Origin of the sequence: Bacteroides sp. DH3716P (assembly GCF_025914115.1) — a bacterium.
GTDB lineage: Bacteria > Bacteroidota > Bacteroidia > Bacteroidales > Bacteroidaceae > Bacteroides > Bacteroides ovatus.
Genome location: NZ_CP083673.1, coordinates 5,579,440 through 5,637,110 on the forward strand (window position 1 = coordinate 5,579,440; position 57,671 = coordinate 5,637,110).

Annotated in this window: 45 protein-coding genes and 1 pseudogene (1 of these 46 running past the window's edge); 14 read left to right on the plus strand and 32 right to left on the minus strand. The window is 38.5% G+C overall.

The window, feature by feature from the left end; translation table 11 throughout:
- Positions 1-103 precede the first annotated feature (103 nt).
- A complete protein-coding gene (locus tag KQP79_RS21320; protein ID WP_080599524.1) occupies positions 104-766 on the plus strand; it encodes a family 43 glycosylhydrolase in 663 nt (220 codons plus the stop codon).
- On the opposite strand, the gene KQP79_RS21325 is transcribed toward KQP79_RS21320, so the two are convergent.
- Together KQP79_RS21325 and KQP79_RS21330 are read right to left on the minus strand one after the other, a co-directional pair.
- A complete protein-coding gene (locus KQP79_RS21325) occupies positions 761-2,092 on the minus strand; it encodes an IS1634 family transposase (RefSeq protein ID WP_004320073.1) in 1,332 nt (443 codons plus the stop codon). The two genes, KQP79_RS21320 and KQP79_RS21325, sit on opposite strands and share 6 nt — an antisense overlap.
- Before the next feature lie 9 nt (positions 2,093-2,101).
- Positions 2,102-2,314 (minus strand): hypothetical protein, encoded by a 213-nt coding sequence (locus KQP79_RS21330; protein ID WP_234120961.1) that lies wholly within the window; start codon positions 2,312-2,314, stop codon positions 2,102-2,104.
- A gap of 133 nt (positions 2,315-2,447) precedes the next feature.
- On the opposite strand from KQP79_RS21330, the gene KQP79_RS21335 reads away from it, so the two are divergent.
- The 3 genes from KQP79_RS21335 to KQP79_RS21345 are packed head-to-tail and all read left to right on the plus strand — an operon-like array spanning position 2,448 to position 5,809.
- Complete coding sequence (locus KQP79_RS21335) at positions 2,448-3,218, plus strand: hypothetical protein (RefSeq protein ID WP_004320071.1); 771 nt, start codon at positions 2,448-2,450, stop codon at positions 3,216-3,218.
- Between the two features lie 13 nt (positions 3,219-3,231).
- Complete coding sequence (locus KQP79_RS21340) at positions 3,232-5,040, plus strand: glycoside hydrolase family 2 protein (protein WP_004320069.1); 1,809 nt, start codon at positions 3,232-3,234, stop codon at positions 5,038-5,040.
- Positions 5,024-5,809 carry a hypothetical protein gene (locus KQP79_RS21345; protein ID WP_004320067.1) on the plus strand — a complete coding sequence of 262 codons (786 nt, stop codon included), beginning with the start codon at positions 5,024-5,026 and terminating at the stop codon, positions 5,807-5,809. The genes KQP79_RS21340 and KQP79_RS21345 overlap by 17 nt, the downstream gene beginning before the upstream one ends.
- 310 nt (positions 5,810-6,119) lie before the next feature.
- Here KQP79_RS21345 and KQP79_RS21350 read toward each other — a convergent pair whose 3' ends face one another.
- The 8 genes from KQP79_RS21350 to KQP79_RS21385 all read right to left on the minus strand — a co-directional run bounded on the left by KQP79_RS21350 (position 6,120) and on the right by KQP79_RS21385 (position 19,544).
- Positions 6,120-8,594, minus strand: coding sequence for a glycoside hydrolase family 2 protein (locus KQP79_RS21350; RefSeq protein WP_234120963.1), 2,475 nt, complete (start codon positions 8,592-8,594; stop codon positions 6,120-6,122).
- Between the two features lie 21 nt (positions 8,595-8,615).
- Positions 8,616-10,088, minus strand: a complete 1,473-nt coding sequence (locus KQP79_RS21355) for a sulfatase (protein ID WP_004320064.1) — start codon at positions 10,086-10,088, stop codon at positions 8,616-8,618.
- Between the two features lie 6 nt (positions 10,089-10,094).
- Positions 10,095-10,799, minus strand: a complete 705-nt coding sequence (locus KQP79_RS21360) for a sulfatase-like hydrolase/transferase (protein ID WP_234120964.1) — start codon at positions 10,797-10,799, stop codon at positions 10,095-10,097.
- Entirely contained in the window at positions 10,789-11,544 is a 756-nt protein-coding gene (locus KQP79_RS21365; protein WP_317218943.1) for a sulfatase-like hydrolase/transferase, read from the minus strand. The genes KQP79_RS21360 and KQP79_RS21365 overlap by 11 nt, the downstream gene beginning before the upstream one ends.
- A 6-nt stretch (positions 11,545-11,550) precedes the next feature.
- On the minus strand, positions 11,551-14,607 hold the full coding sequence (locus tag KQP79_RS21370; protein WP_004320061.1) for a glycoside hydrolase family 2 TIM barrel-domain containing protein: 3,057 nt from the start codon (positions 14,605-14,607) through the stop codon (positions 11,551-11,553).
- Between the two features lie 149 nt (positions 14,608-14,756).
- Positions 14,757-16,085, minus strand: coding sequence for a sulfatase (locus tag KQP79_RS21375; protein WP_004320059.1), 1,329 nt, complete (start codon positions 16,083-16,085; stop codon positions 14,757-14,759).
- 2 nt (positions 16,086-16,087) lie between these two features.
- A complete protein-coding gene (locus KQP79_RS21380; protein ID WP_004320057.1) occupies positions 16,088-17,914 on the minus strand; it encodes a right-handed parallel beta-helix repeat-containing protein in 1,827 nt (608 codons plus the stop codon).
- A 79-nt stretch (positions 17,915-17,993) separates the two neighbouring features.
- Positions 17,994-19,544, minus strand: coding sequence for a sulfatase family protein (locus KQP79_RS21385; RefSeq protein WP_004320055.1), 1,551 nt, complete (start codon positions 19,542-19,544; stop codon positions 17,994-17,996).
- A gap of 237 nt (positions 19,545-19,781) precedes the next feature.
- Between KQP79_RS21385 and KQP79_RS21390 the strand changes: the two genes are divergently transcribed.
- From KQP79_RS21390 to KQP79_RS21400, 3 genes are all read left to right on the plus strand, one after another.
- Positions 19,782-21,227 (plus strand): arylsulfatase, encoded by a 1,446-nt coding sequence (locus KQP79_RS21390; protein WP_004320053.1) that lies wholly within the window; start codon positions 19,782-19,784, stop codon positions 21,225-21,227.
- Between the two features lie 837 nt (positions 21,228-22,064).
- Positions 22,065-24,896: a hypothetical protein gene (locus tag KQP79_RS21395; protein WP_004320048.1), complete on the plus strand. Its 2,832-nt coding sequence runs from the start codon at positions 22,065-22,067 to the stop codon at positions 24,894-24,896.
- Between the two features lie 172 nt (positions 24,897-25,068).
- Positions 25,069-25,461 (plus strand): hypothetical protein, encoded by a 393-nt coding sequence (locus tag KQP79_RS21400; RefSeq protein WP_004320047.1) that lies wholly within the window; start codon positions 25,069-25,071, stop codon positions 25,459-25,461.
- A gap of 91 nt (positions 25,462-25,552) precedes the next feature.
- Here KQP79_RS21400 and KQP79_RS21405 read toward each other — a convergent pair whose 3' ends face one another.
- From KQP79_RS21405 to KQP79_RS21420, 4 genes are read right to left on the minus strand one after another with little or no spacing between them, the layout of a single operon-like run.
- A complete protein-coding gene (locus tag KQP79_RS21405) occupies positions 25,553-27,037 on the minus strand; it encodes a sulfatase (RefSeq protein ID WP_004320045.1) in 1,485 nt (494 codons plus the stop codon).
- Between the two features lie 34 nt (positions 27,038-27,071).
- Positions 27,072-27,890, minus strand: coding sequence for an SGNH/GDSL hydrolase family protein (locus KQP79_RS21410; RefSeq protein ID WP_004320043.1), 819 nt, complete (start codon positions 27,888-27,890; stop codon positions 27,072-27,074).
- Positions 27,887-29,407, minus strand: a complete 1,521-nt coding sequence (locus KQP79_RS21415; RefSeq protein ID WP_004320042.1) for a sulfatase — start codon at positions 29,405-29,407, stop codon at positions 27,887-27,889. Before KQP79_RS21415 ends, KQP79_RS21410 begins: the two co-directional genes overlap by 4 nt.
- Positions 29,408-29,418: 11 nt before the next feature.
- Entirely contained in the window at positions 29,419-31,764 is a 2,346-nt protein-coding gene (locus tag KQP79_RS21420) for a glycoside hydrolase family 2 protein (protein WP_004320041.1), read from the minus strand.
- Positions 31,765-32,131: 367 nt separating this feature from the next.
- Between KQP79_RS21420 and KQP79_RS21425 the strand changes: the two genes are divergently transcribed.
- The 4 genes from KQP79_RS21425 to KQP79_RS21440 all read left to right on the plus strand — a co-directional run bounded on the left by KQP79_RS21425 (position 32,132) and on the right by KQP79_RS21440 (position 42,544).
- Positions 32,132-34,459: a beta-galactosidase gene (locus tag KQP79_RS21425; protein WP_004320039.1), complete on the plus strand. Its 2,328-nt coding sequence runs from the start codon at positions 32,132-32,134 to the stop codon at positions 34,457-34,459.
- Between the two features lie 144 nt (positions 34,460-34,603).
- Positions 34,604-38,626 (plus strand): two-component regulator propeller domain-containing protein, encoded by a 4,023-nt coding sequence (locus KQP79_RS21430; RefSeq protein WP_004320038.1) that lies wholly within the window; start codon positions 34,604-34,606, stop codon positions 38,624-38,626.
- A 103-nt stretch (positions 38,627-38,729) separates the two neighbouring features.
- Positions 38,730-40,625, plus strand: coding sequence for an FAD-dependent oxidoreductase (locus KQP79_RS21435; protein ID WP_004320037.1), 1,896 nt, complete (start codon positions 38,730-38,732; stop codon positions 40,623-40,625).
- Between the two features lie 38 nt (positions 40,626-40,663).
- Positions 40,664-42,544 (plus strand): right-handed parallel beta-helix repeat-containing protein, encoded by a 1,881-nt coding sequence (locus KQP79_RS21440; RefSeq protein ID WP_157452182.1) that lies wholly within the window; start codon positions 40,664-40,666, stop codon positions 42,542-42,544.
- Between the two features lie 162 nt (positions 42,545-42,706).
- On the opposite strand, the gene KQP79_RS21445 is transcribed toward KQP79_RS21440, so the two are convergent.
- The 15 genes from KQP79_RS21445 to KQP79_RS21515 all read right to left on the minus strand — a co-directional run bounded on the left by KQP79_RS21445 (position 42,707) and on the right by KQP79_RS21515 (position 53,027).
- Positions 42,707-42,931, minus strand: coding sequence for a hypothetical protein (locus KQP79_RS21445; protein WP_004320035.1), 225 nt, complete (start codon positions 42,929-42,931; stop codon positions 42,707-42,709).
- Positions 42,932-43,161: 230 nt separating this feature from the next.
- The gene (locus KQP79_RS21450; protein WP_004320033.1) at positions 43,162-43,836 is read right to left on the minus strand and encodes a recombinase family protein; all 675 of its coding nucleotides are present in this window, start codon (positions 43,834-43,836) and stop codon (positions 43,162-43,164) included.
- 148 nt (positions 43,837-43,984) lie between these two features.
- On the minus strand, positions 43,985-44,338 hold the full coding sequence (locus KQP79_RS21455; RefSeq protein WP_004320032.1) for a hypothetical protein: 354 nt from the start codon (positions 44,336-44,338) through the stop codon (positions 43,985-43,987).
- A gap of 8 nt (positions 44,339-44,346) precedes the next feature.
- The gene (locus tag KQP79_RS21460; RefSeq protein WP_004320031.1) at positions 44,347-44,622 is read right to left on the minus strand and encodes a hypothetical protein; all 276 of its coding nucleotides are present in this window, start codon (positions 44,620-44,622) and stop codon (positions 44,347-44,349) included.
- Between the two features lie 246 nt (positions 44,623-44,868).
- Entirely contained in the window at positions 44,869-45,504 is a 636-nt protein-coding gene (locus tag KQP79_RS21465) for a hypothetical protein (RefSeq protein ID WP_234120920.1), read from the minus strand.
- 53 nt (positions 45,505-45,557) lie between these two features.
- Positions 45,558-47,117, minus strand: a complete 1,560-nt coding sequence (locus KQP79_RS21470) for a hypothetical protein (protein ID WP_004320026.1) — start codon at positions 47,115-47,117, stop codon at positions 45,558-45,560.
- Positions 47,118-47,265: 148 nt separating this feature from the next.
- On the minus strand, positions 47,266-47,607 hold the full coding sequence (locus KQP79_RS21475) for a hypothetical protein (protein ID WP_004320024.1): 342 nt from the start codon (positions 47,605-47,607) through the stop codon (positions 47,266-47,268).
- A gap of 6 nt (positions 47,608-47,613) precedes the next feature.
- Complete coding sequence (locus tag KQP79_RS21480) at positions 47,614-47,814, minus strand: hypothetical protein (protein WP_044917853.1); 201 nt, start codon at positions 47,812-47,814, stop codon at positions 47,614-47,616.
- The gene (locus KQP79_RS21485; RefSeq protein ID WP_004320020.1) at positions 47,804-48,016 is read right to left on the minus strand and encodes a hypothetical protein; all 213 of its coding nucleotides are present in this window, start codon (positions 48,014-48,016) and stop codon (positions 47,804-47,806) included. Before KQP79_RS21485 ends, KQP79_RS21480 begins: the two co-directional genes overlap by 11 nt.
- The gene (locus tag KQP79_RS21490; RefSeq protein WP_004320018.1) at positions 48,000-48,152 is read right to left on the minus strand and encodes a hypothetical protein; all 153 of its coding nucleotides are present in this window, start codon (positions 48,150-48,152) and stop codon (positions 48,000-48,002) included. Before KQP79_RS21490 ends, KQP79_RS21485 begins: the two co-directional genes overlap by 17 nt.
- Positions 48,153-48,247: 95 nt before the next feature.
- Positions 48,248-49,177, minus strand: coding sequence for a hypothetical protein (locus tag KQP79_RS21495; RefSeq protein ID WP_004320016.1), 930 nt, complete (start codon positions 49,175-49,177; stop codon positions 48,248-48,250).
- A gap of 4 nt (positions 49,178-49,181) precedes the next feature.
- The gene (locus KQP79_RS21500) at positions 49,182-49,964 is read right to left on the minus strand and encodes a DUF1071 domain-containing protein (protein WP_004320013.1); all 783 of its coding nucleotides are present in this window, start codon (positions 49,962-49,964) and stop codon (positions 49,182-49,184) included.
- A 14-nt stretch (positions 49,965-49,978) separates the two neighbouring features.
- The gene (locus KQP79_RS21505; RefSeq protein ID WP_004320010.1) at positions 49,979-50,458 is read right to left on the minus strand and encodes a hypothetical protein; all 480 of its coding nucleotides are present in this window, start codon (positions 50,456-50,458) and stop codon (positions 49,979-49,981) included.
- 118 nt (positions 50,459-50,576) lie between these two features.
- A complete protein-coding gene (locus KQP79_RS21510) occupies positions 50,577-51,563 on the minus strand; it encodes a DUF3871 family protein (RefSeq protein ID WP_004320008.1) in 987 nt (328 codons plus the stop codon).
- A gap of 291 nt (positions 51,564-51,854) precedes the next feature.
- Positions 51,855-53,027, minus strand: a complete 1,173-nt coding sequence (locus tag KQP79_RS21515; protein ID WP_044917848.1) for an IS4 family transposase — start codon at positions 53,025-53,027, stop codon at positions 51,855-51,857.
- Positions 53,028-53,472: 445 nt separating this feature from the next.
- On the opposite strand from KQP79_RS21515, the gene KQP79_RS21520 reads away from it, so the two are divergent.
- Positions 53,473-54,774: an ATP-binding protein gene (locus KQP79_RS21520; RefSeq protein WP_004320002.1), complete on the plus strand. Its 1,302-nt coding sequence runs from the start codon at positions 53,473-53,475 to the stop codon at positions 54,772-54,774.
- 461 nt (positions 54,775-55,235) lie between these two features.
- On the opposite strand, the gene KQP79_RS21525 is transcribed toward KQP79_RS21520, so the two are convergent.
- Together KQP79_RS21525 and KQP79_RS21530 are read right to left on the minus strand one after the other, a co-directional pair.
- A complete protein-coding gene (locus tag KQP79_RS21525; RefSeq protein ID WP_004320000.1) occupies positions 55,236-55,538 on the minus strand; it encodes a helix-turn-helix domain-containing protein in 303 nt (100 codons plus the stop codon).
- Positions 55,504-55,856 (minus strand): annotated as a pseudogene (locus KQP79_RS21530) (type II toxin-antitoxin system RelE/ParE family toxin). The gene KQP79_RS21525 and the pseudogene KQP79_RS21530 overlap by 35 nt, the downstream one beginning before the upstream one ends.
- 185 nt (positions 55,857-56,041) lie before the next feature.
- On the opposite strand from KQP79_RS21530, the gene KQP79_RS21535 reads away from it, so the two are divergent.
- Positions 56,042-56,299: a hypothetical protein gene (locus tag KQP79_RS21535; protein WP_060451218.1), complete on the plus strand. Its 258-nt coding sequence runs from the start codon at positions 56,042-56,044 to the stop codon at positions 56,297-56,299.
- Positions 56,296-57,501: a WG repeat-containing protein gene (locus KQP79_RS21540; RefSeq protein WP_121765591.1), complete on the plus strand. Its 1,206-nt coding sequence runs from the start codon at positions 56,296-56,298 to the stop codon at positions 57,499-57,501. The genes KQP79_RS21535 and KQP79_RS21540 overlap by 4 nt, the downstream gene beginning before the upstream one ends.
- On the opposite strand, the gene KQP79_RS21545 is transcribed toward KQP79_RS21540, so the two are convergent.
- Positions 57,498-57,671, minus strand: partial view of a M23 family metallopeptidase gene (locus KQP79_RS21545; protein ID WP_004319995.1) — the end only. The gene runs 492 nt beyond the window's last position; the window shows 174 of its 666 coding nt (coding positions 493-666); its start codon lies beyond the right edge, outside the window — the gene reads right to left on this strand; it ends in the stop codon at positions 57,498-57,500. The two genes, KQP79_RS21540 and KQP79_RS21545, sit on opposite strands and share 4 nt — an antisense overlap.

Consider the following 57,671-nt stretch of genomic DNA (forward strand, 5'->3'; position numbering starts at 1 on the left):
ACACCGTCAATAGGGCATTGGCGGCTGTCGGGGATACCTTGGGTATTAAACTTAAACATAATGCTGCTTAATTTTAATTAGTTACTTATACTAGTTTGCTTATATGAATATGAAATGCTTTATTCTTAGTAATAACAATATATATAAACCTTTGTTTATAATTATATTTTTGATGGCTTTCAATGGCGTAAGATGCAATAATGGTAGTGAAATAATTGTAAAATCTGTAATCCCTGATAGAGGTATTGTGGATCCGCATGTAATTATTGTTAATGATACTTTATATTGTATGTTTGGTCACGATAAATCATGGCACACAGTTGACACTTGGGTGATGGATAGATGGGAGTTGTGGGCAACTGCAGACTTGACAGAATGGATTCATATATTAGATATCTCTCCGGCTTCGACTTATATAGGGGATAAACCAAATTGTTGGGCCGGAGATTTAGCAGAAAAGGATGGTAAGTTTTACTGGTATTTTTCTAACAAAAACATAGATACTGGTGTTATGGTTGCTTCGTCAATGAATGGACTGTGGAGCGACGCTTTAAGAAAACCTTTATTACCTCAAGGTTTGGCCAAAACTAAATCTTATGATCCTGAAATCATCAAGGAGGGTAATAGATATTATATCATGTGGGGTGCCGGCACATATTATATTGCAGAATTGGGATATGATATGGTTTCATTAAAAACGAATCCTGAAATGGTTGTTATTGAAGACGACTCCCCTGACTTTATCATTGCGTCACCCAAATCATAACTCTAACCAGTCATCAGTATCAATGAGGTACGCTATAGCTCTCTCCTCCTCTGTGAGGCAGAGAGTTTTTGTTATAGTGTCTTTATTCTCCGGACGTGCAATCTCAATAGTAACTATAGTCTCGGCTATCTTGAGTGTTTCATCTACAGAGTACGGACACCCAGACAATTTTAATAGCCTTTCAAGTTCCTTGTATACTTTCAAAGCAACGAAACATATACAAACATGAGCCTCAATTCTTCTTGGCGTGAAATGGAACATCGGTCTTACATCCAGCGTACCTTTGGTAATACGAAACGACCGTTCCACATTCCATAGATTCTGATAGGCTTCATAGACTTTCTCTGGACTTAGATCCGTATTTGTCTTATACCCTTTTAATCCATCCCACATTGCATCTTCCTTTATCTTTTCCTCATCTATACTGACTGTAATTCCAGAACTGATAGAAAGGAACTTGTTATATCCTCGTTTGTTGATGTCCGCCTTCGTCAGTGTTCCCTTAGAAAAACGTTTTCTTAGCCTTTCCACACCTTGTTCTCTATCGAATGCGTTCTTCTTGGCCCTTTCATCAGAATATCCAACAATAAGCCTGTCTCCATCCGGATATTTGATATCATTGAAGACCCCACTCCGACGCTCTGTTGCAATTATTTTCTCCATTATCCGGCCGGACTCCTTCTTTATCCTGGCACCTATTATATACTTATATCCACCATCACGGAGTAGCTTTACATTCTTTGCGCTCATAAGTCCGGAGTCTGCAATTACTACAAAATCATTGCCGAGATTGAATCTTTGAACAAAATCATCTACGATGGGAAGCATTGTATATCCCTCATATTGTGAACCGTTAAACAGAGAATAAGACAAAGGATATCCTCCACGACTGACAAGAAGTCCTAAAACAACTTGTGAATTTGCATTTTTACCATCTTTGGAAAAACCGGATTCCCGTAACTCGTCCTTATTCGTTGTCTCAAAATAAAGGGTTGTGACATCGTAAAAAAGTATCCCTAAATTCCCACCAAACAATCCTTTGGTATGCTTAACACTTATCTCCTGCACGAGTTCCTGCTGGGTATTATATAGTTTATCGAGATAACGATAAATCTTCTGCAAACTGACATCTTCCTTGAAATGCCGTCTCAGATAATCCACTGTGGCCTTCTTGCTCATGGGAGAGCATATTCTGGATACTACAAGATGACGTAGTTCCTCATCCTGTATGATATTGAATCCGATTTTATCGTAAACTTTATTGATGATTCTCTGAGGTGAATTCAGAGAAGTACTTATTATATTGGATACAATGTACTCAGTCATTGAATTCTCTTACCGTCTTAGTTTTTCACACTCATCATCAGGGAAGCTTATGGTTTGCTGTCCACCGTAATGGGCTATCCAATTCTTTCCTTCATCTACAAGTTGACGAATTTCATTCTCGGTTGTACCCACACCTATGACATGGAGTTCCGTAAATCTACCGGAACTCTTATCGGCGATGACAACACTGGTCGAGCCGGATCGATTCTTTTTCCTACGCACAAACATAGCACGAAGATACAAAATTTCAGTGCGTCACCCAAATTAGACTTAAAAACACTGCTACAGATACCTATAGGGCAGGTTCATGAGAAAATTTTAAAAAAGTGATAAAGTCAGGAAAACGAATCCTGAAATGGTTGTTATTGAAGACGACTCCGGTAATAAGGTTCCTACAGCCGATAAATCGTGCGTGTTTTTTAGGAATGGATGGTACTATCTTTCATGGGGGAATAATTATGCTATGTCGAGAAAACTTAAGGGACCTTATCGATATATTGGTAAATTCCCCACAGGAGGACATGCCAGCGTCTTTGAATTTAAGGGTAAATGGTATGCTATCCAGGAAAAGAGTGAAACTAATATTTTTTATAGAGGAACTCAAATCAGAGTGCTATCTTTTAATCAAGATGGAACTATAATTTTGTCCCAAGAAGAAAATGACTCGTCACATGTGAAAGCTTATAATTTCAAGTACTCTACACAAGGATGGTCGGGAGAAACCGGAACTGAAGTAAAACGTGATTGTCCATGTAATATTTATGGACATACTACAGCAAAGAACGCAATCATATCTTCTACCAAATTCTTACATTTCCGGGTAACAGATGATTCGAAGTTAAAAATAAGACTTAAAAACGTCAGTAAATCCAAGACAATAAAAGTTGCTGTTTGCAGCTATAACTTTGATAAGGGCTTTTTTAAACTAGCTCCCAAATATGTAGACTGGAATACACAGGAGTGGATTGAAAAAGAATTGTTGTTACGTGATGATTTATATCAGGAGGTGACAATCAATTTGAATGAATTTAAAACTATAGGTAAATTTGTCCATCAGATTGCTATAATGCCGGTACCTGATATAACAGATGCTGAATGGCAGATAGAAAGTGTTACAATAAATTAAAAAAATATACGTTATGAATTACAAAAAAATTAAATTGTTTCTAATTTTGATTATAATTAGCGCTCCAGGTATTTTATATGCAGATATTTCCATGCAGAATGTGTCAGGTAGGGAGAAACAGAGCTTGAATGGTGTATGGAATATTCTTATCGATGCATATGACGAGGGGTTGAAAAAAAAATGGTATATCCTTAGAGATTCAAATAATGGTGGACTTAATGAGCTGTGCTACGAGGGAAATCTTACATTGAGAGTTCCGGGCGACTGGAATCATCAGTTACCTGAATTATATTTATATGAAGGGCATATTTGGTATCAGCGTAGGTTTGACTCTAAAATCCTTCCAGATAAAAGAATGTTTTTACATTTTGGAGCTGTAAGTAATAACTGTATTGTCTTTCTTAACGGTGAAAAGATAGGTGAACATAAGGGAGGGTTTACTCCTTTTCAGTTTGAAGTAACTGGAAAATTAAAGGAGAAAGATAATTATATTATATTACGGGTAGATAATATAAGAGGTGAAAATACTATTCCGGCTCTTAGTTTTGATTGGTGGAATTATGGTGGAATAACAAGGGATGTTGATTTAGTGTATGTTCCTGAAAATTATATCCAAGACTATTTCATACGTGTAGACAATAATGATACAGGGAAGTTGGATATCAAGGTCAAATTGAATGGTGAAAATGTGTCCCGAAAGGAGATAGTTGTTGAACTGAACGAAATAAATAAGAAAATCACTTTAAAGACAGACGAAAATGGTATTGCTCGTTCATCAAAAAAGATTTCATTAGAACTGTGGTCACCTGAGAAACCTAAGTTGTATGATGTTGCGATTACTTCCGGTAATGACAAAATAACAGATAGGATAGGATTCAGAAGCATAAAGGTTGATGGCAATAAGCTCTTATTAAATGGGAAACCTATATATTTACGAGGAGTAAACTTTCACGAAGAGATAGCCAACGAGAAACGGAGAGCTTATTCTAAAGCTGATGCAGAGTTTCTTGTAAATAGTGCGTTAGAAATGAATTGTAATTTTATTCGCCTGGCTCATTATCCTCAAAGCGAATATACTGTAAGGCTTGCAGAAGAAAAGGGGATCTTAATGTGGGAAGAGATACCATTGTGGCAGAAAATTAATTTTGCTTCTGAGGAGGTCTGCAAACTTGCGGAGACTATGGCCGATGAGATGATTCAAAGGGATAAAAACAGATGTGGTGTGATTATATGGAGTATCAGTAATGAGACTTCAAAATTTAGCAAGCCAAGAAACAAATTCCTGGCTGAATTGGTTACTAGGGTAAAGAGCTTGGATAATACGAGACTAGTATCTTCTGCTCTCCACCAGTCACAAGCTGTGAAAGAAGATGAATGGACTGTAATGAAACTTGAAGATCCTTTAATTGAACTTTTAGATGTTGTGGGATATAATAAATATCTAGGTTGGTACCAGAAATTCCCTTGCGAGCCGGAAAATCTGAAATGGGAAGCATATGGAAAACCTCTTATAATAAGTGAATTTGGGGCTGAATGTGTACAAGGTAATAATTTAGGAGATACTACTAATCTAAACTCATGGAGCGAAACTTATATGGAGAATGTTTATAAGAAGGATTTAATATCTTTCGATAATTCAGAAGATATAGTAGGACTTTCACCATGGATTTTATTCGATTTTAGAGTCCCTCGTCGTTCGCATGCTTTATTTCAAAAAGGGTGGAACAGGAAAGGATTAATATCACCAGAATATAGAAAGAAGAATGCCTGGTATGTGATGAAGTGTTATTATGATAAAAAATATTATGAGTGTAAAGAATAAATCTTTTTTAGTTTCTGATAATGATGTGTTTCTGGATGTTAACCTTACAGTCAGTGAGAGTAAACGTCTTATAGCAAAAGGAATAATCAATATGCCTTTAGTAAAAGATAAATTACAAAAAGGTATGATTATAATAACTAAAGGTTCTACTAATTCATATATTGCAGAGGAACTGATGAAGAAAACTATAGAGCATGGCAGTTTCCTTCTTGGACATTTTGTTCCTTCTGGAAAAAAAGCACTAAATATTAAGAAGAACCATATTAAAGAAATAGTATTTGAGAATGGAAAACTTATTGATATAAGTTATTCTGAAGCTCTAAGGTTATTGAAACCTGGAGATCTGGTTTTAAAGGGTGGTAATCTTTTAAATTACTCTAGAAAACAAGCTGCGGTGTGTATAGGTGCATATGATGGCGGTACAACTCATAAGTTTCTACCATATGTGGGTGAGAATAAAGCCAACTTGGTGATTCCTATTGGTCTTGAGAAAGAAACTTCTCTGAACTTGGAAGATTCTGAAAATGTTTTAAATGCTAATAATGAAAGATTAGGTTCTATACCTAAACTTTATTTATATAAAACCGGAATGATTTTTACAGAGATAGAGGCTATCCAACAGTATGCAAATGTAAAGGTCTTTTTATACGGCCTTGGTGGATTGTCTGGAAGAGAAGGAGGTATATCATTGATTGTTGTAGGGACAAAGGAAGAAATAATAAAAGTGAAATCATTGATTGAAACTATTAAAGGTGAACCTCCTTTTTAGATTAAAACTTCATGGAGTGATAAAATCTATGTGTCTAGTATTTCAGAAAGGGGGAAATGGGATGCCAGTGTCATCTTTCAGAACTGACAGATGAGACCGTAATTCAAACTGTGTCAATCTTAAACAAACCTGATTATCTCAAATATTACTTTCGGATAAACATCTGAAAATCAGATGTGTTTGAGGTAATATTGAACTAAATAAATGATAAGCTAGAGGGTTGACACAGTTTTATTTACGTAGCCCTGACAGATAGCCATTAAAAAAAGTGTCATGATTCATTAAATCACGACACTTTTAATGCTCAGCTTTAGAAACTGAATGTAGTATCTTCTAATCCCTTTGATGATAGATTAATGACTGTTTTTTCGTTTTTGCCGTTTGACTGTACAGTGACAAGCAAAGTTCCGTTTTGTGCCTTACGGCGGTCGGTCTTGAAATTTCCTGTATAATACAAGTTAGGTGAGTCTATACCGATAAGTTTTGCTCCACCCGTTACGGTAACGATGATTTCATTTTCTGCTTCAGGCACTGTTCTGCCTTTATCGTCTGTCAGTCTTACCTCAATTATATTAATATCTTTTCCGTTTCTTGACATTTCTTTCCAAATCGGATTGGCCTGAATCTTAGAAACGGTTCCTGTTGTTTCAAGCTTGCATGTACCGACTTTCTTTCCGTTGCGGTAGCCTATAGCTTCAAGTTTTCCGGGTTTGTATGATACTTCAAACTCTGCATAATATGTGTCCTTTCCTGTTTCCTTTCTTCCTAAAGACTTGCCGTTTAGCTTCAGTTCTATTTCATCACAGTTGTTGTATACTGTGACAAATGTTTTCTCGCCTTCTCTTTTATTCCAGCTGAACACCCTCTCTTTGCTTAATACGACACGTTCGCCAGCCTGTCCGTATGTAGTGTACTCCAAAGGTTCTGATGCTGAGACATCGCAAGAAGTGATGAATATCCTTGGTTCCTCAGTCCAACATGCTTCGTACATAGCCCCTTCATATTTCTTGTTTAATGTAAGATCCAGTAGCGATGAGTTCCATCCTCTTCTTCCAAGTTCTTTAGTCTCTCCTAAGTAATCTATACCTGTCCAGATGAATCCTCCTATTACATAAGGATTGTCTCTCATTGCAATATGATAGCATAGTTCCTTGTTGACTTCACTTCCAAAGCACAGTTTCTCAGGGTATTTTTCGTGCATGGGTCTGTACATGTCCTTGCTGCCAAAATCGCGTTCTATGTAATTGAATCCCATAATCGGCAATTGTTCTGTTACTCCATTCTTGTCTGTAAGTTTACAATTGTTGTCGCCTACACATGATGGTCTTGTAGGATCTAACTCCTTGCATAGAGCCAGCATTGGTGCTATCGTTTCTCCTGCGTGTTTATAGTGCCTGTAATCTGGAATCTCATTTCCTACTCCCCAGATTATTACTGATGGATGATTTCTGTCTCTTTTTATCATATCTGCCAAATCGGTACGCCACCATTCATTGTAGAGATGGTTATATCCATTCATTGCTTTTCCGGTAGGATTTTCTGTCCAATTTACTTGCCATCCGCTGGTCCATTCGTCGAAGGCTTCGTCCATTACATAAAATCCCATACTGTCGCATACTTCATAGAAGGCCGGTTCAAAAGGGTTATGCGATGTTCTTAAAGCATTACATCCCATTTCTTTTAATTTACTCAGACGGTATATCCAGACTTTTCTCGGTACTGCGGCACCGAGACTACCGGCTTCATGATGGAGGCAAACGCCTTTCAATTTTGTTTCAACGCCGTTGACAAAAAGTCCTGCTCCGGGTACGAAATCGATTTTTCGTATACCTATCTCCGTAACTGCATCGTCCAGAATTTTGCCATTGTATTCTATCTCACTTTTTACAGTATAGAGATATGGTGTTTTGTCGCTCCACAGATTTGGATTATTGAAAGTAACGGTTTGTGTCGCTTTATAGTTCGTTTCGTAGTTTTCGATGACATGATTGTTTTCTGTTCTTGCCACTTCATTTCCATCATGGTCGTAAATTATAGTACGGATAATACAGTCATGTTTTCTTGGAGCATTCTTCCATTTGTTCTCTTCACGCAGCCATCTGTTTTTTTTAAATAGTTTTATTTCATTCTCATCGAAGAATGTGCCCATGATTTCATAATTCGCTTTTATTGTGGCTGTATGTTTTTCTGCTATAGGAGTGGTAATATAGATACCTCCATTATGGCGGAAATGAACATAGTTTGTTTTTATCAGATGAACGTTTCTGTATATTCCTGACCCGTGATACCATCTGTCTGCTCCGGGATTACTGTTATCAACCCTTACAGCTATTACGTTTTCTCCTCCAAACTTGAGTTTATCAGTAAGGTCATATCTGAATGTTGAGTATCCGTATGGCCTTTTTCCAAGGTAACTGCCATTAATCCACACTTCGGAATTCATAAATACACCGTCGAACTGTATTACAAACTGTTTGTTTAAATCTTCTTTGGCAATAGTAAAGGTTTTTCTGTACCATCCTAATCCCTCGGGGAAGAAACCGTTGTTTTTCCCGGCAGGGAAATCCGGTGTATAGTCTCCCTCAATACTCCAGTCGTGTGGCAGATTAAGAGTTCTCCATTGTGAGTCATCATAGTTGACTTCTCTTCTCTCAGGGCTGTCTCCTAATAAGAATTTCCATCCCATGTTGAAATCTTCTGTAACTCTTATTTTAGTTTCTGTAGAGGGGGCTGCTTTTAACAGTGCCCCCATGAGAATTAATGTTAAGGAAAGTAGTAGTTTCATATTCATTTTGTAAATTTATTATTATAATTTTTCTCCGACTCCCTGAAGTGAAGCATCGTGATTCCACATTATGTACCAAGGATCTTTAGTCTTCAACTGCCACTCTTTTAGCTCTTTTTTCATTTGTTCGAGTATGTCTGTATAGTCTTTTTTCAAAGCCAGATTGTTTATTTCATCAGGGTCTTCTTTAAGATTATAAAGCTCGAATTCCGGTCTGTGAAGATAGGAGTCAGTAGTGCGCTTACCGAAATGTGTCAGATTGTTTCTGTAAATGCTTTGCCATGTTGACGAAATCCATAAATCGGATGCAAACGGATATTCCAAAGGATGGGCTATGTTCCATATTATTTTATAGTCACCTTTTCTCATTACCCTCATTGGATAATACATTGTGATCTCATGGAATGTATGTGAAGCGAAAATCCTGTCCCATCCTTCATGAGATTCACCCTCTATAACCGGTAGGAAGGAGCGTCCCATAAATTCTTCATCCTTGGTGTTTATACCTGCCATGTCAAGTATGGTAGGGGTCATGTCGACCCATGAAATCATTGCATCGTTTGTAATTCCTTTTGACTTGATGAATGGTGAGCTAATTATACAAGGTAACTTTAGCCCCGGCTCATACACAGTAGTTTTAGCTCCGGGGAAAGCCATTCCATTATCTGAAATATAGATAATTATAGTATTATCGGCTTTTCCTGATTCTTTCAGATATGAAAGAAGTTTACCCATACCCTGGTCTACTCTGGAAACTGACTGATAATATTGTGCGATTTCCTCTCTTGTTTCTTTGTTGTCAGGTAGGAATGAAGGAACAATGACACTGTCCGGCGAATATACTATATTGGTACATCCTTTGTATCCGTCTTTTCTGTTACCGAACGGATTGGGGGAACGCCAGTCGTCAACTTTTTCTGTAAATCCGCTACGATGTGGGTCGTCAGTACAGAAATAGAGGAAAAATGGTTTTTCAGAATTGAAAATCTCTTTACAGTTTTCTGCCATTTCTACAGTATTTCGTGGATTGGCTTTATATACTTTGTCGAAATGATATACGGATTCAGGAGCTACATGATATTTGCCTATTCTGCCTGTAAAATATCCATTCTCTGAAAGGATTACAGGAAGAGAACGCACATCCTTAAAAGTACTGAAATGATGGTAATCGTGTGTATGGCCGTATGCTCCGATAGCGTGCCCATATTTTCCGGTAAGAAGGACCGAACGGCTTGCTGCTGAGCTTGCACTTGTGCAATATGCTTGAGTAAATCTTACTCCATTAGCAGCAAGCGAGTCCATATTAGGGGTTTTGATAATGTTGTTTCCGTAGCATCCCAGTGCATCCATACCATGGTCGTCTGTCACAAACAGTATGATATTAGGGCGTTTTAAAGAGGTGGTTTCTTTGATTTTTCCGGTGCTGTTACTGCATCCGTAAAGTGCGGGTATGAACGTCAGTGCATAGCCTAAGCTCTTTATATTATTGTTCATGGTAAATTATTTTAGTATGTATCCTTGTTTTTTGTTAAGTCCCGTGCCTTTAAACTCTTGAAGTTGCTTCATCAGCTCTATTTGCATCTTTTGTGCAATGGTTCTCTTGTCTGCATCATTATAGCAGTTCTTAAGTTCAAACGGGTCTTCTTTCATATCGATGAGCCAAGGAGATTCTTTCTTATCAATAATCAGTTTATATCTTCCGTCGGTCGCTGCAGCCCACCATCCATCGCATTGTGCGAAATGAACAATTCTGTTTCCATCCACTATTTTATCTTTACTTGTAAAATCGGCTGATGTATCTTCTCCATGGAATTTCGCATCCGTCTTTATACTCATCAGAGAAAGTATGGTTGGCGCAAAGTCTGTATTAACATAAGCTTTGTTTATTACTTTTCCGGCTTTGATTTTACCAGGGTATCTTATTACAAACGGTATGCGTGATGAAGCCTCGTAAGGGACACCCTTGTTTCTTCTCTTATGCTCGTAGAACATATCCCCATGGTCGGAAGTGAAAACTACGATTGTATTGTCGAGCAGGTTATTATCTTCGAGGAACTTCAGTATTCTTCCTACGCTGTCGTCAATATGTTTTACCATTCCGAAATATTGTTTCAGTGCATTTGCGTCGAAAGACTTAGCTTCATTTTTGTCTTTCTCTCCACCCATTCCCCAGTTTGGCCGCTGTGATGCATATTCAGGTTTCATTGTAAAAGGCATTTCCGGCTTCATGTTTTTGTACATATCGTGATATGGGGGGGCGAGCATAGTCCGGAGTGTGAGGATCCGGAATTGACAACATCAGACAGAAAGGTTTGTTTTTGTCCCTTTCAAGTATTTCAAGAGCTTTGTCTGTAAAGAAGTCTGTAAGATGGATTATTTCATTCGCAGGAAGTTTAGCTGCTGCTTTATCACCGATACCTGCCACTACTTTACCGTTTTTTATATGAAAGTAAGGAGCGTGTCCTCCTGTCATCATGTATGTATTATCCTGGAATCCTCCATTATATTTTATGCCGAACGTGTATTTATTCTCATCTCCGGCAAGATGCCATTTGCCTACATACGATGTGGCATAGCCGTTTTCGCTTAATATGGATGCAAATGTGGGGATTTTATCACTCAGAAACATTCCGTTCTTGGGCGCTCCTGTTGCTTGTGGGTAGAGGCCTGTAATCATCGAGGCTCTTGATGGTGTTGATACCGGCGAGCTGCAGTAATATCTCATACATATAGCTCCTTCGCTGGCTATTCTGTCTATGTTGGGGGTTGTTGAATTGCATCCTTTTCCCCAAACAAAAGCTTCTTGTTCAGGCATAAGGTTCTGATAACAGCTTAAGGTTCTGAAACTGTGCTCGTCTGTATGGATTATGACCAGGTTTGGTTTTTCGGCAGCTGATATTCCTGTAATTGGTGCGCAGCCTGTTAACACCATTAATGTAAATTTATTCATCGCTTGTTATTGTAAAATTGTTATTTGATCAATACTTGGTGTAGCATCATTGCTTACACTTTTTAAGGTTATATTGTTTGCTCCGGAATATATGGTTATAGGAACTGACATTTCACGCCAGTGGAAACCAACACTTCCTGTATCGGTAAATTTAATTCTTTCCAACAGCTTGTCGTTATTATACAGCTCCATATATGAATATGTGCTGCTACTTTTCTGTGAGTATCTTATAGAAATTTTGGCATTGAATTTTCCACCATCATTTTCCTGATACCATGTGATAGAACCTTTACCTGCTTTCGGTATAACAAATCCGTCGCCGAAATACCCTTCGCCATCTTTTTTAGTTTTGACACAGTTAGTGAGACTGGCTGTTTCAGCCTGTTCTCCATTGAACTCGCATGCCGGTTCTCCTGGCTTTCCCCAATATAAGCCTTCGTTTGGACCAAAACTTTCCTGCATGTAAATTTCATCTTTACCATTTATATATATAACAGCTTTAACTGTAGCCGCCTCTTTTAGCGAAAATGGGGCATTGTATTTTTTACAATTCTTGTCAGGTTTCCTACCATCTGTAGTATAATATATCTCAACATTATCTTGGGGACTCTTTCCTCTTAATGAGATGCTTTCATATAAAATTGAAACTTTGTCTGAAGCCCATAATTTCTTATCGCCTGATATACATCCAAGATATAATGTAACGGGCGAATTTTCATTATAACCTGTAGACTGGATGAAAATCCTGTTAAGTCCAAAGAAACATCTTTTTGATTTTGCAATGAAGTTTGTTTCTGTATCAACAGGGTTACCGCTTTCAAATGATAGGATTCTTGCATCACCTTTTATATTGGCATGTATTCTGTTTTCTCCATACGGGTATAATATTCCGTTGTTGTCTTTTTGACTTATGGATATAATGCTGATATCTTGACAGTCTGCTTTCAGATTCTTGTTTTCGATGTCAATATCAATTTTAGCAGGTGTGCCCGCTGTGGCTTGCGATGTCCTGGCTATTTCTTTTCCCTTTCTGTATGCTATTGCTTCAATCTTTCCTGGTGTCCATGGGACTCTGAATTCACATTGCATTTCATTCCATTTTTCCCCTTTTTTTATTTTCCCAAGAGAATTCCCATTGAGTAAAAGTTCAACTTCATCGCCTGTTGTATACACCCATACAGGTATTTCTGTTCCTTCTTTCATTTTAGGATGTGTCCAATGTGGCAGAATATGAACCATATCCTTTGTTGTCCATTCACTTTGGTAGAGAAAGTACAAGTCTTTTGGAAAACCTGCCAAATCAAGTGCACCAGATTGGAAAGCTCTGAACGGCCATCCTCCATGTACATATCCTGCTTCGCCAAGGTAATCAAAACCAGTCCATCTAAAACTTCCGGAGAACCAGTCTTTGTCTCTTAACGATTCTATGATATGTCTGGCTGTAACTCGCACGGTGGCATTATCATACGAAGAGTTGAATATCTGTTTTGCACTCTTTCTTCTGTCTGGTGATGTCCAGTCATATGAGAAAATCTCTTTATCCGTAAGGTTGGGTATGAACATCGGATCTTGTTTCTTATTGGGGTACTTGTCTCTATACCACGTCTGTGTTCTATAATATCCTCTAACTTGCCATGTATGAGGGTTTTCTGTTCCTATGAATGCTCTATTTCCCGGCTTATATGTTTCAAGAAAAGTTTTCTTTTCGCTCCATCCGTTCACGCCATATACATCCATATCTTCAGAGTTTGAGTCTCCTGAAGTGACTAATCTCGTATGATCTTCCTCATGGCATATTTTTACCATCTTTTTGGCAACATCGCCTTTGGTTTCATTCCCTATACTATATAGGAACACTGAGGGATGATTCCTGTCCCTTCTAATGAAATCTCTTAAGTCTCTCTCATACCAATTGTCGAAAGCCTGGAATCCATAGTCAAAGTCTGCTTTTTTGTGCCATCCGTCGAATATTTCGTCCATGACGAACATTCCAAGCTCATCGCAAACTTTATAGAAAATAGGCAGATGAGGGTTGTGAGCCGTTCTGATGGCATTACATCCCATATCTTTAAGAAGTTTAACTTTCCATCTGATGAGTTGTTCTGTTGTAATGGCTCCAGTAGGACCTCCTTCCATATGTTCGCATACGCCTCTAAGTTTATACTGTTTTCCGTTCAGTATAAATCCTTTATTGGGACTCCATTCTATATATCTGAATCCGAAATCGATACTTTTCGTTTCGATTATATTGTTATTTCTGTCGGTAAGTGTTATTCTTGATGTATATAGGTTAGGATTTTCAGGAGACCACAACTCGGTCTTTTTGATTTTTAGGTTGAAGTTGATTTCTGCATTGTTGTTGTTAGTGGAAAACTCTAATGTTTCCGATTGTGCTTTGCATTTACCTGCTTTGTCAAAAATTTCCAGTTTGGCTAAATAGTTGGCAGATTTTTCGGCTGAAATAACTTTTGCGTTTACACAGACTTTGTCTTTCGAGGGGGTAGTGATAAAAATTCCATCTTTTTCAAAGAAAGCATTTTTGTGGCTTCTTAATGATACATTTCCATATATTCCGCAGCCATGATACCAGCGGGCGCTGGGTTCCATACTATTGTCTACTCTTACTGAGATGATATTTCTGCCTTCCACAAGGTATTTCTTTATATCGAATGAGAACGGAATGTATCCGTATGGTCTTTCTCCTGCAAAGTTACCGTTTATCCATACCTGATTGTTCATGTATGAAGCCTCGAAGTCTATGAAAATAAAATCATCTGACAGGTCTTTTTCAGTCAGATATATCTCTTTGCGATACCATCCTATACCGCCTCCAAGGTAGCCACCCTTGTCTTTCTGTGAGGCATTTGCTGAATATCCGTTCTCAAAAGCCCAGTCGTGAGGTATGCGGATGTCTTTCCATTCTGAGTCATCAAAATCTACATATTTTGCTTCTGGTATGTCACCGTAAAAGAATTTCCAGTTATTGTTCAAGTTTTTTATATTTGCTGAGATATTCGCTATGTTTAATAACAGTAAAAGTGTTAAGATAAATATATTTCTCATATAGGGTATAGGATTAGATTGTTTATTGAGTTTTACAATATTTATAGCATAGGGAACATCTGTCTGCTTAGTTTTTACCTATGATAGTAACAGATGTTTCCTATATTTAATGCTATAGAAGTAGTAAAAGGTTCCAGTATCTTTTTATGTTATAAAAGTTCTTTTGGAGTAGCTTCTTCTATCCACTTGTTCAGTCTTTCAAGCATATCTTTTGTCCTTTCCGGATATACGTTGATAAGATTTGTGGTTTCGCTTTCATCATTGCTGATATTATAGAGCTGCACCTTTCCGCTTCTGTATTTAATCAGTTTCCATTCGCCGTTTATTATAGCAGCATTCTGGTCTTCGTAGCTTCGGAACATAAACAAGTCTCTGTCTTTTAGTTTCTTACCCTTTAGAACTGGGACGAGGCTCTTTCCTACTACCTGTTTGTCCTTACATGGTTTGCCTGAAGCAAGTTCTACAAGAGTAGGGTAGACATCGATTGTTTCTACCGGCTGAGTTATAGTCTTGCCCATCATTTTCTTATGAGTAGGGTCGTATATGATAAATGGTACGCGTGAACCGCCTTCAGCCAGTGCATCTCCTCCTATCTTGCCACCTCTTAAATGTCCGTTCTTGAAAGCCCCTCCCTGGTCGGAAGAGAAGATTATAACTGTATTGTCAGCAATTCCTTTTTTCTCTAGCGAACTTCTGATTTCTCCTACAGTCTCGTCAAGCGCCTCAATCATCGCTGCATACTGTGCGTATTTTCCGGTAAGCCCTTTCTTTTCATATTTTGCCACTAAGTCTTTTCTTCCTATTTGAGGGCCATGTACTCCATAATACCACACGTTGAGCAGGAAAGGTGTCTTTTTGTCGTATTTATTAATGAAATCTACCGCTCCGTCTCCAATGAGATTTGTCAGATAAGTATTCTTTCTGGCTTTTGGGAAAGGATTGTTAGTCTTGAAGAACGGTTGGTAGTAGTTGTTCGGATGTCCGTGTTCGCATGTACCGTACATAGCGTCGAATCCTTGTTTTGTAGGGAAATATGGTTCTGTGCCAAGATGCCATTTACCTACAAACATGTTATAGTAACCGAATTCTTTAAGTCGTTCAGCATAAGTGATTTCTTCCAAGGGGAGATACGCTCTCGACTTCATTTTGCCGGGGTCTTTGTCGAATGTTTCAAATTCAAGGCTTGTATCTTTGCCGTATATATGTCTTACGAATCCGCATCTTAACGATTCTTTGCCTGTCAGAAGCGATGCTCTGCTCGGGCTTGAAGTAGCACTGGCTACATAGGCTCTTGAAAAATACAGTCCGTCAGACTTTAGTTTGTTGATGTTTGGAGTATCGAATACAGGGTTGTTATATCCCAAATCAGCCCATCCAAGATCATCTACAAACAGCATTACTATGTTGGGCTGCTCCTGTGAGAATGCCGTTACCTGACTTCCTAGCAATAGGGCAGAGACAGTTATTAGATTCTTCATAATTATTCGAATTTCAGATTTTTATTTCCTTTAATTTTCAAAGTTTCTCTTGATTTCTTGTCGGCTTCCAGTACTTTAGCCGGTTTCAGTCCTGTGTGTATATTATCCTCGATTGTGACATTTTTGCAATTCTCCAACTGGAAAACCGGTGCGTCAGGGAACGGGGCTTTTTCCTCATTGTTAAGGTTTATTCTGTTGCCTTTGATAATAAGGTTTTCTGCTCTGTCCGCCCATACCACTCTCGGATTAAATCCGTCAATCTCATTGTTTATGATATTGATGTTCTTGTCGTAGCACTCAGTCTGGTCGAAGTTCTTGCCAAGTCGTGGAGTGATGTATATTGCGGCATGAGGTTTTCCGCAGTCGGCATAGTTCTTGAACTTGTTATTTCTGATTGTCACGTCGTTTACAGCACCGGATTCAAACCAGAAGAATGTTTCGCCTCTGAAGAGTATTGCCGACATCATTGATGACAGATTATTGTTTTCAATAACAGTTTTCAAAGGGGTTTTCAGAATGAGATTTCTTGCCCTATGGTTTCTTATAGTACATCCTCTCACTGTAAATGTCGGATTCCATGTTTTGTTTTCCACTACATCTCCTGTTTTCAAATCAGACGGAATAGCATTGGCGAAAGTCAGATCCATGTATGTTTCGTTAATGATGTTGATTTTTGTGACTGTATTTGTTTCAGCTCTGGCCGGTGACGGATACTTTATGAACCAAACCTCGTCGCCGGGGGCAGCAAATTTGAATCCCAACTGTTCGAAGTGTTTCAGAGCTACTCGTATCGTTTTGGAGTCGATAATCTTGTTTACTTCCACATATGTGCCATGTACGTTAGTTCCGTCATCAAGCATATTCTCAAATGTGCATCCTTCAATCAGAATATCTCCCTTACAGTTGGCAAAATGTGTGGCGTCTGCAGTAGATGAGATTACTCTGTCTGAATTAGGGGGAAGAACAACTTTACAACCTCTTATTTTTATGTTTTCAGAACGTTCGAAAAGATATGCCATACCTAGGGCATGATGTACCGTTACGTTGTTGAGAGTGATGTTCTGACACTCCTTAAAATCGAATGCAGGAGCATATCTGTCCTTTTCTCTGTCGCCCTTAGAGCTTAGCAGTGAGCCGATTGGTGGATAGTATTTTTGTTTTTCGTATATACGCAGGTTTCCGTTAGGAAGCTCCACCACCTTTGACGGGTCACTGTGCATATCTTGTGCACCGGTTACTACTTTCTTCTTTTCCTTGTCGAAAGGCAATGTGCTGCCTAATATGGAATAGTTAAATCCGTCAATGTTAGGGAACATTATTTTATTCTTCTCTATTTTCCATGAGAAACCATCCCTTAATGGTCTTACTTCCCTCCATCCTTCTTTGCGATTGATGTCTATGACTTCAGCAAGGAATGTAAAAGGTATGTCCCAGTTTATGGTAATGCCTGATATATTCACTTCATTACATTCCTCTATCAGGAAAGGGAATAACTGACCATGACATAAGATGGTAGCTCCGTTGCCTTCTATTTCCACTTTCTTGAAGCCTTTGATAGGGAATATGATTTTCTTTGAACCATTGCCGTGATTTGTTATTGCACAGTATTTTTCTGTTGCATAGTCCGGCTTGCAGAAATATGTTCCTTTTTCAAGTACTATTTTTATATCATCTGTCTTCGCACTTTCTATAGCCATTCTTATATTCATAGTTACCTCGCCATTCTGTAGCGGAATGTTGATGATTTCTTTTGCAGCTGTATATGAATTTGTTATCAGTGTTAATACAGACAGAAATGTAATTCTTTTCCAGATTTTGGGTATAGTCATAAATTTTTGAATTATTTTAAGAATAAATATCCGGACAGTGGAGTGTAAAGATTATCTCCACTATCCGGCAGTAATAGATTTATTTTAGAGTTTCTCCTTTTTTATTCGGATTGTAGTATTTTCCTACAGAATTTAGGAATTCGGCCTTCATTTCTTCAAGCATTTTGCCTTCTTTAGCAGCCAAATCTTCATTCTGGGCAAAATCATTTTTCAGGTTATATAAAGCAAAATCTTCGACAGTTCCGAGTTCATTTCCTGTTTTGTTTACCTTTTCACCTTTGTATGGAGGTATAAGTGCATAGTCGCCTTTTCTGTATGCAAGGCGGCCCATTGCTTCAGTTATAAATGATTCTCTACCATCAGTAGATTCTCCCATGAACACCGGTAAGAAGTTCTGGCTGTCAAGTCCTACAGGAATTTCTTCATCTATCAGCTCGGCAAATGATGCAAGCATATCCATATGCGAAATAAGGGCATCCGATTTGACCGGCTTGATATGACCTTTCCAGTAGACAAAGAATGGAACCCTTGTTCCTGCTTCGAACAGACTGTATTTACCTCCTCTTAATCCGCCTGCCGGTTTGTGGTCGCCAACAAGTTCCGGTGACTGGTCTTTGTAACCGTCGTTAAGTACCGGGCCGTTGTCGCTCGAGAATACTATCAAAGTATTTTCCAACAGGCCTTCTTTCTCAAGCTTCTCTATCAGTTGGCCAACACACCAGTCTGCCTCTATAATAGCATCTCCGCGAGGTCCCATTGTCGTTTTGCCGGCAAAACGCTGGTGAGGGGCGCGTGGTACATGTGGCTGGTGAAGTCCATAATAAAGGAAGAATGGTTTTTCTTTGTTTTCGTCAATGAAATTCATTACTTTACCTACGAAATAATCAGCCATATCTTCATCCACCCATTTAGCTTTCTCTCCACCTTTCATATAGCCTATACGGGGAATACCGTTTACTATTGAATTGTTATGTCCGTGCGCCCAGTGCATTTTCAGCATTTCCGGATGGTCTATGGCTGTAGGTTCTCCTTCAAAATTCTTTTCATAACTCACCTGAATAGGGTCTTCAGGGTCAAGTCCGACTACTGTACCATTTTCAACATAGACTGTAGGTACACGGTCGTTTGTCGCTGCTATAAGACATGAATAATCGAAACCTATTTCATTTGCCCCGGGAGTTACTCTCTTGTTCCAGTCCGGATTTCCCGAACCCATTCCAAGATGCCATTTGCCAATTGCCGCCGTAGTATATCCTGCATTTCTGAACATTTTCGGCATTGTAAACTGTGCTGTGTCAATCAGAAGAGGAGCGTCGCCCGGAAGAATCTTGGCATTCTTGTTTTTCCATGGGTATGAACCTGTAAACATCGCATAGCGACTAGGTGTTGATGTAGCAGAAGTGGCATGCCCATCAGTAAAACAAACACCTCCATTCGCTAATTTGTCAATATTTGGTGTAGAGATGGTTTTACTTCCATATGCGCTGACGTCGCCGTATCCTAAATCGTCCGCAAGGATTACTATTACATTCGGTTTGCTTGTTTTCTCTGTTTTCTCTGTTGAAGAACATGCAGTCGAACTTATGGCTAAAGGAGCCAAAACAGAACTGAATAATAAATAATTTTTCATGATAAAATATTTTAAAGAATTTGTTCCCTTTTTTTATATCTGCAAATATAAATTGTAAATCCATACTGTGGGTATCTTGTTGTATAATAGATGTATCTGTAGGTATTATTATGTTTCTCAATTGCTTAAAGATACATTCCTGTACCTGCAGATACGATAAATATACCTATAAATACATATTAATATGATGGTATTGGTATTTTTGTGTTCGAAGAAAAACAATAACCTTTAAAAATTATGAAAACAGAAAGTTTTACATCATTATTTGCTCTTTGTATGCTGGCGTCTTGTTCAGTGTCCGAAAAGAACAAATTAGAGAGTCGCCCTAATGTGGTATTTATCCTGGCTGATGATTTGGGATATGGCGATGTGAGTTGTTATGGACAGGAGAAATTCACTACTCCTAATATAGATGCTCTTGCCTCCGAGGGTATGAAGTTTACTCAGTTTTATGCCGGATGTACGGTGTCTGCACCGTCAAGGTGTTCGCTGATGACAGGATTTCATACAGGCCATGCTCAAGTTAGAGGTAACAGAGAACTGAAAGGTGAAGGCCAGTTGCCGATGGCGGAGGGGACATATACCATTGCGCGCATGTTTAAGGATAATGGATATGCCACCGGGGCTTTCGGAAAATGGGGTCTTGGCTTCCCTGGATCTGAAGGAGATCCTAATAATCAGGGATTCGACGAGTTCTTTGGATATAACTGTCAAAGACAGGCTCACAGATATTATCCTTCTCATCTTTGGCATAATCAGGAAAAAGTCATTTTAGAGGGGAATGATACCAAAAACAAGACAGTTTATGCTCCTGATCTGATACATGAAAAAGCCCTGGATTTTATCAGAACTAATAAAGATAAGCCTTTTTTTGCATTTATTCCCGTGATACAGCCACATGCAGAACTTCTGGTTCCTGAGGATAGTATTATTGAAAAGTATAGAGGAAAGTATCCGGAAACTCCTTTTGTGGCAGACAAAGAAGGTGCGGAATATGGAGATCCGGACTTCGATGTGAAAGCTTACTGCTCGCAGCCGGAACCTCATGCCACTTTTGCTGCTATGGTGTCAAGGGTGGACAAGTATGTTGGCGATGTGACAGGTTTGCTCAAAGAACTCGGAATAGACGATAATACGATAGTGATATTCAGCAGCGACAACGGACCTCACCTTGAGGGCGGAGCCGACCCGGATTTTTGGAATAGCAATGGTGATTTCAGCGGATATAAAAGGAGTATGACGGATGGTGGCATCAGAGTGCCTATGATTATAAAATGGGGTGACAGGATTAAAGCCGGCTCCGTAGAGCAGCATATTGGTGCCTTTTATGACTTCATGCCTACATTTGCGGATCTGCTTGGAGTGGATGTAGACAAAACTGACGGTATATCTTTATTGCCTGTCATTACTGGGAGTGGAGAGCAGAAAGCTCACGAATTCCTCTATTGGGAGCATCAGGGGAACGTGGCTATAAGAATGGGCGATTGGAAGGCTATACGTACAGGGCTGCTTAAGGACAAGGATGCACCTCTGAAGCTTTACAATATCAGTAGCGATGTGGCTGAGGTGAATGATGTGGCTGCTCTCAATCCGGAAATCGCAGCCAAGGCGATGGAGATTATGAAAAGGGAACATACTGTGAATCATAATTATCCGCTTTATGCTTCGGAGAGAAAGAAATAATGTTATATTAAGGTTTTAGTGGCTTTTAAGGTAAAAGGATTTGGATAACATTACTACTTGCCATATGGCAAGTAGTTTGTAAAATTTAATATAAAAATGTTAGTAAATGAGTTCGCTTTAATAAGTAAGTAAATTTTTGTTATACGGTTCAAGCGGTACTATAAAATACTAAATGTTTTTATTATAAAAAAACTCTAAAAACACAAAATATGCCCCTCCTTAAAGGACATCCAGAATATTTATTAGATCATAACTATTTATTAGTTATGCTTTTGAAGCATTCTTCAAACAAATTTATACTGGCTTTCTTCTCATACTCTCAGATTCATTAGCGAAGTACGTGATGGACTCCAATACAGGAGCACTATTTGTCTATTCAAATAAGACTGAGTAACGGCGATAAAGAACATGCAAACTTATCACTGTACCCGTATCCTTCCTTTCTCACACATGTGGCTACAATAATATGATTGTAAGCATTGGGATGACCGTTATTGTATTCTTCATTACCTTCAGTAAACAAACTGTTTGAAGATTGCTTCGGGAATCGTTAAGGTTATTTCTTCATTGGGCTTTTTATTCCATTTAGAAATGTTATCTCAGTATCGGCTTAAAAGAGAACACATCATACCAGAAGATTTATTGAACATATCAAAGTGTTTAGCAGAGGGACTTTTCTTGAACATATAAATTTTCCATATCATTTAATATTATGATACAATGATGTTAAAAAACTATTTAAAATAGTATAAATTCAAAGTACTAAATTAAAATTTGATATTAAAAATTAAGCTCCATTTATTGAGGTGAATTCAACATATTAATATTGTACAAACAATGAGAAAGAAATCTTTTATTACGGCACTGCTTGTCAGTGTCATGCCTGCATTGGTGTCGGCAGGTAATATAAGCTCAATAGACACAAAAGGGAATATCGTGATGAAAGTGCGTATAGCCAAACGGGGGAATGATAATATAATTATCGGCTCGGATTATAACGGAGTAGTCCTTGCCACCGACTATAAGGGCAACATCATGTGGAGAACAGATGTTGGCCACGGAAGCATGAACCATGACCTGTGGTGTGCTGATATAGACTCCGACGGCAAGCAGGAAATCTTTGCAGCCAATGCTAGCGGTAGAGTGGTATGTCTTGATTTGAAAGGTAATATAAAATGGACATTCACTCCTTATGATGGCGTACATCGCACTCCGATGTATTCCGTGTGCGTAGTGAAGAAGGAGAACAAGCCATATGTAGTCTGCGGTGACTTCTCTACAGACTGTTATTATCTCGATGCCGTGACTGGAAAACTCGTACAGAAACTCTCGAGCAGGGACTATTCCAAGGCTAAGGTCTTCAAGATTGACAAGAAATTCAATTCTCTGCATATAGCGAATTTCCTCCGTCCTATTCCTTTAGACGGGGAGAACGACCTGCTCTTACTCCATGGCTCGAACAATCACATGCAGTCCTCGGGTGAGTTTTATGTAATGGAACCTTTGACTGACAAGGTGCTTTCGTATGTGGCAAAACCCTTGAAGCAGAAAGGTACGGTGGGCGATGTGCGTGTGGCCGACCCTGATGGTGACGGCACATATGAGGTATTGTTCGGCTCGTCGGTGCTCAACGGCAACGAGTTCGGAAGAATAGAGTTCTCCGATACTTATACTCATGCCAAATTATTTTCGTATCCCATACAGCAGAAGAATATAGGAAAAGTATCCTACAGAGTGAACCAGCCTTTCATCTTATACGGCAAATCGGGCTATGACTATGGAGTGCTTTCGTCAAATGCAATGGTTTTCTTTTCCTCGGAAGGATATTCAAAACAGATTAAGGACAAACTCCTCACGACATTTGCCTATAATGATATGTGTCAGGACGACAAGGGTAATATCATACTTGCAAGTTGTCAGGACGGAGGCAGCTGCATCCATATTATCGACACCGGAAAGTCCTCGTGGAAGTACGACTATGAAGATCTGATGCCGGAGGGAAACATACAGCGCATAATGGACTACACCACTGAGGTGAGAAAACAGCTGAAGAACTTCAGAAAGCCCGAATGGCAGCGCGAGCCGGTCTGTGTCACCGGATTTGAGGGTTCAAAAGAGCCTATATTCCAAGAACTTGATGACTCTAAATCCCTCGTCCTTTTAGGCTCGCCATGGAACAGAGGACATAATCAGGAATCTTCGTGGAGATTACCACTTTATGAAGGAAACATATATCTTAATTCAAGGGACAGAAGAAACAAGTATGACCGTTCAGCAAAGGAAATAGTTGATTATTTCACTCCGTCGTATGATGGAGTGAAAGGTATTTCAACGTGGGCAGGCCATGGGAATGATCCGTTGTATTATTCTCTTGACGTGCTTAAGGAAATTGCATCGTATGGATATGAGCATGATGGGAAAAAGACCATATACATATATCCGGAAATGAACCATACAGATAAGGATTTTGGGTTCGTAATGAAAAATCAGGTTTATCCGCTGGTGGAATTTATGGGTACCATAAAGTCTAACGTGGCTTTCCGTGCAAAGAATGTATTCTGGCAAGGACAGGTTTACACTAAAGATTGGGAGCCGGTCGTTTCAGGTAAATATGCAGCCGAAGTCATTCCTATCCTGGAAGAAACAACTGACAAGACGCAGGATTTGAGTATAGCCGGACGTATGGGGCTATGGACAGCCGGAAGTGTTGACGGATGGGGGGTACGCTGTTCGCGCGATGATCCAAGTTTCGACCGTTCGCGTCAGTTCTCATCACAGAAACTCTCCAATCATGTTTTGAGAAAGACCGTCTACAGCCTTGCTTGCGGAGCAAAATACATTCATAACACAGCAGAGTCAGACAATGAGACACTGGAATACCATGCAAGCCTCGCATACGAACTGCTTGCCAAGGAAGCCCTATACGTTCCTAAGCGAAATGAGATACTGAGCATCTCGCCCGTTCATCTGAGCATGTATAATCCGCAGGAAAGCTATCTTACTGAGGCCGAAGACCACAAATGGTGGATATATTTCGACAAGGACAGAGAGGAGACACAGCCGAAAGTGTTCAGCCATATGAACGCCTCATGGCTTGGCGCTTCGCTCACTCCATGGGATTTCTCCACCTATGCATCGGGCGTGACAGACAGAAGACAGAACTCCATCCCGACTTATCCTAACGGCATGGTGCTCATCACACCCGTACAGAACAAGGCTCTGAGAGAGAAAAACTCTGTCAGAGGCAATCTTGCGGACAATCTGCATCCTTTCTACAAATCCATAATGAAGGAATACATCACCGACGGAGTGGATTATCTCTCTGCCGACGGAAAGCAGCGTTTTAAAGCCGATGAGTTCTACAAGCAGATAAAGAAGGACATAGAAGAAGGAGCGAAGAAACTGCCGGTGCTCGTAAAAGGTGAAAAGACAGGATGGGTGGTGGCTCAGGTATCGCCTACCCACTTAAGACTCACTCTTGTCGACGGAGGATATCTCGCCCCGATGGACAGAAAGGTGAAAGTAACGCTCAACAATCTCGCAGTGAAGAAAGTCAGCGACATACTCGACGGAACTTCCTACAGCGTCAAGGACAGCTCGTTCGATGTCACCGTTCCGTGTGGCATGTTCAGATTCATAGATATAGAGCTGCAGAAACCTTTTATGTAAATGTTTGATACATAACCAGATAAACGATTCAAAACTTTAATTAGTCCGGCTGATTGTAGGTTTGTATGTGCAACCCTAAGTCCGACCGGGCTATTACATGCCGCACTCGAAAACATAGTTCCACAGACTGGAGCCATACGCGACGTGTGCGCACCAAACAGGCGGGGAAGAAATGAATTGCCTTGAAAAAGTGAACAGCTTAGATTACAACCTTACCCTCTACACACCTATGAACAACGATGCAGTGCTAAGTAAAGCCAGAGTGCACTGGTGCGGAAATTCGGTAACAGTAGCTGAAACCTCCCGTGAACTCCCGATGCTCGTCGAAGGAGCCTCATGGAGTCTGTTCAGGATAGACGACACCCACTCGCGCCTTTTGCTCATAGACCCCGGATACGTCTCGCCCTCGAAGATTAAGGCAAGAATAATGCTTCAGAATGCCAGACCTATCAAGGCCACAGACATTCTTACGGGCGAAGAAATAGAAACCGGCAAAGACATCATAACGATAGAAGTCCCTGCCGGTTCGATGAGATTTATAGATTTTGAGTATCTTAATAGGTAGCAATCCGACAATTAGACGAGTTGACAAGGCTGCCATCCAGGCGGTAACATAGTTCAACTCGTCTACTTATCAACTCGTAACTGAAGCCTTATTATTTAATTTTCTTGCTATAGTCCAGAGCTTTACCCATATACGGATACTTGTCGAAGATATCCCCTTTGCCGTACATTCTCGGGTCGCCGGTTCTCTTCAGCTCATTCTCCATACGTTTTCTCAGCTTGTCCATCACCTTTCTGTATTCAGGGTTCAACGCCTGATTCTTCATGCAGTGTGGATCCTCCTTAATGAGGTAGAACTCCTCGCCCGGGCGTTTTGCGAACGCCATTTCGTTGTAGCGGTAATCCTTGTCGCCTGGTTTCAGTCCCGTCAGGTACGACTTCGTAGGCGAGTTGTCGCAGTTTCTGTAGTCATACTCTGGATTTCCCACCGGCCATCTTTCCGGCTTATAGTTCACCACATACAGATATTCGTCCGTTCTTATGGCTCTCACCGGATAACCCAAGTTCACTCCATCCTCATTGGCGCGTCCCACATCGTGTCTTTCCTTAATCAGAATCATATGGTCGCGCTTCTTGTCTATGCGTCCGCTTTTCTTCGATGTGAGCAGGTTTATGAAGCTCTTTCCCGTCATGCCGAAGTTTCCGTCTATCTGTGCAGCCTCCAGCAGGGTAGGAGCGATGTCGTGGAAACCGATAAAGTCGTCTACCGAGCGTCCGCCCATTACCTTACCCTTCCAGTATACTATGAACGGCACATGAAAGCCTTCCTCATATATCTGTCCCTTGATACGAGGAAACGGCATGCCATGATCTGATGTCACTACAATCATGGTATTCTCCAGCATACCTTTCTCCTTGAGAATCTGTACCGCCTCGCCCACATGCTTGTCGAACCATTCCACCTCCACGGCATAGTCCATTATGTCCCCCCTCACTATCTCGTTGTCTGGATAGAAAGGCTGCACATACACGCTGTCGATGCTCTTCCCGTTCTTCTTCCATGAGTCCTTCTCGTAGAATCTGTGCGGTTCCTTACAACCCAGCCAGAAGCAGAAAGGCTTTCCCTCTTTGTTATCGTCGAGGAATGCCCTGAAGTTGCCCGAGTAGTCAGTGTTGAAGATACCCTTTGCCGGTCTGTCCTTCACCGTCAGCTTGTTATACTCCGGTCCTGCAGGGTTGTCCTTTGTGTCGTACGTTCCGGGACCCCAACCTTTGCCCGTATACCCCACGTAATAACCGTTCTCCATCAACACCTGCGGATAGAGTGTGAACTCCGCCGGGAAATGCGGAAAATGGTTGGTAGCTTCCTTCAGCTGCCACGAGTATTTCCCCGTCAGGATGCACGCTCTCGACGGAGCACTCTTAGGGTTCTGCGTATAAGCGTTTGTAAACACCACTCCTTCCGATGCCAGAGCATCGATAGCCGGAGTATTACAGTTTCTTCCTCCATAAGCTCCGAAGCTTTCTCTCGAAGCGTCGTCGGCAATACAGAACAGTATGTTAGGCTGTTCGTTTTCCCCCATCACCGCTGCCGAAGTCGCAAGCAAGGGGAGTAGAGTCAGTTTGTTTTTAAGCATGGTTTTTTAGTTGTTAGTTGTTAGATTTTATTTGTTAGTTGTTAGACTTCAGAAACTCAACAGTTTCAAATCCTATGAGATGATATCCCGCCAGGTTCGGATGATGGTCGTAGTACCACTCCTTGTATCTTCCTAAGATAGGGTCCAGAGAGTTGTCGTCCGCCAGCACCACCTTCCGCGTCCTGCCCTTCTGCGTATAGTCATACGTGAAAGGCTTCAGCCACTCGTGATACTTCTTGTCCACCTTCTCAAGGTCAATCCTCCTCACATGATAAGTGTTCGGTCCGGACTTCATCACAGCCTCCTTATAGGGCGTATAGATATCAAACAGAGGCAGCCCCATATCCTCCGCCACCTCCTTTATCAGTCCGTTCACCACCTCACATTCCTCGAACGGCATGAAAGGCACAATCGTCATCACCACAAGCCTCGACCCGTCGAAATCCCCCTCAATCCTCCTCAGCAGCGATTTCAGGTTTTCGGGGAACTCCTTCTTCAGGTTTTTACACTTGAACCAGTCGTTTATGCCATACCTCACGAAGATATAATCCGGTTTTCTATCCTTCAGAGGCGCTATCTCCTCCTCATACCGTCCACTTTCCACCACCGAGAGAGCCGTTTCTCCACCACGGCTGCTGTTTATCACCTTTACAGCCGGCATCGAAGGCTCCAATGCCGCAAGCTGCTCTATCATTTCCTCCAGATGAATCCCGTCCGGCTTTACCCGTCGCGGAGTCGCCCCCTTCGTAGTGCTGTCGCCTATTAGCAGCACCGTCAGCGTATCCCTCTCCGCTGCCGATGCTACACCCGGCGCACACATCAGCAGCGCAATACACAAGCACAGCGTCTTCATTTCTTCTCCTTTTTATTTTTCTTACTGTCCTTTCTTGCTTCCGACGCGAATTTCTTGTACTTGTCACAAATCTCCCCGTCCGTCAGCTTCTTCCATTCCTCCGGATAGTTCCTCATCACATAACCCCTCACGTCGCCCATATCCTCCGGCACCCTTCTGTCCATGTCTTTCAGTCCGCAGTCCTTATGCCTCTTCTGCCAACTGTCCATTCTGAACCTCATATCCTTCAGCACGTTTTCATACTGCGGCAATCCGGCAAGGTTTCTTGTCTCGTGTGGGTCGTTCCTCAGGTCATACAGCTCCTCGGCCGGTTTCTTCTCCTCCATGAACTGCATCTGCACACTGCTCAGCCTGCCATCCTTTTTCAGCTCTCTCAGCACATGAATAGCCGGACGGTGAAACTCCAAATACTGCTGATGCTCGTCCCATCCCTTCTCCGGCATATAGTTCCTTATGTACTTATACCTCTCGGTATTAATGGAGCGCATACAGTCTATTATCTCGTCCCAGTTGTCGCGTGCGGCATAGAACGTGTCGCGTCCCCTTGCAGCCTTGCCCGTAGCGCGGTCGAACAGAGGCTTGCCGTCAAGATAGTCAGGCATCTCCGCACCGGCCAGGTCCAGAACAGTGGCCGATATGTCGAGAGTGCTCACCAGTTCCTTCACCTCAGACGGCCTGATGCCCTTTCCCCACGCAATCATCGGAATCTTCACCCCCGGTTCGTACAGATAACCCTTGCCTTTCACCTCACATCTTCCGTTGTCGCCAATGAAGAACACGATAGTATTATCCATCATCCCCTTCCTCTTCAGTTCGTCCATGAGCATCCCCACCTCATTATCCATATATTCCACCTGATCCAGATACGAAGCCCACTGCCTGCGCACCCTCGCATCGTCCGGCAGATAAGGAGGCAGCTCCACACTGTCCGGGTTCACCGGATGCTCCGACCCCGCTGTTACCCTCTTCCACCAGTCCCCCCTGTGCGTCACCACAAGCTGCACCTGAGCAAAGAACGGCTGGTCCTCCGGCGTAAACTCATCATACTTGTCGAACAGTCCGAACTTGTTTTTTCCGTTCCATTCTCCGAGCGGTGTATGTTTGAAGTTGCAGTCTGTCTTTCTACCCTTGTTCATGACATTCGAGTTGCCCAATATGCACGTATACCCCGCTTCCCTGAGATAATAAGTGATGGGCTTCACCCCATCGCCGAGCGGCACATCCCTGTTGCTCCTGTGATTATGAGCATTGATTACTGTTTGATGCACCCCCGTCATCATAGCCGAGCGGCTTGGCGAGCTTATGGGAGCCGTACAGCACGCTGCGCGGTATATCACCCCCTCCTCAACCATCCTGTTCAGGTTAGGCGTACGCACCGCCTTCATTCCGTAACACTCCAGGTCCTGTCCCATATCCTCCGCCATAATCCAAAGGATATTGGGCTTTTGCTGAATTTGAGCGGCAGTCGTCATGCCTATGAAGGCGGCTGCCGTTGTTACTTTAATTTTTCTGTTCATAGTCTAATAGATTATCTTATTTCCACTTCCATATCACCCTTAAGTTGTCCGTCGCTTACGATAATTCTTGCCTTTCCCTTTCTTTCACCAATCCGTATCAGAGCAGTGGCTATACCAGCTTCAGCTTTCACTCCGTCCCTATTCATCAGTTCTATGCCTTCAGGCAGTGTGATATCGATAAACTCCTCATAGTCTGGGTTTACTGTACCGTTTTCATCTCTGGCAGAGATATACACGAATGCTACGTCGTTGCATCCTGCCTCAATGGGTTTTCCGCTGATGTCTATGTCGCAATGCAGCTTTACTGGAGCTTGAGGAGTAACTACTGAGTCTTCTAGCACCTTTTTCCCGTTGCAGAAAGCCACAGCTCTGAGCTCTCCTTTCTCGAACCCTCTGGTCTTGAAAGTAAATGGTGGATGCTTCAGGTTTGTTGAGATTGCATCACTATCTGGTTTCTGTCTACCTATGAGCTTTCCGTTGAGATAGAGTTCTACCTCATCCGCATTGCTGAATACCTTCACGTCTGTAGGATATTTGCTGTTCCAATAAGACGCTATTTTCAGCACGCAGTCCTCTTCGCACTTCATATCCCTTTGACTGCTGTAGAAGTAGTATGCGAATTTCGGTAAACGGAAGATATCCATAACCCCCGAAGCCTCTATGTCATCGTGATAGCCGCGGTTGTAGTCAAACATCACCCAGTATCCATCACCTGTAGCAGGAATGTTCATATTATCGTTATGCGCTTCCTGCACATTGCGAGCCTGGCGCAGCAGTCTTTCTTCTCCGTTCTTTCTGAACTGCCTGCTCGAAAATTCCAGTCTCATGTTCTTCGGCATCTTGTGTTGGTTCAGCCCAGCATTATTGGAATAATACTCCCAGTCGCCGTATTCAGATACTATATACGGTTTGTCGAATGTCATCCTGTCCTTGTGGAGTATGCGGTGTTGTCTTGCCTGGAAATAAATGTCATATACCTCAGGCATCCATCCGCATGAATACACGTTTTCGCCGGGATATTCCTTATGTACTATACTGTCTAAAACCTCCATGAAATCTATAGGCATCTTTGTTTCGTTGAGCGATACTTCCCATGCCATCACGCACGGATGGTTTCTGTCCCGTCGTACCAACTGTCGAGCCGAGCGGTAACACTGGTTGCGAAATGCATCATTGTCGGCAAAATACTGCCATCCCAATATAGCATCTGCCACCACAAGACCTAACTCGTCGCATGCATCCATAAAGGCCGGCGAATGAGGATAGTGAGACAGGCGAACATAATCAAACCCAGCTTTCTTTATCTTATATGCATCTCTATATTGTGCATTGTCGGACAGTGCATAGCCTATGTATGGGTACTCCTGATGGCGGTTCACCCCACGCAGGTAAGTCTTTTTTCCGTTTATGTAAAGCTGATTGTCCTTGAACTCGAACTTCCTTATCCCGAATCTCTCCGTATTTCTGTCCATTACCATTCCGTCCTCGTCATAGATGGTAGTCTCCAATGTGTAGAGCGTAGGGCTGTCAGGTGACCACAACGCAGGGCTGTCCATTTCCACCGTGTAGCACCACGTATTCCCCTGCTTCCCTTTTCTCAGGATTATGTCTGCCGTAACCTCTTCTACTATATCGTTTCCTTTTTTTATCACATGCTTTATTCTTGCTCCTTTGTCATTCTCCCCCTCGTTTATCACGTGAGTCTGTATTTTCACTTCAGACATTTTCTCGTTCACTGTAGGGAATGTAATGAACACACCTCCTCCTGCTTCTATATCTGCAATCGAGGGATTAGAAATGTAGATATTGTTTTTCTCTATGAAGTTCACCTCTCTATAGAGCCCTCCATACATGTTGAAGTCCAAAATCTTAAGCGGTTTCGGTCCTGTAGTAGGATTGTCTCTGTTGTCCAGCCTTACGCGTATAGTGTTATCCTTTTCTTTCACATAGTCCGTAATATCTGCAGCCACAGGCAGATATCCTCCCATGTCTTTTTTCAGATGCTTGTCGTTTATCCAAATATCAATCACGTTCATAGCACCTTCAAACTCGATGAAATATTTCTTCTCTTTGCTGAAGTTTGAAATGTCGAAGGTTTTGTGGTACCAGCATATTCCCTGCCACTGGTCGTTCACCACGAGAGGTTCTATGTTTGCCGTATGTGGTAATCTTACGTTCTCCCAGCTGTCCGTCTCGAAGTCTGTAGCTGAATAATCTATATGATAATTTAAAGTGTCCTCTACTATGTGGAAAGCCCAATTCCCGTTAAAGTCGGTTTGGTCATTTTTTCCAGTCCGACCGCATGAGAGGAGTAAGGATGCGACCAGCGTTGTTGATAGAATGGATTTTAGTTTCATGGTTTATAAATAATTAAATAAGGGTTTTTTATTACCGCAAAATAATAAAATTCACGTAATAATAATGTATCTTTAAGTACATAATAAGTATCTTTTAAAAAAAAGAAGATATATGATGGACTCTTGAACAGAAGATAATGAAGAGTCTTTATCGTTTGACATGTATCAAACTAAATAAGGAAAGAACTTAATGTTATAAAGGAGTCTGTACATTACTTATTATTTAATTAAACGATTATCTACTATGGTTGATTTTGATATATTACCCTTAGCTACATTTAAAATACTTATAGCTACCGTTTGCTTTATGTGTTACTATACTTTTGCATTAGTGAAAATATAGTTTAACCATAAAATTTAGAATTACATGAATTTTAAAATTACTACAGTTAAATCTTTTGTATTTGCGGGTTTTCTAACTATTGCTTCGGATGCATCGGCAGGTATCAATTATTTATATAATAATGTATACTCAGAATCATTTCTGTCTAATTCAAATAAGGAAGAAGAAGCTTCGGGTAAAATAAATGAACTGCGCAAACTTATAGCCAAAGCAAAAAAATCAGGCATAAACACTTTAAAAGAAGAGACGGCTTTGCGTACGGCTGAAATTTTTATGGGATATGCTAAATGGGATGAAAATAACATTGATGCTAATGTGAAAAACTTTTCATTGGTGAAAAAGTATAAGAATGAATCTGAAAAATATGCAAAACTTCTTCCGGATTTTGAACGACAGGAAATTATAGAGATGATGAATTCTTCAATCTCAGAACTTGAAGCGGTGATGAGAGGGGAACTCAAGCGCTTGCCTACACCTGTTGTGGATTGGACTAAGGTGAAAGTTGATAAGGATATGTTGGTTTACGAAGGCAAGCCTGTCTTTCTTGCTGACTGGACATGGAAACCTCGTATAAAGGAGTATATCGAATATCATGGTAATCTTGACGGATTCTTCATGACAAATGCAAATGTCATCAATAATAAAGGGGATATCAGCCCAAAAGTCATTAATGAACTGCAGGAAAAAGAAGACGGAAGTATAGGTTTTGTATTCTTGAATCATTCAAACTTCCCGAAATGGGCAGAAAAGAAGGATCCTACTGTGAAAGATGGTCCGGGTATTAAATATACAATGTATGATATCAACCATCCGCTTGCAAGGCAGGTGAATTCTGATTTGATTAAAGGTACAGTACCGTATATGGCAGGAAAGCAATACACAGGCTTGGGGTATATGCTTTGTAATGAACCTCACTGGAACTGCATAGAGAAGACTTGGGCTTCGGCACCTATATCAGAATATGCTTATGAAGAATTCAGAAAATGGCTTAAGAACAAACATGGTAACATTGACCGGTTGAACGAGTTGTGGAGCACGTCTTATAAAGACTTCTCATCTGTGGACGGGCCGAGAATAATGCAAGCGTCAATGCAGGGTTCTCCAATGTATTTTGATTTTATGGCTTTCAATATGGACAGAGTAACAGAATGGTTTTCTTTCCTGAAGAATGAAATCAGGAAATACGACCCACAGGCTAAGACTCATATCAAGATTATGCCAAATCTTTGGTCAGACAATAAGCGTGACAGTGGTATAGACCTTGAAGCTCTTACGAGAAACAGTGAGATAATAGGAAACGATGCCAGTTCATGCGGTGCATGGATGTGGGGAAAACCTAAATCTTGGGAGAAAAACTATGCATTTGACTGGGTGGAAATATGTATGGCATACGACTTTATGAAGTCAGTGAGTCCTGACAAAGTGATGTTCAATACCGAAGGACATATGCTTTCTACAGGCAAGTACAGAGATTTATATCAAACAAAAGAATATGCCAGAGGTAATTATTGGTTGGCAACCATTCATGGACTTACTGCAACCCAGACATGGTACTGGTGCAGAAGAGAAGATGGGTCTTCAAGAGGTCATTCCGACTCTAATGGTTACGCAGCTTCGAATAATCACCAGCCGAGGATTGTCAATGAAGTGCATGCCACAATGATAGACCTGAACTCCGTGTCGGACTACATTATGTCGTTCCAGCGTCAGCGCAAGCCTTTGAGAATTTTCTACACTAAAGCATCGTCTATAAACAAAGCGGAGCACATGAACGATGTATTAAGAATTTATGAGAAACTCAATTTCAGTGGTCTTCCAATAGGATTTGCCACAGAAGGAATTCTGAAAAACAATCCTCATGAATGGGATGCAATAGTAGTATATAAGACTCCTTATGCTTTCAAATCTGATATAGAAACTGTACAGAAGTATCTTGACGAGTGTGGAACTGTCATTATTGACAACGAAAGTTTCAAGACTGACGAGTATGGCAGAAAGATTGATTTGACCTTAAAACAAGGTAAAGGTAAGCTTATTGTAGTGTCAACACTAAATGAGATGAAAAACGAGGCATTGGCTGCTGTAAAATCAAATAAAGGAATGCCTATGATTTCTATTGCTGAAACAAATGACAGAAACATGCCTGGATGCGAATGGAGAGTTATAGCAAAAGATAAAAATAAGTATATTGTAAACATTGTTAATATAGGAAAGTCGGATGCTACAGTCAGTATGTCTGCTGCTAAAGGAAATATCAAGTCTGTAAGCGAAGTACTCACAGGCCTTAAATCTGCAACAAAGATAGTATTGAAACCTAATGATGTACAATTGCTTGAAGTGAGTTTAGAATAGAAATATCATGTCTATTAAAAAAAGAGAATGGGAACATTCTCTTTTTTTGTTTATTACCATAAAAATATTTAGTTTTGTTATCAAATAACTTAATATTCTTATTATACTCCTTTTATGAAACATTTTGTGTGCTATATAATATTTATGATGACCGCTATTAGTATGTTTTCAAGTAATGAAAATATATTATCATTATGTAATATAAATAATGTAAATATCTCTAATGGTTTGTCTCATAATGGAGTAACGGCAACAATGCGAGATTCGAGAGGATATTTGTGGATTTGTACATACGATGGTTTAAATCAATATAATGGATTTACCGTAAAGATATACAAAAACACATTATCTGAGAATCTATTCAATAGCAATAGAATCAGGTGTATTGCAGAAGATGAATATGGCAGATTATGGCTTGGAACCGATGAAGGAATTACAGTCTTTGACTATGATAAATATAAGTTCTATCGTTTATCTGTAGACAATAAGAATGAATTCAAGTCGAATTTTAATTTTATAATACGACGAATTATGTTTGACAAACATAGAAAAATTATGATTTGTCTTTCTGAAAGTAACGGTATATTGGAGTATGATATGAATTTATCGTTAGTTACTAATATATCATATCCTAAAAGACTTGAAGCTAATGATTTATGTGCGATAGATGCCAATAATTATCTTTTGTCTTCTAATATTGGAATATTTTGTTATAATACAACTAATAAAGAATTATACAAGATTAATAATGATAAGATAAAAGACTCTTCTTGTTTGCGAGTGTCGAGAAATAATAATATATATATAAGCAGTGGCTCTATCCTATATGATTGCAGCCATGTAGTTGACAATGGTATTCTTTCTGAAATAAAAATACATAATACGTTTAATATAGGAAGTGCTATAAAAACGTTTGAATTGGAGGATAATGAAAGGATATGGATAGGTACTGTAAATGATGGTGTAATGGTTTATCCATCAGACGGTAACTCTGAATATCAAATGAAATTACTTGACTACAAAAGGATTAGTGAGATATCGTTTTTAGACAATAGCTATTGTATATCTACATTCGATGGAGGTATTCATTTTTACAGCTTTAAAAATGAAATCTTCAAGAAAGTTGATTTCAAAGGATTCAAATTTTATCAAGTAGCCGCGTACGGTGATGGCTTATTGGCAAAAAATAACAAATCTCTTTATCTTTATGATTTCAGACAGAATAAAATCTCAGAATTTGCTTCTGTCATTAGTAAGGAATTACAAAACAATGTTAAGTCTTTTTATGTAGATTCATTAGACAGACTGTGGATTCTAACTAAAGAGAACCGATTGTTCTCTTATGATAAGAATACCAAACTTAAAGAATACAAGGACGTTAAGCTGTTATTATTGAAAGACGACTCCCCTCAGATTTTTTATTCAGATCCTATGGGCAATATTTGGTTAGGGTATATAGATAATCTTTATCGTATCTCTTTTACTTCTGACCATGAGATAGACGAAGTGGAATCGATACATCAAAATGTAATGTTTGATTCTTGTGGCATATCTAAGATACGAGCAATGTATTGGGATAGTAGAACTTCATCTATGTTTGTAGGAACAGATGTGCAAGGAATGTATCAATTATATATTGACAGACAGAAACCTATAAAGGATATCAAGATAGAACATTATATGTTTGACAAAGGAGATAAACATTCTCTTTCCAGTAATTTTGTGTCAAGCATTATACGTGATAAAAGTGGAATATTATGGTTTGGAACTGAACAAGGAGGTTTATGTAGGGCTATAGAAGAGGATGGACAAAGGATGAAGTTTATTTCCTATTCAGAAGAAGATGGTTTGTCAAATAATGTAGTAAAAAGCTTACTGGGTGATAAATCAGGAAATTTATGGATTGCAACTAATATAGGATTGAACATTTATAGAAATGATAGTGGTTCTTTTCATGTTTATAGAACATCTGATGGTCTTCCTTTTGATGATTTCTGGTACGCAAGTTTTATGATGAATGACGGAACATTGGTTTTTTCTAAATTTGAAGGATTTTGCTATTTTAATCCGGATTTGCTTCCCAATAAAGAGGAACTTCCACAATTACATATTAGATCTTTTAATGTATTGAGTGATAAAATATTACCGAATGAAATATATAATGATAGAATTATTATTGATTCAAGACTGTCTGATAATGATGTTTTAAATCTTAAATATAATGAAAATAGTATCTCTTTTGATATTGATGCTTTATACTCTAAGGTGGCTACCGATCATTTTATAAGATATAAGCTTGAGCCGCTAAATGATGAATGGATTCAAATACCGGCAAAAGATCAAAAACTTTCTTTTAATGGTCTTAAACCCGATAACTATAGACTCTCTTTGTCTGCTTCTAATTCATTTGATGAATGGACTAAGCCCATTTCTATAGGTATAAACATAGCTCCTCCATTTAGCAGGTCTGCAATTGCATATGTGATTTATGTTCTGCTGGCTCTTTTGTTTATTTCAATTATTGTGTATAATCTTATGCGTGTTCAAAGATTAAAGTATGAGTTACGAGAAGAAGCTATACAGAAAAGGAGTTTAGAATTGTTGAATATAGAGAAACAGAGATTTTTTTCTAATATTTCACATGAACTTAAAACACCTCTTACTTTAATTCTTGCCCCTATTACAGTGTTATCAGAAAGATTTTTACTTGATATTGATGTAAAAGAAAAGCTTGCTATAATAAAGCGACAGGCTAAGAAGATGCTTAATTTAATTGAATTGTCTCATGAACTTCAATTAAATGAACGGAATATGTTAAAGGTGAAACCATGTATGTTTTCATTCAATAAATTCTTAAAAGATATTACTGAAGATTTTATGTTTATGGCAAAATACGATAATAAAGATTTTGTTGTAAACTATCCTAATAAAAATGTAAACGTTTATGCTGATTACAGTATGATAGAGCAGATGTTGAATAATCTTCTTACCAATTCTTTTAAACATACCGTTCAGAGAGACAAAGTAGGTATAGATATTTCTTATCATGATCAACTTTTAACTATTAAAGTGTATGATACAGGTGATGGCATATCAGAAAAAGACCTACCTTATATATTTGATAGATTTTATCAGGCCTCTAATCAGGGCTTGAAAAACATAGGAGGAACAGGTATAGGTCTGGCATTCACAAAACGTCTTATAGAGCTGCATTCAGGTAATATTGGTGTTGAAAGCAAATTAGGAGAAGGTTCTACTTTTACTGTAAATCTACCTATCATACAAAATGTAACAGAGGCTGATGTTATTGATGAAACTAATGAGCAAGAAGGTGAAACTGATTTATATGTTGGAGATTGGGATATAAAATCAATTGAGATAGATTCTAAATATTTACGTTTTTTGGTCTATTTAGTTGAAGATAATACAGAGATGCGTTCTTTCCTGACTGAGATTATTGGTCAGTTTTTTACAGTCAAATCATTTGCTAATGGTAAAGAATGTCTGGATGGTATGAATAAAGAGTGGCCTGACATAATAGTAAGCGATGTTATGATGCCGGAGATGGATGGTAATGAACTGTGCAATGTGATAAAATCAGATTTAAAGACAAGCCATATCCCTGTAATACTATTGACCGCATGTAATACAGTAGATGACAAGATTAAGGGATTACAGTCCGGTGCTGACGCTTATATTCCTAAACCATTCTATCCTAAGCATGTGTTGACCAGAATATGCACATTATTAGATAATAGAGCTAAATTATGGGAAAGATTTCAATCTGGTGTACCATTGAATATCGCTGCTAACGAGAATGAAGTTTCAGCAAAGGACAATGAATTTATATGTGCATTATATGCTAAATTTAATGAATATGTTGATGATGAATGTGTTGATATGGAACTTTTAGCAAAAGAAATAGGAGTAAATCGTTCATTATTTTTTCAAAAAGTTAAAGCTCTTACAAATGATTCTCCATTTGAATTATTGAAGAATTACCGACTCCAAAGAGCGGCGGAACTTTTAGTTAAAGAAGAATATAATGTTAATGAAGTTTGTATGATGACAGGATTTAAGAGCAGAACTCATTTCAGCAGACTCTTTAAAGAAAAATATGGAGTTGCTCCGAGTAAATATAAGGAAAGCGTGGTAAATAGAATCTGATAATGACTTAAATACTCAGAAATACATATTAATTATTTATTGCTACACAAACCTTTATTCATAAGATTATATTTGCATATGAAATTTAAAACCTAATAATCTTATGAATAAAAGTTTAATCTATCTTTTAGGCATATTCTTGTCATTTATATTTATTAATCAGGCAAGGGCTGTCTCTGATTCAACAAGGGTACATAAATGGTATTGCTTGGGAACTGGTAGTAGTGAAATACCTGAGAGAAGTAAAACAGTTAATTGTGATGTTGCGGTAATAGGGGCTGGGATGTCTGGTATAAGCGCTGCGGTAGCTGCTGCCCGGCAAGGCGCAGATGTTGTTCTTATAAACGACCGTCCTGTGTTAGGGGGTAATGCTTCAAGTGAAATTAGAGTTACTGTAAATGGGGTTCAGACTTTAAAAGCTAAGAATCCCGTTGAACGTGAAACCGGAATCATTGAAGAGATACTTCTTGAAAATAAAAAATACAATCCGCAAGAGTCATATCCCATTTGGGATCATGTTTTGTATGATTATGTAGTAAGGCAACCTAATCTGAGACTAATGCTGAACACGCAGGCTATAAAGGCTATAATGGATGGTGAACGTATAAAGTCTGCTTTTTGCTGGCAATCTACTACCGAAACAGAAGTTGTTATAAATGCTAAAATCTTTGTTGACTGTTCTGGAGATGGGCTTTTTGCTGCAACTTCAGGAGCCGAATATCGTACTGGACGCGAAGGAAAAGCTGAATTTGGAGAGAAATACGCTCCGGATGAACTGGACGGATGGATGATGGGGGAGAGTATAATGATGATAACCAAAGATATGGGGCGTCCAGTACCTTTCTATCCGCCGTCTTATACAAAGAAGTTTGACGCTTCAAAGGCTGTTGATCGTAAAATCAAAAACCTTAAGGAGGGGTTTTGGTGGGTAGAGCTTGGTAGTCCTAAAGATATTATAGCAGACCGTGAAAAGAATAGACATGATTTGATGGCCTATTTTTATGGAGTGTGGGATTATGTCAAAAATTCAGGTGAGTATCCAGAGGCTGCAAATTTGGCCTTGGAATGGGTGGGATCCCTTCCTGGTAAGCGCGAGTCAAGACGTTTTATGGGTGATTATATTCTGACTGAAAAAGACCTGCTTAGCTATAAACATTTCGATGATGCTGTGGCTTGGGGAGGGTGGTCTTTAGATGAACATTGTCCGGGTGGGATTTTGTCATTGGATCAGCGTCCGAGTTATTTCCACGAACGTTTTAAAAAAGTGTATGAAATACCTTATCGTTGTCTTTATTCAAAGAATGTTCCTAATTTAATGTTTGCAGGACGTAATGTTAGTGTGTCGCATATGGCTCTATCCTCTACTCGCATAATTGGTACTTGCTGTATGATGGGACAGGCTGTTGGTGTGGCGACTGCTATGTGTATAGAAAAAAATATAAATCCGCGCGAAATATATCTTTCTTATATTGATGAACTTCAAGAAAGAATGTTACGAAACGATTACTATATTCCTAACAGACCGGCTAATGACTCTAATGATCTAACTCGAACTGTAGATAAAGTTTGGGCTACTTCTACATCATCAGGTGATGTCCATAATTTGTTTGATGGTGTAGCAAGAGATGAAGAAAATAAAATTCATCATTGGCAGTCTGATGGTTTGAATGAAAAGTTGTTCTTGGAGTGGAAAAAGCCTGTTGAAATGTCGAGTGTAGAAATAAAGTTTGACACAAATCTTCATAGAAAGATAATGATGCATAAGAATCCGGCAAAGAATTTTGATCAAGTTCCTGGTATGCCTCCTGAACTTGTTAAAACATTCTCGGTAGATGTTTATTCTAAGGGACGATGGCATACTGTGGGTGAAATTACTGATAATATAAAAAGATTTGTTCCAGTCAGTTTCCCGGCAATGTCAGTGACTAAGGTAAGAATTAATTTGAAAGAAACTTACGGATGTCCACATATCAGACTTTATGAGGTTAGATGTTATTGATATTAATATTCTTGTTTTTTATATTTAATATTATGCGAATGAAATTTACTTTTTTGTTGTTATCGGTTTTTATTTTTAATATGCTGCTTACAGCATCTTGTTCCTCAAATATTCATGGTGACCTGAATTTTACAATATCATTAGAAGAAGGCGATGATGCTACGTCATGTGTTTATAACATAATTAATAAACTTAGTTATGATGCCGCTGCTACTATTTCTTTCGAAAAAGGTACTTATCATTTCTATCCTGAATTTGCTTACGAGAAATATTGTTATATTTCCAATCACAATGATGTGATGGCAAGAATAGCATTCATGCTTAAAGATAAAAGAAATCTGACCATTGACGGGAATGGTTCTAAGTTTATTTTTCATGGTAGGATGATTCCTTTTTTAATGGAAAAATGTAAAAATATCAGAGTGAAAAATCTTTCAATTGATTTTGCGGAACCGTTCCATAGCGAGTCAATTATAACATCGCATAACAGTGATGGCTCTTTTGATATGAGTATATCAAAGGAATATCCTTATGAAATACGTAACGGACAATTGGTTTTTGTTAAACCATATTACGAACATTCTTTGGGGCAGAGTATATTATATGACCCGACAAGAAAGGCTATTGCTTATCAAACAGAGATATATACACCTTTAACAACATTGACAAAAGTCAAAGAAAAGAATTATAAAGATTTTGAATATAAATATAAAACGGATTCAAAAGATGATTATATAAGATATAGAGGGAGACGTAATCAGTTGGAGGTAAAACAATTGAAACCCGGTCTTGTGAGAGTGTATAACCATAGGAAAAAAATGCCTCCAATAGGAATGGTATTAGCTTCAAAAGGAGAGCAGGGTGAAAATAGATTTGCACCAGCATTCAAGGCTAATGATACAGAGGACTTTTCAGCAGAAAATGTAATAGTTCATCATGCAGGAGGAATGGGATTTCTTTTTGAGAACTGTAGTAATGTGGATTTATATAAATGTGTCGTTGAACCATCTGGTAACAGGATGGTGTCGACTACTGCAGATGCTACTCATTTTGTAGGTTGTAGAGGAAAAGTTTCCCTTCGCAATTGTGTTTTTCATAATCAGCTTGACGATGCAATGAATGTTCATGGTGCATATCAGGAAGTTTATGAGATAATTGATGATAAAACTCTAAGAATGAGAGTTGGGCATTTTCAGCAATTAGGTTTCAGGCTTGCATGCACTGGAGATACAGTAGGATTGGTTCGTTTGTCTGATTCATTTCATGCCTATCATAAATTGACTGTAAAGGGGACGGATCAGATAAATGGACGCTATCAGATTGTATATCTGAATGAATCTATACCTGATAACATAAAAGTGGGCGATTTGCTTGAAAATCTTTCAGCTTACCCTGAAGTTTTAGTTGAAAATTGTGATATTAGTAGAAATAGAGCCAGAGGTTTGCTTATTTCTACTCCTAAAAAAACCGTTGTAAAAAATAATTATTTCTCTACAGAAATGGAAGCTATACTTCTCCCTGTTGAAAGTTCTTCTTGGTTTGAATCTGGTAATGCTGCAAATGTTACTATTGAGGATAATACTTTCCAAGATTGTACTATTGGCGGTATGGATAGAGGGGTTATATGCTTTAGAACAGATGAGAAAAATAAAAATATGGCTTTTAGTAATATTAATATTAAATCAAATACATTCAATCATTTTGACAATCTGATATTGCAAATCACTAACGTTGATGGGTTAACTTTTACAGATAATATTATAACTAACAGTGGAACATATCCACAACAATTTCCAGATAATCCGGTTATAAGTGTTGTGTGTTCAAAAAATTTAAAGTTTAATAACAACGTATATAAAGGAAAGGCAAATAAAATGCTTGAAGTAGTGGAGACTGAAGAAAAAATAGAATTTAAATAATTTATGCGAATTAGGAGCTGGCGCCCTGATTCAAAGATTAAAAATTAACATAAAAAAGTAGGCAATAGCTTGTGTAAAATAAGACTGTCGAGGATGTAAATTAAATTCTGCCATAAAAAAAAGAGAAACTACCTTTTTACAGATAGTCTCCCTTATTACATTTTAATTTTCAACCTCCTTTCCGTCTTTATATCTATAGATGTCAAGTTTTTCAGTAGTCATCCATGAAGAATAAGTCAATCTGAATCCATACTTATTTTCGATAGTTGTAAGAAATGATTCAAAGTCTTCATAACTTTCTGATTCTCTTAGCTCTTCTTTTGTCAATTCTATTATACTCAAAGCTCCAGTACTATTATCCAGTATCAATACAAATTTAGGTTCCATAATAATATAATAATGTGTCACCTTCTAAACTCCACCATGAAGAAAACTGTGGCGACAATAGTTTTTAAAGTTCAATCACATTCTCTCAGTATGTTGCATTTGTATCTTCTCAGCTCTCGGATATATCTTATTAGCCTTCTGAATAGCTGAGTAAACATTATTGGCACATACATGAAACTTAATCTTTTTACCACACTGAATAGCATAGAAGTGGTATTTGTAATAGTAATTCATAATCCGTAACGTTTGATTAATACACTTACTTGAGACGGTTTGAATTCTTTTCCTTGAGAAGTTACAAATCCTTCCTTATTCAGAATCCTCGCCATTTCTGATAATGATTTTTCTTCTTTAATCAGAACTCTAAGAAATGCGGCAGCTCTTTTGTTGTTTGGATTATCGAGTGCTTTCATCCTGTTGGTCCTGTTACTGTTTTCAATAGCCTTATCAAGTTTTTCCAAAAGATTTTCCGGTTTTCCCAGACTGAAACCTCTTGCTTTTTTAGCTTTCAAAGACTGTTTTGTTCTCTGTGATATAAGTCCTGCCTCATATTCCGCTATACTGCTTATGATATGAAGGACAAGTTTATTAGCCTTCGGGAAATCACAGAATACTATTTCCACATCACTTTCCAGGAGTTTGCTTGTGAATGCTACATTTCTGGATAGTCTGTCAAGCTTAGCCACTATCAATGTAGCCCCTGTTTTTCTACATTCTCCCAAAGCTTCTGAAAGTTTAGGCCTGTCAGATTTCTTTCCACTTTCTGTTTCTATATATTCAGAAATCGGAATTGTGTCCTTCAGGTATTTTTGTATTATTTCTCTCTGTGCTTCTACTCCAAGTCCTGAATTTTGTTGTTTCTTAGTGGACTGTCGGAGATAAGCAACATATTTCTGCTTCTCCATATTTGTTTAACCTTTCATTAACACTATTCACGGATACTAAACGAACGTTCAATAACCATTAAGGCAAGAGTTAAAACAGAAAATCCTGAGAAATTTCGGTTTTTCTGATATTCCTACTTTTCCCAGGATTCTTTTTCCCTTAGATTCCCTAAAACTCCATAATATGATATGTTTCAGAAATCCGTTTTTTATAGTCTTCCGTTTTTTCAATATTCTCATCTACCACAGAAATGAGTTTATCAAGAAAAACGTCTTCTATAGTTTTCACCTTTTCTCCATTTTCAGAAATTAGGTGCACTTCAAACAGATCTTTCCCTTCATCAAGAACAATCTGCACTTTTCCGGTATGCTTGAATCCGTTACATTCAAATTTAAGCCCTCCATCTATTACCTTCATACTTTTAGGTTCAACGCCCCAGGACATGAAAATTGTAATCTGTGTTTTTAGGATTGACCAGATATACTTAGCCAATTCCAAATCATAAGAATCATTCTTTTCCATACACATTATTATATATAGGGTAAACACTCATTTTCCACTACGACCTTCAGTTTCTTTGCTACCTCATGTGAAGCCTTATTTCTTGCATCGTAGTATCTGTTCACGTCGGCCTGTACATTTATAATTTCCCTTATAAGTCTGAACAGGTTTTGCTGTAGTGTCGGATGATAATACTTAACCGACTCTGCAAACATTTTATAATCAAAGCACGTATTATTCAGTGCATCTTCTAAAACCATGGCCACTTTGTATTCACGGCTTTCTTCGAGTTCATATCTTTCCATAAATCTTCTTCGTCCATTTGTTCATTAAAATCGTTATATATTCTCTGAAAATCCTCTACCTCAAGAAACGGATAATTGGTATGATACATTTCATAAAGGTCTTCCACTGATAAATTCGGGTCACAACTCAGTATATCCCATATCTCAGTTTCAGCATCCATTCCGTAATATCCATTATAATATCCCGAATCAAGATTTTCATGAGGATAGACTGACTGGCAATTCTCTATGATATGTTCTACCAGTCTAAGTAAGGCAATTTAGAAGGTCTTTCTTTACAGTAAATTCTTCATCTGAGTGGGGTTCATAATATCCACAACTCAGATTTATACAACTTACTCCCAGCCCCCTTTCTTTAAGTTCAAGTACATCAGTCATCATACCGGGTTTTTCTTTATATCCGAACCTCTCAAAACCGATGTCCCTTAAAAAATCATTGCTGCATAATGAGGTAAATGAAATATCCGTTATCAGATCTTCATATTCTCTTCTGTCAGGTTCTATAACAAATCTCGTATCTTCAAAGAAACCGAGGTCTGCATTTCTGCTACCGACACATCCTATTTCTTCTGATACAAAAAACGCTACTTTAATACATTCATACTTCTCCAGACATTTCAAAGCTATCCATATTCCATTCTTGTCATCAGCTCCAATTCCTTCTCTTCTTCTATTCTTGGGGCTGTAACCGAATATTATCTCTTCTGTTTCTATAGCCTTAAAGTCTTTTGAATGTTCTCTCTGCACCTGATCCAAGTGAGCTACAATACAGGGGTAAGTTTCTGAATTCCCCCTTATCATATATAAGTTTCCCACATGATCACTCCTGAATGTTACTCCAGGGATATGTTTCTTCACATAGCCCTTTATAAACTTCTTCATAGTCTTTTCGCTTCCGCTTGGGCTATGGATTTCATATAGTTTCTTCAATAAATTCATACTGCCATTTTAATTAGTTGATAACCGTATGGAAGATTAGAAAAACAGTCCACAGTGTCAAACAGTTCATCACCAAAACGGTAAAGTTTCTCCTTATCCAAAAGTTCATCGACTGTCTTTTCTGATATTGTTTTCTTTTCATACTCTCCAATAATACTGTTCCATTTATAGAAGCTGGTGATTTCATCCTCTGTTTCATAATAATCTTCGTCATAGTCAGAATAATACCAATTCTCTCGCTTATATTTGGCCTCTGCATTATCCAAACAGTCATCATTACAATAATATTCTTCTGTAATATCAGAATATTTACCTCTTGAAGTGACAAAATACTCTCCACATTCAGGACACTCCTCTACATCATCTTTATGATGAAATTCATCTTCACACTCTACCCATACAAAATCACTAAGGTCATTGGTATTACAGTAATATTCTCTACCACCGACATAAACACATGTAGTACTCTCACAATAATATCCGTGGTAATCATCATATTCTTTTTCTGAATTATCAAGGCAATCCTCAGTAGTTCCAAGATCCAGTTCACCATTACCATAGTTGTCTGCAATTCTTTTACCCATATTATACCATTTGAAACTGTCCTGATAGCTTAGAGTCTCATCCCATCCAAGATCACAGTCTATTGTAAATCTTTTACCGGATAGTGAATTTCCATCAACATTAACAAATGCGTTAGGTTCGTTACATGAGGCACCAATCCTCTTATAACCATCAATATATTTTCCTTTTATTAAAGTATCAATTAATGCCCTTTTCAGAATCTCATTACCTTCGCTTGAATACTGTCTTTCCGCAAGTCTCCATATTTTTCCGTCCTGATCCTTTACTTCATTAAAGATTATACATCTTGCAATAATCTTTCCTTCCTCATTCTCAAGATAGGCTGCACTTGCATTTACTGCATTCTCATAGAAACTGTGCTGTTCCTTGTCAACCATACACGAATCGAAATCACCCTCACAACAATCAGAAGAGTATATTCTTTCAAAATCCTTATTCACAAAAAGCTTGTTCTTCGGTAATTTCCCCATAGAATAGGTTTGCCATTCTGAAGCAAACTCCTCACAAAGGAAATTCAGTATTGTTTCCGGAAGAGTTTTTCCATAAGCTGTTTCAAGTATGATAGCCCTGTAAAATTTCCCGGCCTTCATTTTAAAGATTTTCTCTCCTTTCTCATAATTTATATATCTTACGGCTTTCATGTCACCATCTTCACATAATCCTTTATTCCCATCAGTCCCATAAGTTGAACTGTAGTAAGTTTTTCCAATCAGGTTCACACAATATGACAATGTTTCATCCTCCCCACCGCTTCTTATTATTTTTTCTATCACCGTATTCTTCATTGTTGTGATATCCGATATGTGGAGTAGTGTATAATCTCCTGAAACAACCGCATTATGTAGCAGTTCCTTATTCTTTATGAAAGCAAGCAGGATTTTATTCTTTCTGCTTTTGTTCCCATTACCATGTTTTACAATCCCGAAAAGCTCCTTGAACTCTTCGTAGTTTTTGAATTTATAGTATAGCATATTATCCTTATTTTAAGTTGTTGTTAATAAAAAAGGAGGACACATGACTTATACATCACATATCCTCCGTTATTGTAGATTCGCTTATTTATACAGCTACGCCATGCTCTACAAATTCATGGCAGCTTAAAGTATGCCTGTTATTATCTTAAAAGAAAGCTAACAACATATATTCGTTCTCTTGGTCTGATACAATCAAGAGCCTTTCCATTATTTCTATGATTTTCTCAACAGGTTCATCAAATTCACTCAAAGCTTCATCAATTTTCGTTCTTTTTTCCTCATCGAGTTTGTCATAGTTTTTCAGTTTTTCCAACCCATGCCTGAAGTCCTCTCTATTAACCTCAACATCATCATCCCAGCTTTCCCCATTATAAGAAATACCGAGTGCCGTCAAGAGGTTATGAAATTCAACCACTTTATTGTTAAATCCGAAAGAAGATGAATATTCGATTTCATACTTCTTCGCTACATGTAATTTTTGTCCCATATTTATCTATCCATTTTCCAAAGCTGTTTTTATAAGTTCTTTTTTCTCATAAGGGCAGGAATAGACAATTATAGCATCATCATCTTCCATACCGCTCCAGTTAACCTTTAGAATATTTCCACCATTTTCAGTTATAATATCTGTGTAATGGTTTATGTCCCCCGAATGCTCACAGTCAGGAACAATAAAATAATTCTTAACGTCCATAATATTCCTCCATATAGCACCTTTCACACAAGCTTCCAAAATTGTTCACTTCAGATCTGTTCAAAGGTTTGTCGCAATACTCACATTCTCTGACTATTTCATGGTGAGTTTCATAGACTGTCTGATACATTGATTTCTTGGCATTTTCTTTACCAAAAAGAAATTCCATGCTTTTCTGTTTCTTATTACTTTTCTTTCTCATTGTCTTTTTCGTTTTTAATTATTACTTCTGATTCAGTAAAATCTTCATCACAATGCAGACATTGAAAACTGTAACCTTTGATTTCAGACTTTATTAGTTCTCTGCCACAAATAGGACAGTAATATATCTTCTTCATATTCATAAGTTTTATAAAAGAAAAAGACCGGAGAGACATCATATTATTCTTGTTGTTCTATGATTATCTCCCCGGTCTAAGTTTCCGAGTTAAATTTACATGGTCATAATTTTCAGTGACCCTGCCACATTTGAAGTTTTGATATAGTTTTCATAAGGAAGGTCTGGAAATGCCTTCTTGAATGAAGCCAAGTCAAAACTACTTCTTGTCGTATCTGAAGTTCTGGTAATGCTTATACCTTCACCTCTCCAGTTGTTCACATCTAGGAAGATCATTGTTTCAAAAATGTCTTTCTTTATGATATTAAGTTCCTCTTCTGCCTCTTTCTTGGCTTGAATGAGTTTTATGATACGCTTCACCTTTCCTGATACTTCTTTAGGAAGCTCATAAGGATTCTGGAATTGCTCTCCTTTAAGTGTTGCATCCAATAGAGCCTTACATATATCACCGGGAATTCTATCTATTGGAACAAGTTCTGCTACATGATTTATCGTACCGTCCTTTTTTATCTTATTGCAGATATGGATAACCGTTAATTCCTTCACTATAGCACCCTTATTCTGCAATTCAAACAGATAAGCATAAATTGAGAGTTGGTATCTCGCTTTTGTTAATTGTGATTTGGTAAGCTTTGCATTAGAGTAAGTCTTTATATCACATAAACCGAACTCTGTATCACTTAATCTTGTAACCAGGTCTATATTACTGCTCCAATGTTCCATGTCTGAAACATTATATTCACAAGATTCAATATTCATTCCTTTTGTGAGCTTTCTGAAATCTTCCACCTCTAATGTACCGTCATGTTCAAACTCATTTATCAGACGTTCGATTGACTTATGTACTCCTGAACCATATTCTCCGGCTCTTTTAATAAGATATTCAGGACAATTATCATATTCCTGTCCTGCTACCTGTTTTTGTATGGCTTGAGTAATTCCAAAAAGTTGTTTGTTTCCAAGCCAGTATTCATGTTCCTCTTCCTTGAAGAGTATACCATTATTGATAAGTTCTATTCTTGCCATAATTTTATGAATTTAAAGTTTTTAATGCCTTCTTACGGTTTGTGAGAAGGTTTTTAAGTTCCGGATTGCTTTCTATCGCTTCTGTATAATCGAGATAGAGAGAAACCAATGATGTAACATCTTTAGCTGCAATTATTTCTGCTTTGATTGTAGCTGCTTCGTCTTTTACAGTGGGTTGTACTGGTTTTACCTGTGAACGAGTATTATTCTGTTGACGTTGTACAGGTTGATTTACATTACCTTTCTGCTGTGTAGTTACATTGTTAGTAGGCTGTTCGGAATCATCACATATATGCTCGAATCCATTGTATATATATAATCCTAAGCCATGTCTTGCTATAGCCCTTACCATACTTCTTTGAATTGCTGAATTACAATCAAATGTTGTGGCAGCTTCTATTCGCTTTTCTATGTATTGTTTGCTCTGCTTGTCATATACCTGTATCGTGTAGGGTACAGATTTCATAGCCCGATTGTTATAGTCCATTACCGGCAGCCAATCTTCATATTCAATACCATCGGCCTGAACGGATGTATGAACCATCAGCCCCATTTCACTTTCAAACACAGGGAGTCCTGTATTTGGGTTTGTGAAAATTTTATAAGTAGCTGAAGGATAAAATATTTTGAATACCTTCCATGCCTGACTCCATGAAATATAAGTCAGGTTTGCTTTCTTTTCAGTTTCCTCAGAGAGGTCAGCTGAATGTAATGCGTTGAACATAAGCGAACGACGTTCATCTGCTGTTGCATCAGCAGGAATCATAGGTTTGTTGAATTTACACATAATCCTTATCGTTTTTAATTGTTAGTATTAAGTTTTGATTTATACTTGGTGTTGACGTATTCAAGACAAAAGCTTCTTAAAACTTCTGCCTTATCTTTCTCATCATACACATAGTAGTGGGTTTGTGGATTCCCATAGTGGTCATCCCTTTTTACCGTTCCTCTAAAATCACCTTTCTTAAAGAAATACTGAAATGGTACTATTAAACTGGTATCTGTATTATCGAATTGGACATATACCATAACACTTAGTTTTCCCTTGTAGAGCCATAGTCCTTCTACCACAGAATTCCAATTATTTCCTTTTCTTCTGTCGGGATTAATGTAAAATTCATAATCCCTTGTACCTTTTCTTCTTCGTCCTGTTTCCTTGACGATTTTGAGTATGGTTTCTTCTGTTACTCTTCCTAATTCGGTCTGTGTCAGATTTTCTATAATTTCAATCTTTTTCACAGGTGTAGTTCTCTTAAAAAGTTCAATATTTACGTTTATCATTTCTGTTATTATTTAATGGTGAAACAAAAAGAGGAGGCATAGATTATCTCGGTTTATAATTCTGTTTTCTAATAAACTTTGATATTCTATACCTCCTCCGGTATCTTACTAAAAATAATTATTCAATGAACCATCCCCATTTATCATCTTCTCCCGATATTGCTTTCGTAATACCTAAAGATATATCATAAGCGTTTATAGTTCTTTCCATCATTGTATCGATGTAGTTATTCTTATAATTAGTGAGTAATTGATAAAAATTCCATCCGGACATGTTCTTTCCGAATGAAGCGAAATTTTCATCAGAATAGTAATCTCTCACAGCTGCGTTTATCTGAGCTTCATTCAATATCAGCTCCGGCAACTGAAGATCTGTCTTTACACTTTGAGGCAAGGCTTGGTACATCCTCGCTTTACCTAAAAATTGTGCAAAAGTTGTTACGTCAATAAATGTGTTCTTAAGAGTTCTCATTTCCTCGACATGCTTTATGTAATTGTATCTGCTGAAAAGTTCCATACAATATTTATACAAATCTGCTGTATTTGTCACTTTTATGTCAAGTTTAACTCCGTCTGTACTTAATAGCATGTTAGTGCATACCTGATTTAGGAATCCTACACCAACTCTAAAAAGCTGTTTCTGGCTGGCATTTTCAAGCAAGTTCGTTTCACTGTAAGACCTCACACCTACAATCTGTAATGTAAGATCATTTCCTTCAATGTTATAAGTTATACTTGGAATTTCTATAATAAACATCATTCTCTGATAATATGAGCCTGAATCTTCGTCTGTTAGATTTTCAACAAGCTTTCCTGAACCTTTACGTGTTCTTAGCTTCATTTCGTGACTGACCCTTATGTTAGGCTCCAAAAACTGCTGCCCTTGATAAAAAGTCTGGGCGGCATCAAATACTGTATTAATAAAGTCGTTATGACTGATTGTCTCGACATTATCTCTACTAAATACAGGTACCAAATAATCATCCTGTAAGTTCTGCAATTCTATTCCCCTGGTATTCCCAAGGATAAATGCTTTTTTTTCTTCAGGCTGGTCGATAATAACAGCATCTTCCACATCCTGATACTTTGTTAGTCTTGTTTCCATTTTACTTATCCTTAAAATGTTAAAAACTTGTGTATCGGTATTCTATCTTCTCCCTTTACACATCCAATCTCTAATTTCCCTGGTGACTATAGTAATAATCTCCAGAGCAATGACAATTACGTCCTTGTTCATTACTTTAATTTTTTAGTTGTTTCTAATTTTTCATTTCTCCTTATATTTAAATCGTTAATTATTAGTTGTTTATATCTATATATAAGGGTTTTAAGGATTATAAAACGGGGTAATTTATTAAAATTAGTCACTAGTGTCCACTAAAAATTAGAGGACGAATTAAAAATTATAATTACTAAATAAATTTGGTCCATCAAGACCGTTTTGTTCTTTGACATCATTGAATTTAGTTTTGCTGAATAGATTTCTTAATGGAGTCTTGTCCGTAAGAGAAATACCAAGAATTTGTAGAACCTCGTATGTCGATCTGTTAAGTTTCATATCATGTTGCATGATAGCCACAAGACAGTAGGCAATGATTGCTGAGTAGACTTGTATCTTTACAGCGTTCTCGGAAGTACCCCAAAATTTCTTTATTTTCAGGTGCTGCTTGAGCCATTTAAAGAACAGTTCCACTTGCCAACGATTCTTGTAAAGTTCCGCAACCTGTAAGGCTGGAATATGTTTTGCATTTGTCAGATAAACGAACTCCCGTTCGTCTTCTTCATCCCAAAACCTCACCAAACGAATCGTTTCAGGATATGATTTTTGGGTATAGAAACCGGTAAGTTCAATCTCACAGTCTGACAATATATTCTTGGGTAAACGTCGTTTCCATTTGAGTACTCTTGCCTTTATGTTTGTCTTAGCCCGTACAACAAAGAACGAATCCATCATATGTATCTTGTAGAGACGATGATAATCGTTATATGCACGGTCGAAAACATAGAATGAGCCAGATTCATAAGTTATTACGTCCATAGCCCTGACATCGTTTATCTTTGCTTCGGTTATATGGATAAAGGCAGGAACTTGAGTTTCGACATCATATAAAGTGTGGATTTTGATACCTCCCTTATATGTACTAAAGTTAGCCCAAGGGAACAATTTCAGACACAAGTCAATTGTGGTAGAATCGAAGGCATATACATTTCCGTTTAGTTTGAATATGTCATTTACTCTTTTCTTTCTGGCTTCGCTTATCATGTGGAATGCGAAGTCCTCAAAGATACGGTAGTCCCGGTTCTCATTTGCTTTTGCAAGGTTGCTTCGGGTGACATGTTTCCCAACTCCAAGATGGTAGCATTTCTCTTGATGTGCATTCAGTGCAACAATCAGATCACGAAGACTTTCACGATTGCACAATTGTCCGAACATCAAAGTAAGAAGTTGATTCCAGCAAGTAAAATGCTTAACATACTTGTTGCCATCATACTTCTTTACGATACGGAGAAACTTGTAGTTGTCTAAAAACTCAACCATTTGGGCGAAAACGTATTTGTCTTTATTCATATACAGCCTAACATAAAAGGCTGCAAAGTTATGATTTCAAATCGTTGCGCAAGAAAATCTCTTCTAATAAACTGTAATTCAATTATTTCAAAGAACTATTTGCGATTTTTAGTGGACAATAATGAAAATTAGTCTTATTGAACAGCTCGCGCAAGTGAGTTCTATCAGTCAATGATATGCTGATAATCTACAATGTTTTATCGGTCGAGCGTTACAACTTCATATGATATATGACAATAGTTACAAATAAGGAAGTTTGGATTTTAACATTAGTAATGAATGTTGAGATACCCCTAAAATTTCAGAGGCAAGCTTTTGTAAGATTCAAGTTTATGATACTCAGCACCATATCAGACCTGAAATACTTGGATAATAGATATTTTTATTCCTTTCCTTTAAAAAAGGAAAGAATTTGCTATATTTGTCCTTTAAAAAAGGAAAGACTATGAGAAAGGATATTATAAAATCTCTGATTGCTATAAAACAGAGTGAAATACCGTTCGATGTTATAGATAGAGACACTAAGCTGCCTTTAGCACGTAAAAAGATTATAACAGTACCAGGTGTGCGACGATGTGGAAAATCTACCATGATGGAGATAGCTATCAACGAACTTGTTGCAGGCGGAGTACCTTCTAAGAACATTTTATGGTTAGGTTTCGACGATGAACGATTAAAGAGCATGGACGCATCACAACTTGATGAGGTGGTTGTAGCCTATATGGAGATGTATCCTGACGTGGCATTCAAAGATGTACATATCTTTTTGGATGAGATTCAGTTAATAAAAGACTGGGAATACTTTGTGCTGCGCCTTTACAAATCTTACTGCAAGAATATTTATGTATGCGGAAGTAATGCTACGATGCTATCCAAAGAATTAAGTTCCGCATTGAGAGGATACCCTTTGGAATACGAAACTTTTCCTTTATCATTCAATGAATATTGTCGGTTTATCGGTGTTAGAACTGATAGTTATCTTGAGCAGGACATAGCCAGACTACGGAATGCTTTCTTGGAATATAACGGCGTAAGTTCCTTCCCAGAAATAGTTCTTACACATACTCGTTCCGAACAGATAAAGTTGTTGCACGGATATTTCGATACAATGATTCTTAAGGATATGGTAGAGCACTACAAGATTTCGAATATCGGTATGGTAAGATATTTCGTTAAGAGGATAATGTCCAACCTGACCAAACCTACATCTATAAATGCCATATATAAGGATATAAAGTCGCAAGGTCTTAAAGTTACAAAAGACGACCTTTATCTTTGGGCCGATTATGCGTGTGACATTTTTCTGTTCATCAGAATTCCCAAATATGAACGTTCGCTCAGCAAAGAACAGAAATCACTCGACAAGTATTATTGTATAGACAATGGTTTACGCAGTGCTGTCATTATGCCACAGAGCAATGACAATGGAAAGAATCTAGAGAACAGCGTATTTATGCATCTGTATAGAAATCGTATGCCATCAGATAAGATTTCGTATTATCAAGGCAACAGTGAATGCGATTTCGTAATACAACGGGAGGAGTCTGTGGTGGAGCTTATTCAGGTGACATGGGATATGAGCGATGCTGAAACAAAAGAAAGGGAGATACGAGGTATTATTGAAGCATCGTCCGCTACCGGGTGTGATAATATGAAAATCATAACCATCGACTATGAGGATGTTATTTACATAGAAAATAAAAAGATTGATGTTATTCCTGCGTGGAAATGGATGTCTGCCTTGTAAGCAATAAAAAAATAGCAGAATACTGATTTCTCAGTACTCTGCTATTGTCATAAGGATAATATGAAACAACTTCTAAAACTAATCATCATTCGGTTAGTTTTAGAAATGGCTTCTAATACAAATCTTTTTGCATATAGATATTATCCTCACATATATAATGAAGAACCTTGTCTGAAACTCTTCGCTTTAACTTGGCTCTTCGATAGACAAATCAGGTTTCGATATAAAGACTGTAGCTTTATACTTACTTCCTGTCATCTATCCTTCCAATCCATATTCATGCCATCCTCTGAAACATAAATAGGACCAGGTATCGTATTTTTGTTTTTGATTTATAGTTTGATTTTTCTATTGTTATTGTTTATTTCATATATAAGGGTTTGAGGGGAATGGGAGAGGAATAAAAAAATCCTGCCATTGTTTTATGACAGGATAAATGTTTATAGTAGTGATTGTAAATTTTACAAGGACATTGACAATTCTATTTTACATCCCAATGCATTCATTATTCTGTAGAAGGTGGAAACTTTAGGTTCTGTTTGTCCACTTTCTACCCTTGAGATGTAAGAACGATTGGATCCTATTCTTCTTGCCAGTTCAGCTTGACTTATTTTTGCTTTCTTTCTTGCATCCTCTATAATCTGTCCGGTATAGAATGCATAGGCTTTTTCCTCAGCTTCAAGTCTGCTTGCCGTACCTTTAGCCCCGAACTTGGCATCAAGTACTGCGTCATAATCTACTAGTTGATGATTGTTTGTCTGCATAATATGCCTCCTTTATTTTTATGGCTTTTTCTATTTCACTATTTGGAGTCTTTTGAGTTTTCTTTTGGAATCCATTAAATAGTATTACTATATTTCCTTCATCAAAAATAAAAATACCCTATAAATGTTCCCTCCATATTCAGTGCGTAGCTCAAAGATACCGTCTCTGATACTTTTTACAAATTTAGTGGATAATCTTTCTTGTGTTTTGAGTAGAAGCAATCCATATTGTACTTTTTCTTGCTCCTTTTCATTCAGAGTCTCCATGAATTTCTCAAAGTATCCTCCGTATGTTCTTATTTTTCTTTCAGTTTCCATGTTGCAAAAATAATCAATGTTGCTCAACTATGCAACAATTTGTAGAAATAATAGTATTGTCCTTTGAGTATATTAACGTTGTGGAGGTTAAACTAGTATAAAGTATAGGTGGGGGAGAAAAAGGGGGAGTAAGAGTTATTATAAAAAAAGATAAGTCGCTGATTTTCAGCGACTTATGATTTCGATTGTGGTGCCACCAGGATTCCGTAGAGGTGGCAATGAAACTGTCTATCCGCAACTCGCGAAACTTTGCCTATAGCCATGAGGGCACACGTGCCTCGATGGGCAAGGACACCAGCACGCGCATGAACTTCTTCTCTCGCCTCTCGTGCATGAAGATGCAGGAGGCAGACGGATGCGCAGCACCTATGTCGGCAGAGGAGCGGCACAACCTATATACCAGTATGGCAGACGAAGCTTTTGATGAGGAGGAAGGAAAATGAGAACGAAGATAACATCAATGAAAAGGGCTTTCATTCTGTTCTGGCATGGGTTGACCGCCCTCCTCGTTGGCATTGCCAACTGGTTTACGGTGATATTGGGCATGAGGGATGACTCCAAGTATGGCAAGATTCTCCGTCGAACAGTGGGCAGCTGCTTTGCGTTCCTGATGCTGTTGCTGGCCATAGCCGCAGGTTGGGATTTTTGTCGTACTGCTTGCTATCGGTTGGAGGTAAACAAGCATTTTGATGGCTCGTATTACGATACGCAGTACATCTCCCGCAATGTCACCTATTACACCTACTACGATGAAGACGGTTTCCTAAAGACTGCTGACGGCAAGAAGACCATTACTGGAATCAGGTGGATAGCCAAGCCACTGGGTATGGACTCACTGATATGCTACAGTGACGGCAAGAAACGCGGCTATTTCAATATGTTCACAGGCAAGCCTGTCATTGAGCCGAAGTACAGCCATGCGTGGATTTTCTCCGATGGACTGGCATCGGTGGATGATGGAGGCTGGATCAAGTTCATCGACGCATCGGGCAAGGTGGTGATAGACCCACAGATTCCTTATATCCCCGGAGCAGAAGGCTATGTATTCCACAAAAACCGCTGCATTGTCCACAATGAACGTCGTGATCGTTTCGGGCTGTTGGACAAGCAGGGCAAGTGGGTGTTGCAGCCAGAATATTTCTCCATCGAATCTTCCGGGAACTTCTGGGTTGTCGATAACGGAGAGGGCAAAAGCGTATTGGACAGTACGCTGAACACGGTTATTCCGTTCACGAAAGGTCAAATTTGGGTAAGCAGCGAATATATCAGTGTTACTCTCAGCAACCACATCATTCAACGTTACGACCATAGTGGTGAGATTATCAATGATTTCTACATCAATGACGTAAGTTATATGACCTATGAGTCTGATGAGTTGCGCTACTCTACCTCTAAGAATTACAATGAGGAAGGTACACTCACCAGTGAGACGGAAAACATTGAACCGTTGCCAGTGGAGAAGATGGCAAAATGCCGGCGTTATGAGGCAGAAAGCGGATGGTATGGACTAATGACAGCAGATGGCAAGGTCATCACACCTCCGTCATACTGTAGCATCCAGGCAATAGGTTATGACATGTACCTTTGCAAGGACAATGACGAAGATGGTGTGATACTGAATGGAAAAGGTGAAAGGATTAGTTAGTTTTCAGGATTGGCAGTGTTCTCGGCAAACATATTGCTCATAGATGTTTGCTTTATAAGATTGAGCAGGATGGCAGGATTGATGTTCTTGCCATCCTTTTTTAGTGTCAAATGAAGATGTGGTCCAGTGCTACGTCCACTGTTTCCTGTCATGGCGATGACGGTGCCGGG

Coding starts and splice junctions, on each gene's coding strand:
- KQP79_RS21365 (WP_317218943.1), bottom strand. CDS start 11,544: ATGAATAAATTTACATTAATGGTGTTAACAGGCTGCGCACCAATTACA.
- KQP79_RS21375 (WP_004320059.1), bottom strand. CDS start 16,085: ATGAAGAATCTAATAACTGTCTCTGCCCTATTGCTAGGAAGTCAGGTA.
- KQP79_RS21395 (WP_004320048.1), top strand. CDS start 22,065: ATGAGAAAGAAATCTTTTATTACGGCACTGCTTGTCAGTGTCATGCCT.
- KQP79_RS21370 (WP_004320061.1), bottom strand. CDS start 14,607: ATGAGAAATATATTTATCTTAACACTTTTACTGTTATTAAACATAGCG.
- KQP79_RS21360 (WP_234120964.1), bottom strand. CDS start 10,799: ATGAAACCTGAATATGCATCACAGCGGCCAAACTGGGGAATGGGTGGA.
- KQP79_RS21340 (WP_004320069.1), top strand. CDS start 3,232: ATGAATTACAAAAAAATTAAATTGTTTCTAATTTTGATTATAATTAGC.
- KQP79_RS21405 (WP_004320045.1), bottom strand. CDS start 27,037: ATGCTTAAAAACAAACTGACTCTACTCCCCTTGCTTGCGACTTCGGCA.
- KQP79_RS21490 (WP_004320018.1), bottom strand. CDS start 48,152: ATGAAGAAGATATATTACTGTCCTATTTGTGGCAGAGAACTAATAAAG.
- KQP79_RS21325 (WP_004320073.1), bottom strand. CDS start 2,092: ATGACTGAGTACATTGTATCCAATATAATAAGTACTTCTCTGAATTCA.
- KQP79_RS21445 (WP_004320035.1), bottom strand. CDS start 42,931: ATGGAACCTAAATTTGTATTGATACTGGATAATAGTACTGGAGCTTTG.
- KQP79_RS21475 (WP_004320024.1), bottom strand. CDS start 47,607: ATGGGACAAAAATTACATGTAGCGAAGAAGTATGAAATCGAATATTCA.
- KQP79_RS21385 (WP_004320055.1), bottom strand. CDS start 19,544: ATGAAAAATTATTTATTATTCAGTTCTGTTTTGGCTCCTTTAGCCATA.
- KQP79_RS21320 (WP_080599524.1), top strand. CDS start 104: ATGAATATGAAATGCTTTATTCTTAGTAATAACAATATATATAAACCT.
- KQP79_RS21450 (WP_004320033.1), bottom strand. CDS start 43,836: ATGGAGAAGCAGAAATATGTTGCTTATCTCCGACAGTCCACTAAGAAA.
- KQP79_RS21380 (WP_004320057.1), bottom strand. CDS start 17,914: ATGACTATACCCAAAATCTGGAAAAGAATTACATTTCTGTCTGTATTA.
- KQP79_RS21430 (WP_004320038.1), top strand. CDS start 34,604: ATGATGACCGCTATTAGTATGTTTTCAAGTAATGAAAATATATTATCA.
- KQP79_RS21510 (WP_004320008.1), bottom strand. CDS start 51,563: ATGGAAACAAGACTAACAAAGTATCAGGATGTGGAAGATGCTGTTATT.
- KQP79_RS21345 (WP_004320067.1), top strand. CDS start 5,024: ATGAGTGTAAAGAATAAATCTTTTTTAGTTTCTGATAATGATGTGTTT.
- KQP79_RS21485 (WP_004320020.1), bottom strand. CDS start 48,016: ATGAGAAAGAAAAGTAATAAGAAACAGAAAAGCATGGAATTTCTTTTT.
- KQP79_RS21505 (WP_004320010.1), bottom strand. CDS start 50,458: ATGATAAACGTAAATATTGAACTTTTTAAGAGAACTACACCTGTGAAA.
- KQP79_RS21335 (WP_004320071.1), top strand. CDS start 2,448: ATGGTTGTTATTGAAGACGACTCCGGTAATAAGGTTCCTACAGCCGAT.
- KQP79_RS21465 (WP_234120920.1), bottom strand. CDS start 45,504: ATGAAGAAGTTTATAAAGGGCTATGTGAAGAAACATATCCCTGGAGTA.
- KQP79_RS21390 (WP_004320053.1), top strand. CDS start 19,782: ATGAAAACAGAAAGTTTTACATCATTATTTGCTCTTTGTATGCTGGCG.
- KQP79_RS21540 (WP_121765591.1), top strand. CDS start 56,296: ATGAGAACGAAGATAACATCAATGAAAAGGGCTTTCATTCTGTTCTGG.
- KQP79_RS21400 (WP_004320047.1), top strand. CDS start 25,069: ATGAATTGCCTTGAAAAAGTGAACAGCTTAGATTACAACCTTACCCTC.
- KQP79_RS21455 (WP_004320032.1), bottom strand. CDS start 44,338: ATGGAAAAGAATGATTCTTATGATTTGGAATTGGCTAAGTATATCTGG.
- KQP79_RS21515 (WP_044917848.1), bottom strand. CDS start 53,027: ATGAATAAAGACAAATACGTTTTCGCCCAAATGGTTGAGTTTTTAGAC.
- KQP79_RS21500 (WP_004320013.1), bottom strand. CDS start 49,964: ATGTGTAAATTCAACAAACCTATGATTCCTGCTGATGCAACAGCAGAT.
- KQP79_RS21435 (WP_004320037.1), top strand. CDS start 38,730: ATGAATAAAAGTTTAATCTATCTTTTAGGCATATTCTTGTCATTTATA.
- KQP79_RS21460 (WP_004320031.1), bottom strand. CDS start 44,622: ATGGAAAGATATGAACTCGAAGAAAGCCGTGAATACAAAGTGGCCATG.
- KQP79_RS21410 (WP_004320043.1), bottom strand. CDS start 27,890: ATGAAGACGCTGTGCTTGTGTATTGCGCTGCTGATGTGTGCGCCGGGT.
- KQP79_RS21480 (WP_044917853.1), bottom strand. CDS start 47,814: ATGGACGTTAAGAATTATTTTATTGTTCCTGACTGTGAGCATTCGGGG.
- KQP79_RS21355 (WP_004320064.1), bottom strand. CDS start 10,088: ATGAACAATAATATAAAGAGCTTAGGCTATGCACTGACGTTCATACCC.
- KQP79_RS21525 (WP_004320000.1), bottom strand. CDS start 55,538: ATGCAGACAAACAATCATCAACTAGTAGATTATGACGCAGTACTTGAT.
- KQP79_RS21425 (WP_004320039.1), top strand. CDS start 32,132: ATGAATTTTAAAATTACTACAGTTAAATCTTTTGTATTTGCGGGTTTT.
- KQP79_RS21440 (WP_157452182.1), top strand. CDS start 40,664: ATGAAATTTACTTTTTTGTTGTTATCGGTTTTTATTTTTAATATGCTG.
- KQP79_RS21495 (WP_004320016.1), bottom strand. CDS start 49,177: ATGGCAAGAATAGAACTTATCAATAATGGTATACTCTTCAAGGAAGAG.
- KQP79_RS21350 (WP_234120963.1), bottom strand. CDS start 8,594: ATGAAACTACTACTTTCCTTAACATTAATTCTCATGGGGGCACTGTTA.
- KQP79_RS21415 (WP_004320042.1), bottom strand. CDS start 29,407: ATGAACAGAAAAATTAAAGTAACAACGGCAGCCGCCTTCATAGGCATG.
- KQP79_RS21470 (WP_004320026.1), bottom strand. CDS start 47,117: ATGCTATACTATAAATTCAAAAACTACGAAGAGTTCAAGGAGCTTTTC.
- KQP79_RS21420 (WP_004320041.1), bottom strand. CDS start 31,764: ATGAAACTAAAATCCATTCTATCAACAACGCTGGTCGCATCCTTACTC.
- KQP79_RS21520 (WP_004320002.1), top strand. CDS start 53,473: ATGAGAAAGGATATTATAAAATCTCTGATTGCTATAAAACAGAGTGAA.